Here is a 54,770-nt window from a genome sequence, read left to right as displayed (position 1 = left end):
AAAGGCAAGGAAGAGACAGGATGCCGACCTTAAGCAATGGCAGCGAACTCATCGTATGGAACGAACCCGAGAATCCCAATCCGAGTCCTGACTCGGTCCTTTTCAGCATTACGGAAACAGACGGCGACGTAATCGGACCGATAGGCGCAAAGCCGGATTTCCCTTTCGGTGGGATCGAACTAGCTTCGGTCGATGTCTTCGATGGCTTCTTCACCATCACCAGCTTCACCCACGAGGGCAGGACCGAAACCTGGACGACAGTGGAAACGCAGGTCTTCGACAACGAAGGCAATTTTCTCCGCACCGTGTCCGACCAGGCGGCCTTCCAGTCGGTCCGGATCATCTCGATCAGCGCCGACAGCCCCGACGACCTCACGGTGACATGGGTCGGGGCGAACGAATATTTCGGCGGCGAAAACACTCAATACGGTCAGCATCAGATCATCTTGAAAGGGGGCGTGCTTCAGTCCGACACCTTCGTTAATCACGCGCCCAACGTTGCCGACCTGGACTTGTCGATTTCGCAGGCGCAATCTCTCGACGACGTCAAGTTCAGCGCGACAGATGCCGACTACGATCTCTTGAACTTTATCGTCTTGGACGGGCCGGACAGCGGCACCCTGGAGCAGGAGACGAGTTTCGACGGTAACCACTACCCGTTTCACCAGGGTCATTATGGCACTACCCTGCACTATCATGCGGATTTTCTGAGCGGAAACCTGTTCGATTACACACCGGAGGCAGCGTTCATCGGCACCGACAGCTTTACGGTTTACGCTACGGACGGCCAGGGCAACAGCAATGTGGCGACGATTACGATCACCGTCACTCCGCCGGCCGAATCCATTACCCTGACCGACGCCAAAAACGTCGCGAGCTACGCAAGCCATGATCATGCCGTGCTCGTCGCCGCGCTGGGCGGTGGCGACCGCATCAGCGGCACCCCGTTCAACGATACGCTCGACGGCGGCGCCGGCCACGACCAGCTGTTCGGCGGCGCGGGCGCGGACGACATCATTGGAGGCGCGGGCACCGATTGGCTGAAGGGCGGCGCTGGCAATGACGAGATCAGCGGTGGTGAGGGCGCAGACGGCGTCCGCGGTGACACTGGCGACGACGTCCTCGACGGCGGCGCCGGCGCCGACGACATGCGAGGTGGTGCTGGCGACGACATCCTCAATGGCGGCGCCGGCCGCGACCTGCTGGCCGGCGAGGGGGGCAGGGATGTCTTCGTGTTCGACGCACTTGGGCCGGCGAACTACGACAGGATAGAAGACTTCAATGCGCTCGACGATGTGTTCTGGCTGGACAGCTCCGCATTCGTCGGGCTGTCGGCCGGCTCGCTTTCCGCTGCGGTTTTCGTCGTCGGCAAGCACGCCATCGATGACAACGACCACATCATTTACGACAAGGAGACCGGCGATCTGCTGTTCGATGTGGACGGAGCAGGAGGCGCGGCGACTGTCAAGTTTGCCGTCTTGGACCCGAGCACATTCCTCACAGTGGACGACTTCTTCGTGTTATAGGCGCGCATGGTGGGGGCAGCTACATAGACCGAACGTGATCGCGCCCATGCGCAGGATTTCCTCCCCGATTGCGCAGTAAGGGGCGTCAGGGCTCATCCGAGCCCTTCATGACCCGACTGGCTGGTGTCTGCAACGGTGAGGCATGATTTCGACGAACGCGGCTATCTTTTCATCCGCATTGAAAAACCTTGCATTTGACGGATGCAGTGGTGCCACGCGGCAATCCATCGTCGTGAGCCAGCCAATGCTATTGTGCTAGTTTCGCCGCACTGCGGGTGGCTATATCATCCAAGACAGCATGAAGAAGCGTTCCGACTTCCTGTTCGGCCAGCCCGGGTGCAATTCCTGATTCGGATAATTGAACGAGAATTGCCTTGGCGGTGTTGCGCCAGAAGGCGTTCGCGTCCTCCCCGTTCTTGGACTCCAGGACCAGGGCGATCCCTTCGACCAATTTCCGCCGCCGATGCAGCGGAAATGCGCTTATGTTTGAATCGCACATCGATCACCTCACCCCTTCAATCGCCCGAATAAGCATTGGCGGGTTAGAAAATTTGGTTAACAGCGCTCTTTTTGACGGTGGTCAGCCATGGAACAAAGCATCCTCTGGGCTCGAATGCCGTGCCGCGAATAGCGGCTGGACACAGCGGCATGGCGAGTTGGAGTCCCTATTGAAGTATTACGGCCTAGGCCTGACGGCGCAGGAATCCGGCACGAGTGCCAGCATGCCGTTCAGCTGGCGGCCGATCGACGCCTGAGGCTTACCGGATCGGCGTCTCGCCGTGAAACAGCGGCTGGTGCGCCCGCATCAAGGCGGCAATCCGGTCGGCGACTTTTCGTACCGGCGGCGCGTGACGTTCCTCGTGGTGGGTGACGATCCATTGGTCGGTTTCGAGTTCGGGGATAGGCTGAGCGACGCGGACCAGCCGCGGATCGCTGTCACCGACGAAGCACGGGAAGATCGAAAGGCCGGCGCCGGCGGCCACCAGTTCGCGCACCGAATGGGTGTTGTTGCCGCGCACCGCGATGCGGTCGCCGTGATGGGCTTGCAGCCAGCGCGCCGAGGCAAGGTTTGCCGCTTCGCCGGTGACGCCGACGAACAACCCGGCGGCGATGCCGTTGATCAGGTGGCGTCCGGAATAAATGGCGTAGGCGACCTTGCCGCTCTGACGGCCGGCCAGCCACTGCTCGGTCGGTCGCTCGCTGCGTATGCCGATGTCGGCGGCACGGCGGCCGATGTCGACACGGTCGGTGGTGGTGACGAGCTCCACCCTTATGCCGTCATCGACCGTCCAGATCTCGCCGATATGGGCGGAAACGAAGGCTGAGGTCCATGGCCCGGCCGAGACGCGGACAATGCGGTCGGGCAGGTTTCCCTCGCGCCAGCGGGTCAGCGACTGCATTGCTGCCTCGACGTCTTCGGCGCGCCGCAGCAGTTCTTCACCGACCGGGGTCAGCCGGTAGCCTGCCTGCTGGCGCACGAACAGCGGTTCGCCGATCTGCCTTTCGAGCGCAGTGACGCGTCGTCCAAGTGTGGCTGCGCTGAGGCGCGTGGTTCCCGTCGCTGCGCTCAAGCCACCCAGCCGCGCAACGTCGAGAAACAGCCTCAGATCGTCCCAGTCGATATTCATTTTGCAGAAATGAAGAACTCCTTGCGACCTTGGCTGTAGCGCGAAGCGGGCATCACGCGCAAGCATGCAGGCATTGAAGGCGTTGGACAATCCTGCCTGGAGCGACAGTGACAAGCGCCTCGGCTGGCCAAGAAGCCAGCGAATCCTTTCGATCGCGCATGCGCTTCGCGCAGATGCTTTGCGTTTTCGACCAACCCAGGCGCGCGGGCTTTCTGCGCGCCAAAGGAGACGATCATGTTCGACAAACTTCGACACCGTTTCGCCCGCTGGCTTGCCTATCGCCAGACGCTTGCGAGCTTGAGGCAGGCCCCAGACAGCACACTAGCGGATGCTGGCATTTCTCGCGAAGAGATCCGCGAGCATGCCCGCCACGCCAGCCTGCGTCGTTGAGGAGGCGGGGCATGCAGATGATGACGCCCCAGACGGGGTAAGCCGACTTCTAACTCACAGCGATGCGCAGGCCGGTGTCATCGAAAAGATGCAGATGGCTGGTATCGAACTTCAGCTCCACCGTGTCGTCTGAAGCCACCTGGCATTGTCCGGCGACAACCGCAAGCATGATCTGGCCGCCGCTTGTCCTGGTGTGGACGATTGTCTCGGAGCCGAGGGCTTCCACCAGCGCGACACGGGCCGCAACATCTCCCTTGCCGGCATCGGCGAGGCTGATGTGATGTGGCCGCAGCCCGAGCGTCACGTCGCCATTGGCCGCGCTGACCTTCCCATCGATCTCGAATCCAGCTGAACCGTCCAGCGTGAGGCTTGACCGGCCAGTGCCCCCGGGTGCCAGCTTGACCGGCAGAAAGTTCATACGCGGTGCACCGATGAAACCGGCGACGAACAGATTGGCCGGATGATTGTAGAGGTCGAGCGGCGTGCCGATCTGCTCGATGCGGCCGGCGCGCAGCACGACGATGCGGTCGGCAAGCGTCATCGCCTCGATCTGGTCGTGCGTGACATAGACCATCGTCGCCGACAGCCGCTCGTGCAGGGCGGCCAGTTCGGCGCGTGTCGAGATGCGCAGCTCGGCATCGAGATTGGACAGCGGCTCGTCAAGCAGGAAAGCGGTTGGATTGCGCACGATGGCGCGGCCGATCGCAACGCGCTGGCGCTGGCCGCCGGAGAGCTGGCCGGGGCGCCGGTCGAGATACGGCGCGATTTCCAGCATCCGCGCGGCTTCGGCGATGCGCGCATCGATTTCGGCACGCGCCATACGGGCGTTCTCCAGTCCGAAGCCCAGGTTCTGGCGCACGCTCATGTGCGGGTACAGCGCGTAGGATTGGAACACCATCGCCAATCCCCTGTCGGCGGCCGGAACGGTGGTCACGTCCTTGCCGTCGATCGCGATCGCGCCACCTGTAGGCCGATCAAGCCCGGCGATGAGCCGCAGCAGCGTGGACTTGCCGCAGCCGGAGGGGCCGACGAAGACGATCAGCTCGCCGTCAAGGATATTGAGATTTATGTCGTGCAGCACGCCGACCTTGCCGAAAGCCCTCGATACGCCGGTGAGTGTGATCTGGCTCATGGTAGCCTCTATTTCAGACCGGAGCCGGCAATGCCGGTGGTGATGAAGCGCTGAAGGAAAATGAACACCAGCACGACCGGGATCATGGTGACGACGGTCATGGCCAGGATGTAATGCCATTGCACGTTGAGTTGGCCGGCATAGGTGTTGAGACCGACCTGCAGCGTATAGACCTCCTTGCGCGACAGGACGATCAGTGGCCAGAGGAAGTCGTTCCAGCGCCAGACGACGGAAAAGATCGCCAGCACCGCCAGCGCTGGGGCGGTCAGCGGCAGGATGATGCGCCAGTAGATCTGCCATTCCGACGCCTTGTCCATGCGCGCTGCGTCGATCAGCTCGTCGGGGATCGTCAGCATGTACTGGCGTAGCATGAAGACGCCCGTGGGCGTCGCCACTGTGGGCAGGATCACGCCCCATAGCGAATTGAACAGTCCCATTGCCGAGATCACCGAATAGAGCGGCACCAGGATGACGGAGAGCGGCACCATCAGCGTCGCGACGATGAGCATCATCACAGCCGAACGTCCCCGAAAATTGTACTTCGACAGTGCGAACGCGGCCATCGAATTGGTCAGGAGCGTAATCAGGGTGGCGACCACGGTGACGAAGACCGAGTTGCGCAGATAGAGGAAGAAGTCGAAGGCGAGGAAAGGCTGGACATAATTGTCGAGCGCGAAGGCGATGCTGCGCTTGGGCGTACGGTTTTGGATGTTGACGCGTATGATCTCGCCCGGGTTGGCGGGATCGACCATCTGCGCGACGGTGCCGAGGCGGCGCACTTCGGCGAGCACGCGCACGCTGCCGTCGTCATTGCGCACTTCAAAGAGCTGCAGCGGCTCCTCATACCCTTCCACGATCGCTTCGGCGGTGACATAGGGCAATACAGTCGGCGGGAACTCCGCCAGCGCCGCAGGCGTCTTGAACGACGAGTTGACGAGCCAGAGCGCCGGGCCGAACATGACAATCAGCCCGCCGATCAGCCAGAACCAGGTGAAAACGTCGGTCCAGTGCCAGCCGGCGCCGCCGCGCCGGCGGAACAGAAATTCCGCAACCCTGCTCATCGCATTTTGCCCCGCTGCTCGTTGCGCCTTGCGATGCCCAGCTGGATCAAGGTCAGCACGACCAGCACCGCTCCCATGAGGATCGAGGCCGCGGAGGCGAGCCCCGGATTGCGCAGCATCGAGGCGAAGCCGACCTCGTAGATGTACTGCGTGAGGAACAGCGTGCTGGTCCCGGGACCGCCGCCGGTCAGCACATAGACTTCATCGAATATCTGCACGGCGCGGATGAGTGTCAGCACCAGCACCACCAGGAGGTTGGGCGCCAGCAAGGGCAGCGTTATGCGCCAGAAGACGCGCAAGGGCCGTGTGCCGTCCATCTCGGCGGCCTCATAGAGGTCTTTCGGAATGGCCTGAAGGCCAGCGAGAAGGATCAGCGCATAGAAGCCGACATGAGCCCAGACCGACACCATGATCGTCGCCATGAAGGCCCAGTTGCGCTCCACCAGCCAGTTGAGCGGGGTCCCGCCCGCCTCGAACACCATCAGGTTGAGCAGTCCTTGCCGCTGCAGAATCCAGCGCCAGATGAGACCGACCACGACCGGCGACAAAAGCACAGGGAAGAAGAACACGGCGCGCCAGAAACTGCGCGCACGCAACTCACGGTTGAGCACGAGTGCGGTGACAAGCGCTACGGCGACCATCATCGCCACTTGCAGCACGACGAAGGCCAGGGTGTTCCAAACCGCGATCCAGAACAGGTCCTCGGTGCAGCTCTTCGGATCGAGATAGCTGCCACAACTGAACAGCCGCCCATACTGCTCGGCGCCGACGAAGGTGCGGTCGCCGAGGAACAGCGCCCCGCCACCGGTCATCGAATAGAGGATGTTGATGACCAGCGGAAACAGCACGAAAATGCCGAACACCAGCATGTTCGGCGCCAGGAAGAACACGGCCATGCCATTGCTGCCCGTGCGCCGTTGCAACATGCGCAGTGGCGCATCGAAAACATTCGCAAGCCAGCCGACCGGCGCCAGGATCATGGCGCCGGCGCGCGTTGCTATGCCGTTTCGGACGTCTCCCATGACACTGCCGCGACGCTACTTCGATGCCTCGGCCACCTGTGCCTTGATGTCCTCGTCGATGCGGACGAAAGCCTCGTCGAGCTTCAGCTCGCCGGCCATGACCTGACTGATGCGGGTCACCAGCGCGCCATAAACCGGAGTTCCCCATTTCCATGCCGGCAGGGCGGCGGCATTCGGCGCGATCTTGCCCGATGCCTTCAGGAAGGCTTCGAGCGACGCCTTGACGTTCTCGTCATCGGTCTTGTAATCGATCTTGCCGGCGAGAACGCCCTTGTGTGCGGGCAGGAACAGGGTGCGCTCGGTGAATTCGCGCATGATGTCCTCGCGGCCCAGGAAGTCCATCACCTTGCCGACTTCAGCGGGGTTCTTGGTGTATTTGACGGCGACCAGCGCGGCGCCGCCCGGCATGCCGGTGCAGGCGGCGGTGCCGCACGGCGAGCCCGTCGCCACCCAGTCGAAGTTCTTGCCGATCTTGCTGGCCAGGTTTGCGACCTGCCAACTGCCCGAATAATAGTAGGCAATCTGCCCATTGATGAAGTCGTCGGCCCCGGCGCGATAGGTGGTGCCCGACGCCGACACCCAGATCTCCTTGTTCATGCGGCCGTCGGCAACCCAGTTGACCAGCTTTTCGGCGAAGGCTTTCGTGCCGGCGTCGATCGGCGCCGGCAGTCGATCGCCGCCGATGTAATTGGCGCCATAAGAAATGTTCGCCGCCGAGATACGATGGCCGCTGCGGTCGATGGCAAAGGCAGCATTGAGCTGCTGGCTCTGCTGCACCTTGCCGGCGGCCTCGACCCATTCGTCCCAGGTTGCGGTGTCGGCCGGGATCGGCACGCCGGCCTGTTCGAAAAGCGTCTTGTTGACGAAGCCGCCGGTCAGCGTGATCTGGGTCATGAAGCCCGGAATGATCTTGGAACCGTCAGGGCGCATCCAGTCGAACTGGTCGCCGAAATTCGTCTGCCAGTATGCCGGATCGGCAATCACAGGCGTCAGGTCGAGCCAATGATCGGCGAGTTCCTTGATGTTGGTGACGCGGGCGATATCAGGGCCCCGTCCTGCCTCGAGTTCGACCGGAAGCTGCTCCTGAACAACCTTGTAGGCGACATTGTCGAGAATGACGTTGATGTCCGGATTGTCTTTCATGAAGCGGTTGAGCAGGTCCTGTATAACCTCGCCCTCGACGCCGTCCGAGTACCACATCACGCGAACGTCGCCTGCGAACGCGGTCGACGACAGAAGGCCCGCCGAAAGGCCCAGGATTATCGAATTCATTCTCATGGTTCACTCCTCCGCTTTTGCGGTCTTCACCGCTTGATTGTCGCTGTCCGAGCTGCTGCTTGTTGGGCTCCTTTTGATCCGATCCTCACCTGGTTGCGATCGAGTCGGCTGCGAAGAACGTGGCTTCGCCCGTGACCTGCCAGTCGGCCGGATCGATGACACGGCCCTCAGCCTCCATGCGGCCATCCGGATGAAACAGCACGTCGCCGTATTCCAGGTCATTGACATGCAGAAGGCCGTTTTTTCCGTGGCCGAGCGCGAGCTGGGAAAACTGCGCCTCGAATTCCTCCAACGACCCGTATTGCCGGCGCCGGCCCAGACGGATGATCCACGCGGCTTGATGGCCCGGCACGCGCAACTCGTTTCCAGTCGTCGGCCCGCGGCCGACGAGCTCGAAGGCGCTGTCGGCCTTCAGCATCGCGAGCCCATCGCCGCCGCGCGCCGAAGCTATATGTTCCTTGACCCTCGCTTCGTCGAACGCGCTCTGTGGGAACCAGGCATGGGTAAAGTCGGGTTGCTCGGCAGCGCAGCTGAACAACACAACCGCCAGGTCGCGGTATTGATGCACGCGCGGCAGAGATCCGGAGCCGCCCCAGTAAGACGGACGGCCATAGCCCGAATGAATTGTCTCGCCCGGATGGTTGATCCATATCTGCGCGTCGGGATTGCCGCCGAGGCGCAGGTGCAGCACCGTTTCCTGATAACCCCATTCGTTCCAGCGATAGGCTGCTGCGCTTCCCATGGCGAAATCGCGGGTCTTGTAGTGGTAGAGCTTGGCGATCCGGTTCTGGCCCTGCGCGAAGCACCATTCCTGCGCGTCGTCGCCGGCCATGCAGGCGATACCGGTCAGTTCTTGCGGGACGTGGAGCCCATGGTCGCGCAGGCAGAGCGCAAGCTGCGGCAGGGCGTGGAAGCGCATGCCGTAGAAACCTTTGCCCCACAGCATGCGTGCAATGCCAGAAAGTTCCAGCGAACGGGCGGCGCGCAGCGTGTGTTCGTAGGAGCGGCCCTGTGCGCCGGTAAGCATGCCCTGCTGAGCCGAGCGGGCGACGATCTCGAGCAGGCGGTTGATCGCAGCCCCGGCGCGCCGGCGCACATCGGCGTCTGGCCCAAGCGCGTACAGGATCGTCAACCCTTTGAGATCGATCGGGAAATAAGGGGCGGAGTTGAATTCCGCCATCTCCCATGCCTCGAAATGATCAAGCCAGGCGCGCACGCGCGCAAGGCCCACGGTCGACTGCTCCGCGCCGGTGCGCCCCGAGCGGACAAAGCGGGCATCGGGCAGGAGATGGCCGCCGAGATAAGCCGCGGTGTGAAACAGAAGCGCGTGGTTTTCGGAAAAGTACCACTGCACGTCGTTGCCCGGCTCATCCATCCAATAGCGATAATTGAGGATCGCCTCGTCAATGCGGTGACGGAGATCGACCGCGATCCTGTTGCCATAGGCACGACGGCACCAGAGCAGTGGAACCAGGATGAAATCGGCGCAGTCGTGGCAATCCTCGATCGCCGGCAGTGCAGCAGCAATGATGGCGTCGGTTTCGGCGCCGCCACGGCCGGTCGCCAGCCGCGCCAGCGCCCGCACGGTATCGGCCTCTGCGAAGTTGGAGACCTGTTCCAGGGCTTCGCCGATCCTGTCGGCAAGGACGGCGGGAGCGCGGCCCTGACGCGCCGCATGACAGATCTCGACGCCGAAGACCCGCTGGGCAACAAAGCCTGAAGATGAGAGCGATACGGCAAAATGCCGGAAGTCGGCGGGAAGGTCTTCCGTGGCGGCAATCGTGATGCGTCTTGCCCCCGCTTCGATGCGGCGGCGGAAGATCACGGGCGCCTCGATCGACATGAAGTCGCCCTCGATCACAACAGCTGCATCCACCGCAACCGGCAGCGCGACATCCGTCACCAGCGCCACTTCGCCGCCGGAATAAAATGGACGCTCGAAATGCATCGCGTCGAGAGCGGCTTCCATGGCCGCCGCGACGTCGCCTTTGACGGTCGTGGGCAAGACCTGTTCGGCAGTTGGGCCCCGGAGATAGTCGAGTTGGAAGAAGTAGCGTGCGTCACGCTCGGCGAGATCGTCGAACCAGATGCTGATCTCGTTGGCGCCGGCGACGAGATCGACCTCGAAATCCTGAGAAGCCTCGAGATTGCGCCCGTAGGGCGCCATCCAGCCGGCCTCTATCCCGTTGACGAACAAAACGGCGCCGCCGCAGGTGCGCAGCCGCAGCCGCGCCTGGCCGTCCGAGCCTGCATCGAGCACGGTACTTGCCCAGGTGGCGACCACGGTCGGGCGGAACCAGAAGCCCGACAGGTCGACACGGGGCGAGCCGAACGGAAGCCAAACACGGTCCGGCTCGAACACGCCCTGCGGCTCGGGCCGTTTCCCGCGGCGTTCGGCGGCAAACTCGGTTCGGCAGGGATATTCGTGCGGGATGAAATTCTTGTGCTTGGTCAGGAAGAAGAAGGGATCCATCTCCCCTTGCATCGGCTGATCCGCAACATCGTAGCGCTGCTCGGACGTCGTGCCGACGAGCCAGTAAACGACGGGGCCGCCGAGCGCGAGCGGCCGGCGCAGCGTAAGATCGTGCGTGATCGGTTCCACGGTGTTCATCGCAGCGTCTCAACGGGCACGGGCGACACGTCGTTATAGGCCTGGTTCTCGCCGGTCATACCCCAGACGAAGGCGTAGGGGCCGGTTCCGCTGCCCATATGGATCGACCAGGCCGGCGAGATGACACAGTCGCCATTGGCCACGATCAGATGGCGGGTATTGTCCGGCCGTCCCATCAGATGGATTACCCGATCTTCCGCCGCGAGATCGAAATAGAGATAGGCTTCCATGCGCCGCTCATGCAGGTGAGGGGGCATGGTGTTCCAGACGCTGCCCGCAGCGAGATCCGTGATGCCCATCAGCAACAGACAGGAAGGCGCGACTTCCGGATGAATGTACATGCGCAATGTGCGCTTGTTGGCGCGTCGCTCCTCGCCGAGTTCGAGCGGCTTCGCCTCGGATTTCGTGATCAGCCGATGCTTGATGTCTGCGCCGGCCGGAACCGAGTTCATGTAGAACCAGGCGGGGTGCGCGGCGCTGTCGCTTTCGAGCGTCACTTGCTTCGCGCCGCGCCCGACATAGAGCACATCGCGGTTGGCGAGCGCGAAGCGCTGCTGGTCGACGCTCACCGTTCCTGCGCCGCCGAGATTGGCGATGCCCATCTCGCGCGCGGTGAACAGATGAGGCGTGCCGACGTCCGCGCCATCGCCGAAACTCAGCGGCTCTCCGGTTGGGCACGCGCCGCCGACGATCATGCGGTCGACATGGGTGTAAGCGAAGGCGATACGGCCGGGCTCGAACAGCCGCTCCACCAGAAACTCGGCGCGCAGCCGCTCCGTTCCGTAGCCATCGATGTCGCCCGGACCGGCGCCGAAGAGAACGCGCATCGTCATGCCGCTGCCTCGTCAGCTTCGGCATGGATCATCCCCTCGGTGAGGCAGAGGATCGCCAGGGCCTGGCCGTAGCCGGTAGGCTGGATCGGGATGTCGCGGTAGAACTGGAGATCATGGCCCATGCGGGTGCCATAGGAAACGTTTCCGAGCACGCCGTTCTCGTCGATGCTGGCCAGCACCGCGTCGAGTGCGCGCCGGCCCGCTGGACCGCACGCCTTGGGCCCGAAGCCCAGGCGCGCAGCTTTCATGAGACCATAGCCGATGCCGGCGGTGGCCGACATCTCCTCATAGGAGGTCGGGTCATCGAGCAAAGTGTGCCATGCTCCCGATGGCGCCTGCAGGCGCAGCAGCGCTTCGATCTGCGCTTCCAGCACGCCGAGCAGATAGGCTTCGACTGGCTTGCCGACACCACCATTTTCGATCAGGTCGAGGATGCCGACCGTGATCCAGGCGTTGCCGCGGGCCCAGAGAGCGCCGGCAAAATTATGTCGGCCGGCAAATGTCCAGCCATGGAACCACAAGCCGGTTTTCGGGTCGGCGAGATAGCGCGCATGGACGAGGAACTGGCGAACAGCCTCGTCGATGCAAGCTTGCCGGCCGGCCGCGCGGCCGTGGAAAGCGAGGAACAGGCCGGCCATGAACAACGTGTCGTCCCACAATTCGTCGTCGTTGATCTTGTCTGAGACATTGTGCTGGAACCCGCCCTCGGGCGTGCGAGGCATGTCGCGAAGCAGCCTTTCGGCCCATTGGCAGAGAGGCGTTTCCCAGCGCTGGTCGCGTGTCTCGCCCCAGAGCAATGCCAGCGCCATCATCGGAGCGGTGGTGTTGATGTTCATCGGCGGCAGGCCCGCCCTTAAATGGCGCTCGTACCAATCTTCGATTGTCTTCAAGAGTTTCGGGTCGCGATTGTGCCGCCAGAGGCAAACGAGGCCGTAGAGGCCTACACCCTGCGGCCATTCCCAGGAATCGAAGCTGATGTAGTCGCCGGCCGTGCCGTCGAGGTTGGGCTCGTCGAAACGGCCGTCATGGCGCAGGCCGGTCATGCCGCGCACGAGCAGGTCGAGCTTTGAGCGCATATCTCTCATGGACGACGCCACCACTCCTCCCAAGTTTGCGCGATGTCGGGCAAATGGGTGCCACAGGAATTTTTATTGCGCAATCTGAAATTTTTTTGCAGCATGAGGCCTGGTGAGGAAACAGCCTATGGTCGTCAAGGTCGAAAGCGGGAAGCGCGGCACGCCCAGCCGGCGCGTGCGGCTCGAAGACGTCGCCGCGCGCTGTGGCGTATCCGTCAGCACGGCGTCGCGGGCGCTTGCTGGCGGCAAGGGCGTGCGCGGCGACCTTCGGTCGACGATCATCGAAACCGCCAGGAAGTTGAACTACACGATCCCCACGTCGATCGCCGGCCGCAAGGTGATCCTCGCCGCAAGCAACGCTGCGAGGATCGACTATGGCCGCAACCAGTTCACCTTCTATGTGCTCGACGGACTGAACGAGCGCGCAAAAACTCTCGGTGTCGAGTTGGTGTCGCGCTCGATCGCCGACGCCGGTGAGCAGATCGCGCTGCTCAATGAGGCCAGGCAAGACAAGAGCGTCGTCGGTTGCCTGTTTCTGACGCTTGACGACGAGGCGGTGCTGACGCTGACCGGCGGTTTCGGCAAGCCGATCGTGCTCATAAACGGCGACGACCCGGCGATGCACCATTCGAGCCTGACGCCATGCAACCGCTCGGCGGCGCATCTCGCGACGCAGCACCTGCTCGACCTCGGCCACCGGCGCATCCTGTTCCTGATGCGACGCGGGCGGCGCACGATCGAGCGTCGCTTCGAGGGCTGGCAGGATGCACTGCGAGAGTGCGGCCTGGCGGCCGGCGACCTGGCCGTGGAGGTGGCGGATTGGCTGCCGGACCTTGCGGCGGAAGCGATTGCGCGGCGCATCGAGGCGCGTGGCCTCGATTTCACAGCCGTGCTCGCCGCGGGCGACAGTCTCGCTATCGGCGCGATGATGGCGATCCGGAAGTCGGGTTACGAGGTGCCTGCCGACGTGTCGGTCATGGGCATGGATGACCTTCCGCAGGCAGCTTTCCAAAACCCGCCCCTCACGACGATGCATATTCCGATGCGCGAGATCGGCGCGGCGTCGCTCGACCTCCTGCTCGCCGATCTCGGCGGGGACCTGCCGCCGCGCCGTATCGAATTCGCCTGCCATATCGTGCAACGCCAGTCGACCGGCCCGGTTCGCGCCTGAGACGTATGGTTCACACCGCTGTCCGGGCCAGGCCATCGCTACATCGGTGTGGCCACGTTCGAACCGTCTTCGAAGCGTCCGTAACCTCCGCCGAAGAAAAGCAGAGGTTCGCCGTCTCGCAAGGTCGCGGCGGTTACGCGGGCAACGACGATCAAATGGTCGCCGCCCTCATGCCCGGAGATCCGCACGCATTCGAACCGCGACAGACAGTCACCCAGCAGCGGCACGCCGGCATCGTTCAGATCGTGCGGGAGGCCGTCGAAGGCTTGACCGGCGCGAGCGAAGCGCTGGCTCAGCTCGATCTGCTCCGCGCCCAAGACATGAACCGCGAAATGCTCGCAACCAGCGAAGGCGGCAAAGCGCCTCGAATGCCGGCCGATCGACCAGAGCACGATCGGCGGGTCGAGGGACACCGATGCAAAGCTGTTCGCGGTGATGCCGACGGGACCATCAGGCGTCATCGTGGTGACGACGGTGATACCGGTCGCAAACCGGCCGAGCGCGTCGCGGAACTCGCGCTTGCGGTCGGGGCCGGGCACGAAGCTTTTCATCGGTTGCTGCTCGGGGTTGAGGAAGTGGTACATCAGGCGCCCTCCTGGCCAAGGGCTGCGGTGGAAGCTTCAATCTCGTTGACGCGCCTTCGCAGCATCATCATCGCCGCTCCCCGGTTCCGAGCGGAGTCGCCGGGGTGATTTCCGGCACCCGGCTATAGACATGCGGCAGCGAGCAGGTGTTGATGTTCGGCAGCACGCGCTTGCCGAAGGACAGGGCCTCGTCGAGATGCGGATAGCCGGAGAAGATGAAGGCGCGGATGCCCATTTTCCGGTATTCCTCGATCTCGCACATGACTTGATCGGTCGAGCCGACGATCGCGGCGCCGCAACCGGAGCGTGCGCGGCCAACGCCGGTCCACAGATGCCGCTCGACATAGCCTTGTGCGTCGGCGCCGGCGCGGTTCTTTGCCTGGTGCGCGACGCCCAGGGATGTCGCGTCCAGTGCGCGGCCGCGGATAACGCTGCCCTGCTCGTCATCGAGTTTCGAAATCAGTTCCTCGGCATATTCGCGGGCTTCGGCTTCGGTGTCGCGCACAATCACGTGGACGCGCAGGCCATAATCCAATGTGCGGCCATGGGCGGCTGCACGCTCGTGAACATCACGCATGCGGTGCGCCAACACGTCCTTCGCCTCCGGCCACATCAGATACACGTCACACTGTGCGCCGCAGAGTTCGAGCGCGTCGGGCGAATAGCCGCCGAAATAGAGTAGCGGCCCGCCATTCTGTTGGTAGGGCTTTGCGGGGTCGGCGGTTACTTTCCCGAATTGGTAGACCTCGCCCTGATGGTTGATTTCATCGCGCGTCCAGGCCTGACGCAGGATCTCGATGACCTCGCGCGAACGCTGATAGCGGAAGCGGCTGTCGGCGAGTTCGCCGGGAAAGTCGGAAGAGATGACGTTTACAGTCAATCTGCCCTTCAGCATGTGGTCGAGCGTTGCGAGCGTGCGCGCCAGCATGATCGGTTGCATTTCGCCGCAACGCACCGCCGCGAGAAGGTTGATCGAATGGGTTATCGGAGCGCAGCCCGCCACGAAGGACAGAGTATCCTGGCCGACCTGATAGGACGAGGGGCACAGGATATTGCGAAAGCCCAGTCCTTCGGCTGTCTTGACGATATCGGAGCAGTGCTCCCAACTCGACCGCAGCGCGCCATCCGGTACGCTGAGATAGCGGAAATCATCGGAGCACAAAGCGGAAAACCACGACACTTCAGCAGCATCGAGATCTGCGGACGTCACCGGAACGACCGTCAATGTCGGCACTCCTCGTTGTCAGAGACTGGATTTCCCTGTTGCATATCATTCGTGTTTGTGTAGATCAATAGTGTATCAATTTTGCGTTGGAGACAATGTGACAACGTCCAGAAACGCCTATGCGCTTCCGATGCATCAGCAGGTCAGCGAAATGCTGATTCGCGAGATCGCGGCCGGGCGGATGATTGAGGGCGAAAAGCTTCCGCCGGAGCGCGACATGGCTGCGGGGCTCGGAATAGCGGTCGGTACTTTGCGCAAGGCACTCGGCGATCTCGAGCGCAAGGGCTTGCTCAGTCGCATCCAGGGTTCCGGCAACTACGTACGTTCGCAACCTGACGTGGCCAGTGTCTATTCCATGTTCCGGCTGGAACTCCTGGAGGGAGGCGGGCTGCCGACGGCGCACGTTCTGTCAGTCGATCGGCTGGCGAAACCGATGGACCTGCCGGTGTTCGGGTCGAGCAGCGAGGCCCATAGAATAAGGCGGCTGCGGAGCCTCAGCGGCAAGCCGGCGGCGCTGGAGGAGATCTGGCTCGACGGTGCCCGTGTGGAGACGGTTGCTATCGAAGAACTGTCGGATTCGCTCTATCTCTACTACCGCAAGGCGCTCGGCTTCTGGATCTTGCGTGCAGAGGACCGCGTCGGGGTCGGCCAGGTGCCGGGATGGGCGCTGCCAGAATTCGGCCTCGCGCCGGGCGCTGCCGCCGGCTTCATCGAGCGTACCGGCTGGATGCAGGACGGCGCCAGCGCGGAGTTTTCCAGGACCTGGTTTGATCATGGCGTCGCGCGCTATGTCGCGCGGCTGCGATAGGGAACGGATATGGCGAAGCACATTTCCTACGGCATCATCGGCTGCGGCATGATGGGGCAGGAGCATCTTCGCAATATCGCGCTGCTGCCCGATGTCGGGGTCGCGGCGATCTTCGAGCCCGACGCGATGATGCGCGCACGCGCGGCAGTCCTCGCCCCGCAAGCGTCGATCGCCGGCTCGGTCGCGGAGGTGGCGGCCGATCCGCGCGTCGACTGCTTGCTCATCGCCAGTCCGAACTATGTGCATTTCGCGCAGCTTAGGGAAGTCGCTGCTATCCGTGCGCTGCCCATCCTGGTCGAGAAGCCGCTTTTCACCGATCCGGTCGACGCAGCCGCGGTGAAGGCGTTCGCCGCGACCTATACCGCACCAGTCTGGGTCGCGATGGAATACCGCTATATGCCGCCGGTCGCTCGATTCATCGAGCAGGCGCAGAACGCCACCGGCGGCATCCGGATGCTGACAATCCGCGAACATCGCTACCCGTTCCTGGACAAGGTGGCCCACTGGAACCGCTTCAACCGTCGATCGGGAGGCACGTTCGTCGAAAAATGCTGCCATTTCTTCGATCTCATGCGGCTAATCCTGAAATCGGAACCGGTAAGAATCATGGCGTCGGCCGGACAGGAAGTGAACCATCTCGACGAAAATTATGATGGCGAAACACCCGATATCTGGGATTGCGGCTACGTGCTGGTCGATTTCGCCAGCGGCGCGCGCGCCATGCTGGAACTGTGCATGTATGCAGAGGGCAGCCGCTATCAGGAGGAGATCAGCGCCGTCGGTGCGCGAGGTAAAGTCGAATGCCTGGTGCCGGGTCCCGGCCGCTTCTGGCCAGCCCATCTCGGCGCGGCGCCGACGCCGCAGTTGATCGTCAGCCCACGCTTTGCGCAGGGACCGTACACCGTCGAGATCCCGGTCGACCCGCAATTGTTGACGGCCGGCGATCACAACGGCTCGACGTTCTATCAGCATCAGAGGTTCTGCGCCGCCCTGCGAGGCGAAGGGCCGGTCGAGGTGACGCTGGATGATGGCTGGAAAGCTGTCGCCATGGGTATGGCCGCACAATTGTCGGCAAACCAGGGCACGGCCATTTCCAACCCACTCGATGCCTGCGAGAGCGCAAGATCCACGGCGTGAGCCGCCTAGTGGGATCAGTCAACCCTTGCCTCCGATTGCCGCTATGGTTCTGACCAGCCTGTCCGCGACACAGGTCGATGCTCCAGCCGCCATGAGCATCTGCGGCAGGATCAACCATTCCAGCGTCCAGGCTGCACCGGAGCGCTCTTGCTCATGGATCAGCGCATGATGCATTCCCGACAATTGGACCGCGTTGTAGCGGGCAAGCGTCACCAGCATCTCGGCGTCGACGGGATTGCGCTTGTGCGCCATGGCGGACGACGAACCGCCGCCCGCCCTTTGCAGCTCGTCGCCTGCCTGCGCCATCAGCGCAATGTCCTGCCCCAACTTGCCGAGGCCGCCCGTCACAAGCGACAGCCAGTTGGCCAGCTCAGCGATGCGGTCGCGCTGGCTGTGCCATTGCGGCGCGTCGCCGAGGCTTAGCTGCCGGGCCAGCGCGGCACGGACGGCGGCGCCCTTGTCTGCAAACTTCTCGAGTGTCCCGGCGGTGCCGCCGAACTGGACGACGAGAACCGATCCCCGCACCGATTGAAGCCGCTCATGGTGGCGCACGAGCGGTTCGCGCCAGCTTGCGACGCGGTCGGCTACGGAAATCGGAATTGCTGCCTGCATGCGGGTTCGGGCCATCAGCGTGCGATCGCCAAACCGATGGCCGAGATCGGCGAAGGCGACCACCAGAGCCGAAAGCCGTTCTTCCAACAGGTCGATACAGGCGCGAATTCTCAGGATCATCACCGTGTCGATCACGTCCTGGCTGGTCGCACCGAAATGCACATGCTGCGAATGCGGCTCTCCGACAGCATGCCTGATCTGCCGCACGAGCTCCGGCACCATTACGCCGTCGCGCGCCGTTGCGTCTCTCAGGGCCTGGATTTCCGGCCGGAAGTTGTCGAGGACGCGCCCGATGACGCTTGCTGCAGCCGCCGGGATGATGCCGAGCGCAGCTTCTGCGTCGGCGAGCGCCTTCTCGAATTGCAGCATCGTCGCAAGTTCGGCCTCGACGCCGAGCAGCGTCGCCATCTTCTCATCGCCGAGAAGCCCGGACAGGAGGGGATTGTCGAATGCTGCGATCATATGTCGAAGAAGACCGTCTCGTTGATGCCCTGGAGATGAATGTCGAACTTGTAGATGTCGCCATCGCGCGGCGCGACCAGCGTTGACACGCGCTCTTTCTGCTCAATGCGCATCAGGACGGGATCCTCGGCGTTGGCGGTTTCCTCATCGCCGAAATACATGCGGGTGTGAAGGCCAATGTTGATTCCACGCGCGACGATCCAGACCGTCAAATGCGGCGCCATCTTGCGGCCGTCAAAAAACGGCACGCGACCGGGTTTGATGGTTTCGAACAGGCATTCGCCCGTCGTCATGTCGGTGGGCAGCCGGCCCCAGCCGGTAAAGTTCGGGTCGGCGGAGCCGCGCAGATCCGAGGGCGAATTGTAGATGCCGGCGGCGTCCGCCTGCCAGATCTCCACAAGTGCGTCGTTCAGCGGCGAGCCGGCGCCGTCGATCACCCGGATATTGACCCTGATGCGTTCGCCCCTGGTCTTGTCGTTGACCATCGCGGTGCCAAGGTCGCGTTCATAGACGCCCGAGATACCGGCAAAGTTGGGCGTCAGCCCGATATGGACATAGGGTCCCGCGGTCTGCGAGGCGCTTTCCTTCAGCCGGCCGAGAGCCTGGACCATCAGTTGCCCTCGATGCGGTTTTCGAACAGCGTCGAGCGGCGGCCGCGCAGTACAATGTCGAATTTGTATGCCCGCGCATCCATCGGTATCGTTGCCTCCATGTCGAGTGCGGCGGTGAGGCCTTCAATAGCGCGGCGGTCGTTGATGGTCCGCACGATCGGGCACCTCCAGATCATCGGGTCGCCCTCGAAATACATCTGGGTGATCAGGCGCTGCGCGAAGCCGTGCCCGAAGATCGAGAAATGGATGTGCGCTGGACGCCAGTCGTTGGGTCCGTTGGGCCAGGGATATGGCCCCGGCTGGATCGTGCGGAAACAATAGGAGCCATCCTCGCCGGTGATGGTGCGGCCGCAGCCGCCGAAGTTCGGATCGAGCGGCGCGCGATAAGTCTCCTTCTTGTGTCGATAGCGTCCGCCGGCGTTGGCCTGCCATACCTCCAGCAACGCACCGGCGACGCCGATGCCGCGTTCGTCGAGCAGGTGGCCATAGACGAGGATGCGCGGCCCGATCGCGCTTTCGCCCGGCCCGGCAAAATTGTGTATGAGGTCGTTGTCCAGTTCACCGAGAATGTTGTGGCCGAAGACCGGCCCGGTAAGCTCCGACAGCGTGTTGTCGAGGGAAAGAAGCGGCCGTTGCGGTGAGCGCAGCACGGACGTCTTGTAGGCCGGCGTGAAGGCCGGTGGATGCCAGTTGCGGTCGCGCGGAAAGAAGGCGCCGATCTCCGGCGTGCGGTTGGCGGGAAAGCGCGACTTGGTCATGATTAGCCGGCTTGAGCGTCGATTTCGTCGAACGTCTTCCTGGCGATCTTCATCGCATGATTTGCCGCCGGTACCCCGGCATAGATTGCCACATGCAGCAGCGCCTCGCGTATGTCGTCGCGCGTCGCCCCGGTATTGACGCTGGCGCGGATATGCATCGCAACCTCTTCGTCCTGCTTCAGCGCGGCGAGCAGCGCGATTGTGATCATGGAACGCTCGCGCCTGGTGATGTTCGGCCGCGACCAGACGTGGCTCCATGCAGCCTCCGTGATCAGTTCCTGGAAAGGAATGTCGAATTCGGTCTTGGCCGCCTCTGCGCGGTCGACATGGGCGTCACCCAGCACCGAACGGCGCGTCGCCATCCCTTCGACGTATCGGTCGCCGTGTCGTGGCTTGCTCATTTGCGCTCTCTTGGCATGTCGTTCAGGAAGCCACGGACCAACCCGGCGAGCTTTTCCGGCTGCTCGACGCATGGGATGTGGCCCGCACCAGCGATGACCTCGAACCGTGCGGCGGGGATTGAGCGGGCCAGCGATTCCACCAGTTCAGGCGGCGTCGATCCGTCCTGATCGCCGACAATGCACAGTGTCGGCACTTTGATCGCTGCGGTCGTCGCGGTGAAATCGGCGTCGCGGATAGCCGCGCAGGCAGCAGCGTAGCCGGCCGGATCCTGGCGCGTCAGCATCGTTTTATAACCCGCCAGTTCCTCGCCGCGATTCTTATGGAAATCCGGCGTGAACCATTTTCGCATCACGTCGTCGGCAAAGCTGGCGATGCCCTCCGACAGGGTCGCGTTGATGCGCCCGTTCCACATCTCGGCCGTACCGATTTTCGCTGCCGTATCGCAAAGGATCAATCCCTCGATCAAATCCGGCCGCGTCTTGTAAAGGCATTGCGCAATGACGCCGCCGATCGAAAGCCCGCAGATCACCGCGCGCTTTACGCCAAGATGGTCGAGCAGCCCTGCAAGGTCCGTCGCATGGGTCTCGATTGTTTGCGGCGCGCCACCCAGTTCGCTCAGGCCGTGTCCGCGCTTGTCGAACGCAACGGATGTACAGTCGTCGGCCAGCCTTCGCTCGACCTCGTTCCAGATGCGCATATCCGTGCCGAGCGAGTTGGCGAAGACGACCGTCGGCCTGCCAGTTTCGGGACGATGCCGGTAGTGGATCGTCGCGCCATTGATGTGAGCAAAGTTCATACTTGTCATAGCTTTGGCATTCCTTTGGGCCGCATCAGCCGTTTTTGCGCGGCGATGCGGAATGGTGCGTTCGGCGCACCATAGCCTGCATACGCGCCGCGCCGTTCAACGAACTCGATGATGAATCCCTCTCCGAATGTCGGCGCATAGAGCTGAAAAAATTCGCCGTTGTCGTCGCGGTCATAAAGGATGTTGGCCGAGCGTAACCGATCGGCGACTTCCGGATCCAGACCGAAGCGCGCTTCTACGTCGTCGTAGTAGTTCATCGATATCTGAAGCGGTTCGAAGCCGTTGGCCTGCAGCTTCGCCGCCGTCGCAAAGATGTCATCCGTCGCGAGTGCCAGATGCTGGACGCCGGAACCAAAGGTTTCGGCGATGAAATGGCCGGCCAGGGTGCGGTGACTCTCGGCGCCGTTCAGCGTGAGGCGGAAGCGCTTGTCCAGACCTTCGATGACCTGGCTGCGCACGAGGCCGGCCGGATCGACGATGTCGACCATCGGGGTCTTGGTCGTCCTGAAGATCGAGACATAGAACAGCAGCCAGCTCGGCATCTCCTCCTGTGCCATGGTCTGCCCGACATGATCGATACGGGTGAGGCCGACGCCATTGCCGGAACTTGCCGACGTGACCGGCGTGAACTCTATGTCCCAGACCTTTGCCAGATCGGTCTTGGCATCGAGGAAGTAGATCAGTCCGCCGCCGACGCCGCGGATCGCCGGGATCGACAACTCGCCGGGCCCGACCCGCTGGTGAAAGATCTCCGCGCCCAGCGCCTCGGCGCGCGCCACCGTGGCGGCGGCGTCCTCGACCTTCAGGCCCATCGCGTATGCCGACGTGCCATGGACAACAAAGGAAGAATGGGCAAAGCCCTGCCGCTCGGTGTTGATGACGATATTGATCTCGCCCTGGCGGTAGAGCGTGACCTCCTTAGAGACGTGCCGACCGGCCTCGACAAAGCCGAGTATGCGCAACAGCGATCCAAGCTGTCCGGCGTCCTGGCGATCGGCCGCGAACTCGATGAACTCGACCCCTCCGACCCCGATGCGGTCGGGCATTGGCGGGATGGCCATGTCAAGTGCCGGTTCTTCACGCCGCACCTGGTCCATCAACCATACGAGCGAACGCCGTCCGTCGACGGAGATCGCCTTTGCCGACCCGCCACGGAACTGGTCGTTGAAAATCTCGAGCGACAGATAGCCGTCATAACCGGTTGCCGCGACCGCCTGCATGAACTGTCGCACCGGCAGATCGCCTTCGCCTGGCATGTTGCGGAAGTGCCGGCTCCAATAGAGCAAGTCCATGTCGATCAGCGGCGCGTCGGCGAGTTGGACAATGAAGATCTTGTCCGCGGGTATCGAACGGATGGAGCCGAGCTCAATCCTGCGGGCCAGCGTGTGGAAGGAATCGAGAACCAGCCCGACGTTCGGATGGTCGGTCCTGCGCACGATTTCCCAGGCATCGCGATGATCGTTGACGTGACGCCCCCAGGCCAATGCCTCGTAGCCGACGCGCAGACCGCGCCTGGCGGCGCGCTCGCCAAGCTCGCGAAAGTCCATGGCCGCCCGGTCGATCCCGCCAAGCGAGACCGGCGACACCGACGAGCATACCAGCATCAGATCGGTGCCGAGTTCCTGCATGACGTCGAACTTGCGCTCGGCACGATCGAAGGCGCGGTTGCGCTGCGGCTCCGGCAACCCCTCAAAATCCCTGAACGGCTGGAAGAGCGTTATGGTCAGACCTGTGTCACCAGCCATTCGGCCGACGTCGCGCGGCGAACCGTCAAAGGCGAGGAAATCGTTCTCGAAGATTTCGACACCGTCGAAGCCCGCGGCGGAAATTGCCGCGAATTTCTCCGCCAGGTCACCGGCGATCGACACCGTCGCGATCGACGTCTTCAAACGCGCCTCCTCCCCGGTTTGTCTTGAACGAACCAGTTCGTACATAACTAAGGCAACGCTGGCAGCACCGCAAGTTTCGGCCGCTCAGCGTTCTGCGGGAGCTTCGTCCTTCGCGACAAAACGCAACAGCATATCCACGCTGTTGCGTTTGAGCCGCTCGAGTTGTGCCGGCGCGCCGAAGTCGCGTCCGAAGATCATCGAAAAGGTGGTGCGATTGGAAACGTTGAAGAAGCACAGCGCGCTTACTTGCCAATGGAGTTCGATCGCGTCGAGTCCCGGCCGGAAGACCCCCTCTTCGACACCGCGTGAATAGATGCGAGAGATGTGGTCGATCGCCGTCACGTTCAGTTCGCGGATCGCATCCGATTGCTGGAGGTATTGGCCGTGATGGATATTCTCGATCATCACCATGCGGATGAATTCCTCGTGTCGGTGATGGTGGTCGAACGTGAACTCCACCAGGCGCGTCAGTGCCGCCACGGGGGGCAGACCTTCGATATCAAGTTGAGCCTCGCCCTCGCGCACCTGACGATACGCGTTCTCGAGCGCGCGCAGGTAGAGGCCTTCTTTATCGCCAAAATAGTAGTAGATCATGCGCTTGCTGAAGCGTGTGCGCGCCGCAATCTCGTCTATGCGCGCGCCCGACAAACCGTTCAGGGCAAACTCCTTGGAGGCGATCTCCAGGATGTTGCGGCGCGTGCCCTCAGGGTCCTGGATACGCGTCGTGCTCGCGTCCGGCTTCGGCTTTCGTTCTTTCTTGATAACGGCCATGCAGTTTGAGTTCCCGCCCCGGCGCAGCCGGCATTTGACTAAACTAACCAGTTAGTACATCATTCGCAAATCGCGACCGGCTCATTTACCGGCGCGTTTGGCGTGAACACAAGGGCGATCCAGGAATTGCCGCATTTGGGCAGGGAGGCGGCCCGCACAGGGAGGAATTTCGGGAGATGGGCGACAGCCTTGTCGACCTGCTTTGCCGTCTTGCCGACGAGCACAAGGGCGCCGTCAGCGGCCACAGCGAAAAGGTCGTGATCGGCCTTGTCGGACGCGGTATTCAGTCCTCGCGCACGCCCGGCATGCACGAGCGGGAAGCCCGGCGCCTCGGCATCGGCTATTCGTACCTTTTGCTCGATTTCGATCGGCTAGGATTTCCGGACGCGGCGATCGGCGACTTGATCGCGGCGGCGGAAATTGCCGGCTTTCACGGCCTCAACGTCACGCATCCGTTTAAACAGGCTGTCATTCCCGTCCTGGATGCGCTGTCGCCGGAAGCGCGCGCGATAGGCGCGGTGAATACGGTCGTCTTCGCTGGCGGACGCAAGGAAGGCCACAACACCGACAGCTGGGGTTTCGCTGAGAGTTTTCGCGAAGCGATGACAGGCGCATCGATGGGCAGTGTCGCGATGTTCGGCGCCGGCGGAGCGGGCGCCGCAGTCGCAAACGCGCTGATGCAAATGGGCGTTGGCCGGCTGTTCGTCCTCGACAGCCAACCCGGTCGCGCCTCGGATCTTGCGTCGCGCATGGGCGCCTTGTTCGGCGGTCGCGTCGAGACCTGGCCGGACCCGGCCGCAGCCGTGCGCATGGCAAACGGCATCGTCAACACGACGCCGGTGGGCATGGCGAAATACCCCGGAACACCGTTCGACACGGCTCTTCTGACAGCCGAAAAATGGGTCGCCGACATAATCTACTTTCCGACCGAAACAGAGTTGCTGGTGGCCGCCCGAACGATCGGCTGCAGAACGCTGCCGGGCATCGGCATGGCGATCTATCAGGCCGTCCGCGCGTTCGAACTCTTCACCGGGCGCAAGGCCGACCGCCGCGCCATGGCAGATCACTTCGAGGCCGCCGCATGAAGGCAATGACGTCTATAACCATATGAAGACCATAGGGAGGAAATCGACATGAAAGCTGAAATCAACCGACGCCTGTTCATGGTCGCCGCCGGCGCACTCGCCGCCGCGACCGCCGTTCCCGCCTTCGCGCAGGACAAGCCGAAGCTGCGTTTCTCGGCCGTGTTCTCGGAACAGGACATCCGGGCCGAGATGATGAAAATGTTCGCCGACGCCATCAAGGACGACTTTGCCTTCGAGGGTTATTACGGCGGCAACCTGTTCAAGCAGGGCACCGAACTTGTCGCCATCCAGCGCGGCAACCTCGAGATGGGCAACGTCGCCCCGCAGGACATCTCCAAGCAGATTCCGGCGTGGTCTATCGTCACCGCCGGCTACCTGTTCCGTGACGCCGCGCACGTGAAGGCGTTCTTTGCCAGCGATGCCGGTGCGGAGCTGAAGAGGATGACCGAGGACCAGCTCGGCGTGAGGGTGCTCGGCCCAACCTATTTCGGTCTGCGCCAGGTCGGTCTGAAGCCGGACAAGGAAATCAAGACTCCCGCCGACATGGCAGGCATCAAGCTGCGTATGCCGGGTGGCGACGCCTGGCAGTTCCTCGGCCAGGCGCTCGGTGCGAACCCTACGCCAATGGCCTACGCCGAGGTCTATACCGGCCTGCAGACAGGCGCAATCGACGGGCAGGACAATCCGTTGCCCAACGTCGAGAACATGAAGTTCTACGAGGTCATGTCGCAGATCGTGCTTACCTCGCACCTTGTCGGATTCGACCTTCTCAGCATCTCGAAAAAGGTGTGGGACGAGATGGGGGCCGAGAAGCAGGCAAAGGTCCAGGCCGCGGCGGACAAGGCGATCGACTTCTCGACAGAGAAACACCTGACGCGCGAGAAGGAACTCGTTGAAACATTCAAGGGCAAGGGCCTGAAGATCTACGAACCCGATGTCGCAGCATTCCGCAAGCATGTGCAGGAGCAATATCTTGCCTCCGACCTGGCCAAGGAATGGCCTGCCGGGATGGTCGACAAGATCAACGCGCTTTGACGCGACGAACGCGCCGGCCGGTCCGCTTGCGACCGGCTGGCCGGTTTGGCCAGACGCCCGTCAGGGAGGCATCATGAACCCGGGATTGAGAAAGGTCGGCGGCTGGCTCTACCGGCGCGCCGAGAACGCCATCGCCATCGCAATCGGCGCCATGTTCGCCGCGTTTCTGCTGCAGGTTGCTTTTCGCTACCTTCTCAACTGGCCGACCGGCTGGAGCAACGAGCTCACCGTCGTACTCTGGATCTGGGTTGTGCTGTTCGGCGCAGCGTTCGTCGTTCGTGAAGAAGAGGAAATCCGTTTTGATCTCCTCTACGCCACAGTCGGTCCGGACATCAGGCGGGTAATGACGCTTGCCTTCGCAATCGCTCTCGTCGCGCTCTATGGCTGGTCCTTTCCGGCCGTCTTCAGCTACGTGACCTTCATGAAGGTCGAGAGCACCGCCTACCTCAAGATACGCTTCGACTGGCTGTTCTCGATCTATCTCGTCTTCGTGGTCGCCGTGATCGCCCGCTACCTATGGCTGGCGTGGCGTGCTCTGCGCGGCCAAGCACCGGCGGAATTTGACCCCACGAAAGCGAGCTCCGGCGTATGAATCTCGCGAGCCCCTTTTCGCTGTCAGTCGTTGCGATCACAGCGCTGGCCCTGCTTGGCCTGCCGATCGGTCACTCGATGATCGCCGGATCGATCCTCTATCTCTGGCTTGCAGGGCTCGACATGGGCACCTCAGCCGAGCAGCTCCTCAACGGGCTCTACACAAGCTATATCCTGCTTGCCGTACCGATGTTCATTCTCGCCGCGGAGTTGATGAACGCCGGGACCATGACCGACCGGCTGCTGCAATTCTGCAACGCCGTTGTCGGTCGTTTCCGCGGCGGCCTGGCGCAAGTCAACGTGCTGCAGTCGATCATCTTCGCCGGCATGTCCGGCTCGGCCATCGCCGACGCCGCGGGCACCGGCAAGATGATGCAGCAACTCATGACCAAGGATGGCAAGTACCCGGCGAGCTATGCCGCGGCGCTGACAGCCGTCACCTCCGTCATCGGCCCGATCATTCCTCCGTCGATTCCGCTGGTCATCTACGCGCTGATCTCGGATGCATCGATCGGCTACCTCTTCATCGCCGGTATCGTGCCGGGCCTTCTTCTCGCCCTGACGCAGATGATCATCGTCGCCATCGACGCGCGCCGGAAGAACTTTCCGGTCGAGAAGTCGGTGCCGCTCAGGGAATTGCCGGGGATAACCTTGCGCGCATTTCCGGCGCTGATGCTGCCGGTCGTCCTGCTGGTCGGCATAAGGGGCGGCGTGATGACCCCGACCGAGGCCGCGGCGGTCGCCGCCGGCTACGCGCTGCTCATCTCGGTCGCGATCTATCGCAGCGTGACGCCGGGCCAACTCTACCATGCGCTTCTCAACAGCGCCCGCACCACGGCCTCGATCGGCATGCTCATCGCCGGCGCCCTAGTGTTCAACTACGTTGTCACGGTCGAGAACATTCCGCAGTCCCTGTCGGTGATCCTGAAGTCCTGGGATCTTTCGCCGATGGGTTTCCTGATCCTGGTCAACATCCTGCTGCTGATCCTGGGCTGCGTGCTGGAAGGCACGACCATCCTGCTGGTAATCGTGCCGGTGCTGATTCCGACGGCGCAGGCGCTCGGTGTCGACATGGTGCATTTCGGCGTAATGGTCGTCGTCAACATCATGCTCGGGCTGGTCACCCCGCCCTACGGCTTGCTGCTGTTCATCATGACCCGCATCGCAGAGGTGCCGCTGCGCGACCTGGTGCACGACGTAATGCCGTTTCTCTACGCCATGATTGCCGCCCTGATGCTGATCACCTTCTTCCCATCGCTGGTGCTGTGGCTGCCGCGCCTGCTGGGCTATCAAGGATAGGACCATGACCAAGCCAATCTTCGTTCTCAACGGCCCCAATCTCAACCGGCTCGGCATGCGCGAGCCGGAGATCTATGGGCGGACGACGCTCGCAGAAATCGAGGCGATGTGCCGTGAAGCCGCCGGCGACCATCCGATCCGTTTTCACCAGTCGAACATTGAGGGCGAAATCGTCAACTGGGTGCATGAGGCGATCGACAAAGGCGCGGGCATTCTGATCAATCCCGCGGGTTTGAGTTTTATTTCGATCCCGGTGCTCGATGCGCTCAAGATGTTTCCGGGCCCGATCGTCGAACTGCATATCTCGAACATCCATCGCCGCGAGGAGATCTATCATCGGTCGCTGGTATCGAAGGTCGCCACCGGCGTGATCGCGGGGCTCGGCGCCGAGGGGTATCCGCTCGCGATCCGCTGGCTCATGGACCAGGTCGAACGATAGTGTATCGCCATGCCTGAACCCTGTATCATCGCTGTTGCGATCACCGGCTCGCTGCCGCGCAAGGAAGACAATCCTGCGGTGCCGATCAGCGTGGACGAACAGATCGAGTCGACCCAGGAAGCCTTTGAAGCAGGTGCGTCGCTGGTGCACATCCACGTGCGCAATGACGATCAGAGTTCATCGTCTGAACCAACGCGCTTCGCTGCCGTCCAGGCGGGGGTGCGTAGGCACTGCCCCGGCATGATCGTCCAGTTTTCGACCGGCGGGCGCGGTCGCGATCCTGCCGCGCGTGGCTCGGCACTTTATCTGAGGCCGGACATGGCCTCGCTCTCGACCGGTTCAGTCAACTTCCCATCCATGGTCTACGAGAACCATCCCGCCCTGATCGGTGATCTCGCAACCGCGATGAAGGAAAATGGCGTGCTGCCGGAGATCGAGATCTTCGACCTGTCGCACCTTCACACTGCCAGGCGGCTGACCGACGCGGGACTTTTGGGTGAGCGCCCGCACATCCAATTTGTCATGGGCGTGCAAAACGCACTGCCTGCGGAGGAGAGATTGCTCGATGTGCTCCTCAGGGAAGCGAAACTCCTGTTTCCACAATCCACCTGGACAGCGGCCGGAATAGGCCGCAACCAGACGATCGTAATGCAATGGGCGTTGGCGCGCGCAGCAGACGCAGTGCGCACCGGACTTGAGGATAATATCAGGATCACCAGGGAACGCCTGGCGCGCAGCAACGCCGAGCTCGTCGAACGCGCGGCGGCCTCAGTCGAGAAGTTTGGCCGGCGCGTGGCCACCGTCAACGAGGCGCGCCAAACACTTGGTCTGGCGTCAGGATCGTAATTCCTGGGCCGCAGCTTCGCGCCCCGCTGTCGGAACCTGTTGCGCCTTGGCAACGTCCTCGTCGATCCTTCAAGCGTTGCGGCTTCGGCGGCAGGTGAGGGCGGAGCCACATCATGGATGGAAAAAACCGCCCCGGAATCTGGTCCGGCTGGACGGGGACTGGGAGGGCTGGATCGGATCGACTTCTTTCTCGATGGAGTCGGTTTCGACACACGGCTTGCAACGTTCACCCGCAATAGCCTGACGAGTGGGCTCTCACGGCTCGCCCAGCACATCGGCAGCCCAGGCCCGCTCAAACCTGGCTTCAGCCTCGTGCTGGACGTTTCGAACGCTGGCGATATCAGCGGCTTCGTATTCGCAGATCATGCGCAGCCGGTCGGATGACCAGTAGCTACGGATCCAGCGGACATCGTAGAGGTCGAGGCACGGCGCCATCCGCGCCTCCACCGCGTCGAGTTCTTGCTGGGTGAACGGGGCTTCAAAAGACCGCTCGACGATTATGCGAGGCATGGTGCTCTCCTGTTCGATGGCTCGTTCAAGTCTGAAGGCCCGGCGTGGGTGCGGCCGTTGGAACGCTGCGCGCCGGTTCGGCAGGATGGCGCAAAACTGCTCGCGCCCTCGCGCCGAAATCCTCAAGCTCGATCGATGCCCGGCAATCGTCGTCGATTTCCGCTGCCGAAGAACCGTTCGCGGCCGCGCTGAGCAGGGCCTTGGCAATGGCGATCTCGCAACGTCGGCGGATCTTGGAGGCGACTGTCAGTGCCTCGCTGGCGTGGAGTCGGACTTGCTCCATTCGGCCGGCACGACAGTAAAAACTCGCGGCGCTGTTGAGAGCGTAAGCCAGGTAAGACTTGTCGTCGGCGGCACGAAGCCGCGCCAAGGCGCTCTCCAGCGCCTCATCGGCTGCATCATCCGCCGTCATGACGGCAGCAAGCGCCTGCAGGGCATCGACGAAAGGCGTCTCCTCGCCAATCCGTGCGGCAACCGACCGCAGCTCCTCACAGCGGGCGTGCATGTCGGCATATCGTGCCATTTCGAAATGAAGCGTCGCCAGCCAGGTCAGGCATTTGTACTCGCGCCAGCGGTCTTCGCCTCGGCGCGCCAAGGCAAGAGCGCGAGCAAGATGAACGGCGGCTTGACCCTGCCGACCGTCCCATCGCTCCAGCAGCCCGCTGGCCCAATGCAGTTCGCACAACTCTGTACCGAGCGACTGCGCGATATCGCCGGCCTCCGCGATCAATTCGCGCGCGCGCGCGATTTCTGTCTCCAGCTCAAGCAGGCAGCGAGCCGTGTTGGCGAGCTGATGCGCCTGGATCTTGCGGTCAGCGTTGCGCCCTATCTCGGCCGCACGAAGCGTGCTGGCCTCGGCCCGCTCTATTTGTCCGGCCTGCTGATGGAGAATGGAAAGCAGATAGTGCCCTGTCGCCGCGGCAGCCTGCAGCCCTTGTTCCTCCGCTGCGTTGGTCGCGTCGGCGATCTCGTCTTCAATGGGCGGAAGTGATCGCAATCCGGGACCAGTCGCGGCAAGAACGCGGATCTTGAGCAGCGCAATCCGGGAAACCAGCTTCTCCGGCGCTTCCGGCAGCCGCGCGACATGCCGCAGCCCTCGCTCGGCCAGGCCGGCGGCCTCGGCATTGGCGAAGAGCCGAAGCGCCCGCTCGCCCGCGACGATGCAAGCTCGTGCTGCCATCTCGTCATCCTCGGCGAGCACGGCGTGATGAACGAGATCGGCCGCAGCATCACCGCCGCGCTCCGCCGCCGGTCGAAGCGCGCGCGCGATATGTCGATGCAACAGCTTGCGCCTGGGATGGGACAAGCTGCGGTAGGTGACTTGCCGGACGAGGTCGTGGGTGAAGTCATAGGCGTCGCCGCCTGCCGGCCGCACCAGCCCGCGCCGCTCAAGCTCCCCCAGTGCCATCAGAAGCCCGGCAGCATCAAACGGCCCCAAGCGCGCAAGATCCTGCGGCGTGAAGGTGCGGCCATGCGCTGCAGCCCAGACCAGGGTTTCGCGCACCTGGTCGGTCAGCCCAGCCAGTTGTCCTTCTATCAGGGCTTTCACGGTACGGCCGGGGCCGGGATCCCCGCGCAGGTGAGCGCGGGCAAGTTCAAGCGCAAACAGCGGATTGCCATCGCTCGCGGCGACGATTTGACCTGCGTCGAGAGCCGGGTCGAGCCGCCGGACCAGCTCTGCCGTGTGCTCGGCGCTCAACGTATCGAGTTCGATCTCCGTCAGTCGGCCATCGCGGGCGAGTGAGCGCAGCACCCGCGATACTGCAATATTGTCTTCGACTTCTCCAGAACGTGCTGCGCAGGCGATGACCAGACCGGGGGCTGCCTCCGTCCGGCGAGCAACATAGTGAAGCAGCGACGCGGACGCATCGTCGAGCCACTGGACGTCGTCGAGGGCAATACCCACCGGCTCGTCGGCGGCGAGCCCGTAAAACACGTCGACAATGGCGTCGAACAGCTGAGTGCGATCCCCGACCCCGCCTTCGCCGCCTCCAAGCTCGGGGAGCAGCGGGCCGAGAACCGAAGGCAATCCATGGCGCGGTCGCTGCCGCTGGACCGAGCGCAGGAGATCGATCCAGATGCCATAGGATCGTGCCGTCTCGGCTTCGAATGCGCGCGCGCTGAAGGCGCGCCCGCCGGCAGCGGCCACCCGTTCGCTGAAATAGCCTAGCATGTGGCTCTTGCCGACGCCGGGCTCTCCAGTCACAAGGATGACATCCTGGCCGCTGTCGGCTGCCATCCCGACGAGGCGATCGATGGTTGTACGCTCGGCGTCGCGCCCAACCATGGGCCCGGAAGCCGCAGGCCGCGGGACGTCGTCCAGGGTTCGCCTGGCTGCACCGGAAGGGGCGGCTCGGGCACCTGCGATTGGGGTCGGTCGCAGCGCCTGCCTCGCCGCCTTCAGTTCCTCGCCTGGCGGCGCGCCAAGCTCGGCTTCGAATATGCGATGCGCCCGCTCGTAATGAACGAGCGCGTCGTTGGTCCGGCCCAACTTCCCAAGCAGCCGGACCACCGCAGCATGACCGGTTTCGGATAGCGGGTCGGCCGCAACCAATGCGTAGGCATAGGGCAGGGCATCCGTCGGGACGTCTTCCAGTCGCGCGACAAGCGCGGCGAGAACCCTGAACCGGAGCTGGCTCATCGCCTCCCGCTCCGCTATGCACCATTCCTGGTAGCGGTAACAGAGCGGCAGATCGAGCCCGTCGAGGAACTCGCCTCCAAACAGCGCCACAGTCTCGGTCAGCACCTCGGTGGTCGCGGCGGAGACTCTGCTTGCGGCAAGCGAGCGCACGACCGCATGGTCGACCAGCGCATCGCCAAGCTCGATGCCGACCCGCTCACGATCCGCCACGAGCCGAGCTCTGCTGCCTTCGCCGAGCAGCGCGCGGATCTTGCTGAGGCTCCAGCGCAACTCGGCGCGCGGATCGTCCGGTCCGTCCCAGAACAGATCGCAGAGCCGTTCACGCCGGTGCACCTGGCCGGTGGCAATGAGATAGCCAAGAAGCGCGCGCGTTTTGCGGGAGGCGGGTAAAGCAAGGGCCTTCCCGTCGGCGCCGACAAGCCGGAGCTCGCCGAGCAGACGTACCTGGAGAGGGATAGGACGTTGCATCGCTGGCCTGCCTGCTCTGCATCGAGATAATTCGACGCCGGTTTCCACGGGCGCTCCCACGATCGTAGGCAAGTTTAGCCGTGAACACGGTCTTGCGAAACAGCCTTGAGGAGCCAGCCGATGACAACGACAACGGCGACGAAACCATTCGATCCTGCACAACACAAGGAGACGACCCTCGACCAATGGCGGGCTGCCGCCGCCGCCAACCGCGAAGCCACCATCAACAAAGCGATCGAAGCCGCTGATGTGGCGCCACACTGGTCGTCTTTCCCTAAGCATGGATACCGGGATATCCGACTGGGGTGTGAAGGCTGGGGTGACTGAACAGGAGATCATTCGCACCCGCCATCGCATTGCCGATTGCAGAAGCTGCTGCCGTCGCTGAAAGCCGGCGGCTAGGTCTTCGTGTTACGGCACACCGACACCGACAGGACTGCTCACAAGAAAACCATTGCAGCTGAAGTGTAGTGGGAACGTGAATTGGGAGTAGAGGAAACCGCCATGCAAGCAAAAATTGCCGTCGTTCAGAAGCCGCCGGTCTTTCTCGATCGCGAGGCGACCATCGCCAGAGCCGTCGAGGCGATCGACGAAGCCGCCGATGCCGGCGCCACCCTGGTGATCTTCCCTGAAGCCTGGATATCCGGATATCCGACGTGGGTCTGGCGGCTGAAGCCCGGCACGGATATGGCGTTGTCCAGCGAGCTTCACGCCAGGCTGCGCAGCAACGCCGTCGATATCGAGCGAGGTGATCTTGAAACTCTGCAGCAGGCCGCCAGCCAGCGTGCGGTGACGATTGTCGTCGGCCTGAACGAGATCGATAGTCGATTCTCGGGCACTACGCTGTTTAACACCGTGGTCGTGATTGGACCGGATGGCACGCTCCAAAACCGACATCGCAAGTTGATGCCGACCAACCCCGAACGCATGGTCTGGGGCACGGGCGACGCGAGCGGCCTCAGAGTTGTCGACACGCCGGTCGGTCGCCTGGGGTGCCTGATCTGCTGGGAAAGCTATATGCCGCTTGCGCGCTACGCTCTCTACGCCCAGAACATCGACATTCTCATCAATCCGACGTGGGACAATGGTGAACTCTGCCTCGCCACATTGCGTCACATCGCCCGTGAGGGCGGATGCTGGGTCATCGGCACCGCGACGGCAATGCAGGGCAGCGATCTCCCCGCCGACTTTCCCGATCGCGACCGACTGTTCAAGCCCGAAGAGTGGATCAACGACGGCGACGCCGTCGTCGTGAAGCCGGGCGGCGCAATCGCGGCCGGACCGCTGAACCGCGACAAGGGAATCCTGTTCGCCGAAATTGACCGGGAGGCGGTCGGCCGCGCCCGGCGGTCGCTCGACGTCGCCGGGCACTATTCCCGGCCGGATATTTTCTCGCTGTCGATCAGCCGGAAACCGCTTACACCCGTCGCGTTCACCGACTGAGCCGAAACAGGCTGACGACCGCGCCGGCGCTGGGCGGAAGCCGGGAGCCGGAATGTCGTGGAGCGCGTCCCATGACGCCGTCCAGTTAGCCGGGCGGCTGACGCTTCGCTCGTCTGCCCTGCCTGGCTCAACGCGGTCGCCGCAGCATCGGGACGAGCGTCGGCGATGAACCGATCTGGATCGCGCCGAGCGGTTCGAAGCCGTGGCGCTGGTAGAACGGAATGTTGCGCGGGTTCGAGGATTCCAGATAGGCGGGCGCGTGATCGCGATCGCACTGCGCGAGCGCGTACGCCATCAAGGCGTCGCCGTGACCTTCGCCCTGATGCGCCGGGTCGACGCCGATCGCGGGCAAGTACCAATGCGGTTCGGTCGGGTGGTACTTGGCCATCTGCTCGAATATAGCGGCGACTTCAGGGGCAAGGGAGGCCGCAACCGTGCTCTCGACAAGCGCACCAAGCCCTTCCTCGTCGGGATGCACCCCGGGCGACAGCCACAGCGCCGTCCCGACATAGCCATCGGTGCAAAAGCCGCTTCCGTTTGAGAATGCCCTGGCCCCGAACGCGCGGACCAGTCGCGGCATGGCCGCAAGGTACTGGTGTGCATGCGGCCAGGTCCATCGCGCCATGGGATCGGCTGCAAACGCCAGCACGATTGTTCCGATCGCCGGGTCTTCATCGGCCGCGGCCATGACTCTCACTGTCGGCGATTTCATGCTGCCCTCCAAGCGACGCAAATGGTTCGACGAGGCGCCCGCGCCCGCAACGGGCGCCGCAACAAGCGGGCAGGGATCAGGCAGTGCATCGGAAACCGCAACATCCAGCTGCCATGTTTCGCCTCCGGCATTGAGTTTAACGCCTGATGCAACAAGTTGTTTCGAGAAACGGAAGGGAAATCCCCCGAGGAAGGAGACAGCAGCGATGATGAAACACAAGACCGGAACACGCGAGGAACGGCTCGGAGCGCGGCTCGCACTGCTCGAGGCGGAGAAAAGGCTCATGCGGCAGAGCGACGAGCTGGCGCGACAGCGACAGGAACTGCCGTGGGTTCGGATCGACAAGGAGTATCTGTTGGAGACCGAGGAGGGCAGCGCCTCGCTCGCCGACCTCTTCCAGGGGCGCTCGCAACTCTTCGTCTATCATTTCATGTTCGGCTACGGATACCGGCTCACGGATGAGCGCCAAGGATGCACCGGATGCTCCTTGATCGCCGATCACTTCGACTGCGTCATCCCCCACTTGAACGGCCGCGACATTACCCTGGTTTGCGAATCGATCGCGCCGTTGCAGGAGATCCAGGACTACAAGCAGCAAATGGGCTGGCGCTTCCCGTGGGTTTCGTCGCTCGGGAGCGATTTCAAATATGACTTCGGCGCCGCCTTCACCGAAGAGCAGCAGAGAGACGGCGCCGACTACAACTATCAGCATGTCGACAGGGCCGAGCCGCAGAAGGAGGGAATGAGCGTCTTTGCGCTCCAGGACGGTGCCGTCTACCACACCTACTCCACCTACGCCCGTGGCACCGAGGCGTTTATGGGGGTCTACCGTTTCCTCGACCTGGCTCCGTGGGGAAGGAACGAGAACGGGCTCGAGTTCCCCCAGGCGTGGTGGCGCCGCCATGACGAGTACGGCAATCGCTGAGTGTCATGGGCACGACCGCGAATTGCGTCACAGGGGCTCGCTGTGTAGTTCCCTATAGACGCGGGATCATAGGATCGAGTTCCTCCTGCTCCAAGTGTTTTGCACCAGGTTGGGAAAGGTATGCGATCAGCTCAAAGAGAATCGATCCGTCAGCCCTGGCAACTCTGCTCGCCACCTGCACCGGCGGATTGCCATGCTTTTCTGCCAACTCAACGGTCATAAGGTGCGGGATCAGCCCGCGGCCGAACGCTCTCTCAACCGTAAGGAAAATCCAGATGCCATCAGGATCAATGTCGGACCAATGGTAAAACGGAACCTCGTCTGGTAAGCGGCGGGCAATCAAACCAAACGCTTTCTGGATTCCCGCCGACGGATAGCCGCCTCCGTAAAGGACGAGTCCTCGCCGATCCGGGTCTGCCTCAGTCACGTGTCTGACGAAACTCGTGTAGTTTTCAACCACGAGGACGTACTCCGGCATGCGGCTGAAGTCGACAGTATCGATTGCATCGGCTGGGAAGCCAAGGAAGGAAGCGTCCGGTTGGTGCGCCCCAAAGGTGATGGGGCCAGAAAGGAGGAGGGGTGGAGACACCTTTTCTAGTCCGAGAGCGCCCAGCGCCTCGCGGGGAGTTGCGCCCTCCGGAATGTCTGGAACCGCGCCACGCAAGGCCCTTACGACCGATGCCTCCAGCCGTTCCAATGCCTTACTGTCTGACACAGTCCGCCTGGAGAACGTGCGATAGTCCAGTCCGGAATGTTGTTGTGCGTGAATCGCTTGTGCGAGGATAAGCGCCTTCGCGAGCGAACCAATGTCACCGGGAGCGATGCCTGCCCACTTCCGATTTTTGGACCAGGCCCCCGCAGCTTCTCGACCCTGCTCTGCGAATGGGGTGGACAGCTCTGCACGACAAAAAAGTTCCTCGAGCGCTGAGGCAGAGCGTTCACCGGAAGGAATTCGTTCGACGAAACGATAGAGGTTCGCCGCGTCAGCGATGCGCACGAATTTGACCTCGCCGGCTCGCCGCCCCTTATCCATCCGAAGCTCGACCGCACCCGCCCGACTTGCCTCCTCCAACTTCTTCCGGAAGCGGTCGGCCTCAACTACGCTCGAAAAAGCAGCGTTGTCCGGATAAGCGCGTGCGCCCGCTCGACCATCCTCGTGCCTGTCCAGGAGATGAGAGAGAAGGGCACTCGGATCGGTGAACCTCACTCCGCTGCCATCCTGCGCAACGCTTCATCGTCCATGAGCTCAGGGTTGATCCGCAGCAGCTCCTTGCGGGCCTTTTCCCTCACTTGAACTACTGTCGTCTCCGACTGCCCGTTGCCAATATTGTCTACCTCGACGATGGCATGCATGTAACCGAGCAAGGAAGGCCGCCGCTCAGGTGGCGCAGCCACAACCACCTGCAGGCCAAGGCTCTCATAGAACCTCATCATCTGCCGCTGGTTCTTGCCGTCGAGCTTGGCAAAGGCTTCGTCGAAGACGGCAAGGGCCATTCCAAGACGCGATCCAAATCTCCCCTCGGCGGTTCCGTAAACGGAAGCCAGCGAGGCACCGATGGCAACGTAAAGCGGGACTTGTTGCTCGGCTCCGGAACCCGTTCCGCGGCGAGTTTCCCAGCGTGTCTTGTGTCCGGTATCAAGGTTCTCCATATGGATCTCGAATACGAAGAAGTTTCTATAGTCCTCAAAACTGTCAAAATCGGTGTCGGGATGCTCCAGGATGCGCTTCACCTCATCGAGCACGGGTTTGTGGGGAGAGTCTTCGGGAATTTCGCCCTTGAACAGAAGTTCCAGTGCATCCTCGGACGTCACGTAAATCTCGACCGCTTTCAGGATGGGCGCGTACTGAGCCAATTGCGTCCTGCTGAACGAATATCGCTCGCCGTGGAACGTGTGATTGCGCAAGCTATGGTTCAGCGCGTCGATATCTCTCTTAAGCTTAGAGATGCGCGAATGGAGGGAGTTGACGAACTCGCCGCGAAAGATGGATGAGACCCGCTCGGAAGCTTCATCCGCCAACGCTTCATGCCGTGTGAGTTCGTTCTCTTCGATGTCGCGAATCGTGGCTTCTGCCCATGGTAGGATGTCCTTGAGGATGTCGCCTTCTACTCCAACAACAGAACTCAAGGGGGCAATGTCAAAGTAGCTCCTCATGGCGGCCCGCACACCTCTATCGGCCTCCATCATTCTGTCCCTAGCTTGCTTGGAGCGGTCCTCCGCGCGCTGTCCGATCGCACGATGGATCCCGGCCAATGCTGCGTAGCGGGCCGACGAAAAGCTTGGGATCTGTTTATCCGCCATCCGCTCCCGATACCTGCGGTTGGCGGGCACTGCGGCCGTCAGGCGCCAACTATAGTGGAACAGGCGGCGGGCGAGGTTCCGCGAATGGCGCGATCCTTCTTGGCTTGTAAGGCTCTCGAGCGTCTTTCTCGCGGTTTCGGCCTGTTTCTGATAGGCTCCTTGCCTCTTCTGGATCGACGTGAGTTCGCCGTTCCTGGCCTGAATGTAGGCCTGTTGAACTTTCTTCTTCTCCTCAAGTTCGTAAAGGCGCTTGAGGTCGCCCTGATCCACCGCCTCCAACCTGGACCGAGCCTCTTGTGCCAACCCCTCCTGCTCCTGCGCCCTTGCAAGTAGGCCTACCACTGTCTCGCCGTCCGCAGTCGAAGCCAAGATGGCAGCGGAGCGGTCAACCTCGGAAAGGACGTGCCTGCGCTGGGACAGGGTTTCGATTTCCTCCTGCAATTCCTCCAAACGCCTTTTCTGCTCGAGGAGCAGCTGCTCCTGGGCTGTCTTGCCGATCTTGAGGCGGGAGGCTTCCTCCAGTCGGGTCCCTCGTACCAGCCCATCATCATACAGGCCGTCAGCCATAAGGGCGCGGCCGGGCTGATTGAACCCATCCATGGTGCGGGCCAGCCGCACATTGCCATATCTGCGCTGCAGGAAGGCGAGCGCGTCTTTGTCATCGGACCTGAAAAGAGATGGGAACCAACCTGCTTGAGCCGGATCTTGGTATCGCTCAAGCTTGTTTAGGCTGACCAAGGACGCCTGGCGGAGTTCCCGTCTATTTTCCCTCAGGATGGCCGTTGCCCCGTGGATGTGATCGCGATCGACGAAGATCGCCTCCCTGTCCCGACCGAGAAGACCTTCAGCCGCTTGCGCCCAGTCCTTGTCGGTAAGGTCAATGATGTCGCAAAGCGCTCTCGGAATCATCCCGGCCATGCGAAAGAGCCTCATCAGCTCGCGGGTATGGTCGCCGAGGTGAGAATCCCGTGAACCGGAAGCGGCCGCCTCAATAGAGCGAGACAGCTTACCGACGTCCTCAGTTTTGGTATGCAAAGTCGCTTCCGCCTCGCTACGCGCTCTCCCAATTCTCTCGGCGATGATGGGGAGCGATGCCAGGAAGGCTTGTTCGATGACCGCCGTGGCTCCCGTATTGCCACACCTGACGGCCTCGGCCAGCGCGGAGGCATGAGCCGCCAATTCGCGGGAGCTTACTTCACCCTTTCCGAGTGCTTCGGCCGCCGCGGCGATCCGCTGCATGTGCTTCACTCGCTCGGAAACCCGCTTGAGGCAATCTGTGGCGGAATAGGAATGGCTGTCTGCCATCTTCTTCAGATCGTCGATGCCCGTCCTCGCTTTGATCGCTTCGATCTGCTTGATGATGCGATGCACATCCTGGTTCGCCTCCGTGATTGAGTGGTTCAGGTCGGTGATTTCCTCGCTCTCGGCTAGGAGAGATGCCTCGGCTTCCTTGATCTCTTCTTCAAGTGCCCGCATTGCCGCCGAGGCCGCTAGATACCTCGCCTTGCGATTAATCCAATCCTCCTCGTCGTGTTCGTTAAGAGAATTCCTAAATTCTTCCGCACGCGCTTTGACCACCTTCAGCCGCTTCGCGCGCTCACGCATGTTCTTGATGGTCTGATTGACTTGCCGGTAAGTCTTCAGTGACTCTCGCAGTTCACTAATCCTCATGGGCGACTCCTCGAGGATGTAGCTCCTGACGAAGTCTGTTGCGGACAGGCCTTGGTTAAGAGTCATGCCGTTCACAATCGCCTTTGCAAGCGCGGCGGCGTTTCCCGAGGTTGGCGCCGATCTTGGAACCAAATCGCGCATGTACTCGCGGATGTGATCAGTGGCGCTGTCGCGATGATTCACGAAGCCGCCACCGCATTCTCTCTCCAGGGATTGCCTGACTTCCTCCCATTGCGCGAATTCTTGCCGCCCTTCCCGCTCACGCAGGAAATCCGTCGTCTTCAATATTTTGCCGCGGACGACGAACCGGCCGAGTACAGTTTCGGCTGGCTGTGTCTTCCTCGCCTCCATGGCGAGGCCTACCGTCAGGTCGGGTTTCACTCCATCGGCGTCGCGAAAACTGATAGTCACGTAGGTAAGGCAGGCTTCACGCCGAAAATCACCCTCTCCATGGGCACCGAGGCAGTACCCCTGTACCGTGCGCCTCGGACCGCTTCTGCGGCGACTCTCACCAGCGACTGGGTTGAGGTTCATGTAGCGTCCGCTAGCGCCGGTGAGCACCACCTGGATCATGTCGAGGATTGTTGATTTGCCCGAGGCGTTTTCACCGAGGAAACCGACGTGGCCAGAAACCGGGATATCTTCGACGTTGAACGCATGCCAGTTCACCAGCGCGAGGTGCACGAGTTCCATCATTGGGCATTTTCCCCAACGGGAGCTAACTGGCGAGGCTCGTAATCTTCCAGCGCAACCTGCTCCTCAATTCGCTTCAGCGCGTCGGATCCGGAAACAAGCTTGATTACCGGCCGGACCACCACCTCCCGATCCTGAAGGGCGCGATCGAACTCTCCAAGCCAGATCAGGTTGCGTGCAGCAAGAGCCTCAAGAACATCTTCGAACCTTGACTGGGCCACCAGCATTTTTGTGCCTCTTTCGGCCATTTCCCTGTACTTCTCGTAAAGGACGTTGAACGTGGTCAAGACCGTCGCGCGCTCCTCAACGTTGCCCTGGTTCGCTTCGTCCTGCCAGTGAGCCGCCGCCACCAGGAGAACGATGGTCTCATCAGCCTTCATTTTTGGCGTTGACGATATCTCTTCGTCACAGAGCACGATCCCCGCCCACTGTTCCTCTTGCTCGCGGTGGACGCGGTAGCCGATGCAGTCAAAGAATCCGTCAATCACTCTTCTGAAGCGACTATCCATAATTACATCATAGATAGTTGCCACGCCCCGGTCGCCCGAATACACGAACTGATGACGCAGGAGGTATCGGCAGGCCTTGCGAAGATCGGCGCCCTTGTCCGCGCCGAATCGGGTCTCTACTTCTTCGAACTCAGCCAGCATCGACGCCTCCAGCCGGGACAGGCCTTCTCCGGATAAGGAAATTCCCGCACCTGATCCAATCGCTATCGTGCTGCGGTCCGTCAGAGTCATCCACGATCTCAAACGCCACCGCGATAGAGGGCGGAATATCGCCCGGCTTGGTGAACCTTCGGATCGCATCGAATGCAATGAATGAGTCCACGTCTTCGATCTTAAAGAAGTGCGCCTCTTTCGTCACAGCAAGAGGGACGTTCTCATGCAGCCATTGGAGCAATCGTCTCTCGTCCGGAACGATTCTTTCCATGTACTCCTTCTTGAGTCTTTTACGCAGCGCCAGCAATGGATCCACCAATTTGGGTGGAACCGCCATTGACTCCAAGGCCTTGCGAGATTGCCGCGGTTGCGCGAGATGTCTTTCCGACCACGGCGTATGCATCGGTTCGACCGGCAGGGGAACCCACGCGAATTCAGAGAGAGCGGGGCGCTGGTCCATCACCTTGTGGAGCCGGCGCACGAGTTGCGAGGCCCGGCTTGAAATACCACCGCTCCCTTGCTCCGCATACTTGACCGTGTTCCGGAGACGCTGTTCCAACTGCCGCCGGAAGACGGCGATTCGATCGAACATCTCACCGATCCCATCAAAGACCTCCTGGATGGATAGAAGATCGGTCTCAGCCATTCTGAGCCCATTCTCAAGTGTATCGGCCATTCCGTTCTCAACATACCCCGAAGCGATCGTCCTCATGGTTCCAGGATCGAGAGAAATGTCGCGGGCAAGATCGAGGATATGATCCTTGAACCTAAAGGGGTGGTTGAAAGTGTGGATCGCTTGGAAGTCCTTCAGAACCAATTCGCCGATGAATTCCTGAAAATAGGCGTCCACTCTCTCGCGCATGCTCCGCGATTCCATGATGGTACGGCGAATACGCCTGAGGTCGGATAGGATTGCCCTGAGCGTTTTAAGAAAGGCGGTGGCCTGTTCTCTAGCCTGCACTACGGCATATGCAGCATCCACGGCCTCCTTTACGGAAGAGCCCGGCTGGAGTTTCGCCGCTAGTTCCAGACTCTGCTTCACGTTGACAACGACGCCGCCGAAGCGCTGGCTCACGTCGGATTTCAGGCTGGACAGGAGCTGCATGACCAAGCTTGCTCCCATGGGCATATCTACCGTCACCCTTAGCCCATATTCTTCCTCTTCGAGCCAACCGGTCTGGAGCAATTTCTGGTAGGCAATGCTCGCGACCCGCAACGCTGCCTCCGCAGCCTCGTTCGCCTCGCCAGCGAACTTCAGGCGCCGACGACGCTTGGACACTAGGTCAGGCAGTCCTTCGCCAACGTCGTCGCCCTCGGCAAGAAGCTCGGGCATTCGCTTGATGAGATCGTAGATTGCATGGACGACCTCCTGGGGGGTGGGGAAGGACGCTCCACGAGAGAAGAAACGCTCGTAGGTGTCCAGTAACGCCGCCTCATAGAGGAACCGGAATTTGCGTGAGAAGATCAGAAATGCGTCGTCACTAAGATAACGAAAAAGTGCCATCTGTGGCGTTTACCCCAAGCTGCCACGAATTGTATGCCACTGCTTGGCGAACCAAACAACCTGAGAAACGCGCCGTCGAGAGCAACATTCGGAGGTTTATTAACGAACATTTCTATTGAATAGCCGGAAACGGTTGTCTCACGTTGGCTCCGAGATCGGCTCCACGTACGCGAGCACAAGCGGAATCGGTTTTGCTTCCGGCGGTGCGGCCTGTAAGTCGAGCCATGCCTTCAATCCACACACAGCGACAGCCAAGCGGGGCAAAAAGTGCACTGTCACCGTAATGCACCGTGATGCGGAGCAGTCATCGAGGTCGGCCTAGCCCACCAGCCGATCCGCGCCTGCGGTGGGCGCAGATCCGCCTCCTGAAGATTGTGCGCGTCCGCCCTGCCGCCGGCCGGTCAGCCCGGCGGCATCTTCTCGAAGGTCTTCAGCGCGCTATCCATCTTGTCCCAGGGGAGAGCCCGGCTGCCGTAGGTGACAACGGTCGGATTGAACCGGCTCGGATCGTCGAGACTTCCAGCATAGACCGCGATCGGCTCCGGCATGGCGGCGAATGTCAGGTAGACCGGCGTTCCGCAGACCGGGCAGAACGAATGGATGTTATCATTGCCGCTGTCACCCGCGATGCGCCAGTCCGTCGCTGTGCCGGTGATCTTGACGTCTGCCCGCGACGGAAACGTCAGATAGGATTGGTGACCGGTGCCGCTTCTTTTCTGGCAATCGCGGCATTGGCAGTGGTTTTCGAAGATCGGGGCTGCCTTTGCCTCGTAGCGGACCGCGCCGCACGCGCATCCGCCGGTGTAGAGAGTGCTCATCTGCTCGGTCCTTTGTCCTGGGTCAGGCCGCCAGTTCGGACGCGCGCGGCTTGGCGAAGACATCGATCGCCTGACCCGTTTCGAGAAAGGATTTCAGGCTGGAGAGGACGATCGGCCAACCCTTTTTGATGCCCATGCCGCTGCCGGCTTCGAGGTCGTCATGGCTGACGGTCAGCCGGACCATGGCCTCGTATTCCTCGAGCTCGAAGGTCACCCGGCTGTAGCTCGCCGGATCGGACGCCTGCGAAGCGTTTGCCCAGGTGATGACGAGACGGGTCGGCGGCGACACCTCGACGACCTTGCCGACGAGCTCGACGGTCCGTTCGTCATTAGCGCGGATGTGCTGCCAGCTCGAGCCGGGCTTCCAGTCGGAGACGTTCTCGTGGCCCCAGTAGCGCCGTGCGAGGTCCGGTTTGGTTATGGCCTCGAACACCTTTCCCGGTGTCGAGACAATATAGGTCGTGTAAGTAAAGCTGATCGTTTCCCTGGTCATTGCTACGCTCCTTTTGTTTCGCGAGCATAGGTAGATGGGGAAACCGGGTTCGTGTGAGTGACAATCTTGTCGCGAATTGCATCTGATATGAAAATGAGATGAAAAAGGTTGACGCATGACGCGCTGGCAGCTTGCTCATGGACGGCATCTCGATCTTGGCGCGCAATCGTTGCTGATGGGGATTTTGAACGTCACGCCGGACAGTTTTTCCGACGGCGGAGAATTCGACCGGCCGGAGCGGGCGCTGCAGCAGGCGCGGCGCATGATCGGCGAGGGCGCGGCGATCATCGATGTCGGCGGCGAATCCACCCGGCCCGGCGCCGGCGCCGTTTCTGCGCGCGAGGAACAATCGCGCATCCTGCCGGTCATCGAGGCGCTGTCGTCCGACGGCGACAGCCTGGTTTCAGTCGACACCTACAGGGCCGAGACGGCGCGGCTGGCGGTCGCCGCCGGCGCGCATATCGTCAACGACGTGCATGGACTGCAGCGCGAACCCGACATCGCGCAGGTCGCGGCGGAAACCGGCGCCGGCCTCGTCATCATGCACACCGGGCGCGGCCGCGAAAAACTGGCGGATGTGATCGCCGACCAGTTCCTGTTCCTGAACAGATCGCTGGAGATCTCGCGCGACGCCGGCATCGCGGACGAGCGGATTGTGCTCGACCCCGGCTTCGCTTTCGCCAAGGACGGCGAGGAAAACCTCGAGCTCATGGCTCGCTTCGGTGAGTTGTGCGCGCTCGGTTTTCCATTGCTCGTCGGCACGTCACGCAAGCGCCTTGCCCGTCAGCTGGTCGGCGGAAGTGACGAGGGGCGAGACGTCGGCACAGCGGCAACAAGCGTCATCCTGCGGCTGAAAGGCGCTTCGATCTTTCGCGTGCACAACATTGCCGTCAATCGCGACGCACTGGCATTCGCCGACGCGGTGCGCGAGCGCGAGACCGGGGAAGAGATCAGGCGGGCTCGGTGACGACGCCGATCCGTCGGTAGACGAATTGTTCGTCGTTCGAAGGAACTGCCGCAGCACGCTGGGCTTCGTCGATCAGCATGGCCATGCGCGCATGGATCGGCGATTTCGCGCAAGCCGGGTCCGTCGCGGCGGCGTCGCCGGCAATCGCCATCGCCTGGCAGCGGCAACCGCCCCAGTCGATCTCACGCCGTTCGCAGCTGCGACAGGGCTGCTGCATCCAGTCGGTGCCGCGAAAGGCATTGAATGCCGGCGAATCGGTCCAGATTTCGGCCAGGCTGCGCGGGCCGAAACGCTCAAAACTGAGCGACGGGATGGTCTGTGCGGCATGGCACGGCAGCACGGCGCCGTCCGGCGCCACCATGAAGGCGTCGCGCGCCCAGCCGCCCATGCACGGCTTGGGATAGATGGCGAAATAATCCGGCGTGACGAAATCGATGTTCATGATGCCGGTGAGCCGTTCGCGCGCCGCCGCGACGATCTCCGCCTGACGGTCGACCGCAGCACGCTCGGGCATCAGTTGATCGCGATTGGTCAGCGCCCAGCCGGCATACTGCACGTTGGCGATCTCAAGCCGCTCCGCGCCGAGCGAGAGCGCCAGGTCGATGAATTCCGGCACTTCCTCGATGTTGTGGCGATGGATCGGCGCGTTGATGGTAAGCGGCAGGCCGGCTGCGCGGGCGCGGCGTGCCGTCTCCAGCTTCTTTTCGTGGCCGCCTTTGTGATTGCCGATGCGGTCGGTGGTCGCCGGCCGTGCGCCTTGAAAACTCAGTTGCAGATGGTCGAGCCCGGCTTCGGCAAATGCCTCGATGCGGCCTTCGGCAATGCCGACGCCGGCGGTGATCAGGTTGGTGTAGACGCCGCGCGCCGAAAGCCCGGCGATCAGTTGCTCGAGGTCGCGGCGCAGCGTCGGTTCACCGCCCGACAGATGCACCTGGAGAACGCCGAGATCGGCGGCCTGCGAGAACAGATCAAGCCAAGTCTGTGTATCGAGTTCGCGATTGGCTTTCAGCAATTCGAGCGGATTGGAGCAATACGGGCATTGCAGCGGGCAGCGATGCGTCAGTTCCGCCAGCATGCCGATCGGAGGGAGAAGGGGCTCGCTCATAGTTTTACCAGCAGCTTGTCCGACCATTCTTGCAGGAAGGCGACGACGTCGGCCGCCACCGCCTCCTGTTCGGCGTCATAATCCGCGGCAAGCTCGGCGATGATGTGGCCGACCGTGGACCGTCCATCGCAGCGGCGCAATATATCGAGGCTGATGTCGTTCGGCCAAAACACCTTTTCCGGCGAAAGCACGGCGAATGCCTGCCGCACGGGATCGTACTGTATGCGCACGTGCTTCGGCAGCGACGGCACCGATCGCGGTGAAACCAAAGCTCTTTCGCGCAGCGCCATCATCGGACTGGCTCCGGACGGAAGGCGCCGGGAGGGATGTTTCCCGGCTGGCCATAGGCGTGTTGAAGCGCGTCGAGCATGGCCCACAGTATATCGCATTTGAACACCAGCGCATCGATCGCCTGCTGCTGGCGTTCCGCCGTGTCGGCATGGCCGAGCACGTAAGCGAGGGCGAAGTCGGCGTCGCGCGAGGCCTGTTCGGGCCGTCGGCTGAAATAGGCCAGCGTATCCTCGGTGATGTAGTCGTATTTGGCCAGCATCGCCGGGACCCGTTCGCCGATGATGAGCGGCGAGAACATCTCGGTCAGCGACGAGGCGACCGCCTCGAACAGCGTCCGGTTCGTGCAAAAGGCGAGGTAGGCGCCGACCGCGAAACGTGTCGCCGGCAACGCCAGCCTTTCGCTCTTCACGTCATCGGCATCGAGGCCGAGCGAGGTCGCCAGATGCAGCCAGCGCGCGATGCCGCCGCTCCAACCGTCCTCGCCATCATGGTCCTCGATGCGTTTGCGCCAGGCGGCGCGAAACGCCGGGTCCTGCGCATGTGCGAGGATCATGGCGTCCTTGCGCGGGATGACGGCCTGGTAGCAATAGCGGTTCAGCGCCCAGGCCTGCATCTCGGTCCTCGACAGCGCACCGCTGGTCATCCTGTGGTGGAAAGGATGGCGGTTGTGATAGCGCTCGGCGCCGACCTGCCGCAGCACGGCTTCGAGCTCGCTGGAGGACAGGCCGTTCCTGGCCGCGTCGTGGAAATCACTCAAAATTCCATCTCCATCCCATCGCGGGCGACTTCCCAGCCAGCCGCTTTGACCGCTGCGTGCTCGGCCGAATTCTCGTCCAGAACCGGATTGGTGTTGTTGATGTGGACGAAGACACGGCGGCCGATCCCCACATCGGCCAGGCCGGCGATCGACCCCTCGTCTCCCGACATGGCCAGATGCCCCATGCGCGCACCGGTCTTTTGGCCGACGCCGGCGGCAATCATCTCGTCGTCGGTGTAGACCGTGCCATCGAACAGGACGCAGGCGGCATCGGCCAGGCGCGTGCGCAGGGCTGCATCGATGCGCGCGCAGCCTGGGATGTAGAAGACGGAGCCGTGACTGCCGGCACCGCCGATACGGACGCCGATCGTGTCGCCGGCGTCGGAACTGAAATTGGCTTCCGGCCGGCTTCTTTCCTCGAGATAGAGGGCTATCTTGCCGGGCACAGGAAAACTCTCGACAGTCACGCCGGTGTCGTGGCCGTCTGCGTCGCATATCGCCAGTTCTTCGGCCGGCGGCAAGATGCGTCGCGGCACGAGCGCTGGATCGAGGACATTGAAGATCGAGTTCGCTTCCAGCGTCTCCAGCACCTGTGTCGTTGCGTAGATGGCGAAGGGCTGCCGCTCACGCAGGCTGAGCAGGCCGGCGACATGATCGACATCGGCATTGGTCAGCACCACCGCGCGGATAGGCGTCGAACGCAACAGCGCATCCTGCGCCGGCTGCAATTCAGGCGTTTGCGCAATCTGCTGGCGGATATCGGGCGAGGCGTTGAAGAGAACCCAGCCGGCCCCATCCACTGAGGCGGCGATGCTTGATTGGGTTCGCGAATGCACGCCAGCCATCCCGGTGCGAGCCGCGCGGCTCAGGCGATAGTTGCAATTCCACTGCGGGAAGCCGCCGCCTGCCGCCGAGCCGATGATCTTCAAGCGCATTGCAATGCCCGCTCTGCGGCTTGTTCAACCAACAGCAAATTTTCGACCGCGAATGGCTTCGCGCCCGCATTGAACGCGTCAAAGCCTTTCACGAAGACCTCGCGCGGGAAGACAGTGCGTGTCCCCGTTGCCGGGGACACGCACCTCTGCGGCCTACTTCTTGGGAGTAATTTCAGCAGGCAGATACCGCGAAATCTCGAAGCCCGCAGCAACTTGGCACATGGTCGGTTTTGTCCAGCTCTTCTTCATGGCATATCTCCTCTTCTACCAGCCCGAAGGGGCCGATCCTTTTCTCAGTCAACCATTGCTGGGCACCATTGCAATGGCTCGTCCATCAGCTCTCAAAATGGACAAATGAAACGGCAGGTTCTGAAAAGTCGAAAAACAAGAAAATAACAATGCTCATGCTCAATTGCTAATCACATAAGGCTTCCTTTCCTCCAGCGGAAGGTTGGCACGTTCCCATCCATCGGCGCCGGGCGGATACCAGATCACCGAACTGTAGCCCCATTCGATGGCCCGTTTCGCAGCATTCCACGACATCCAGCAATTCGTCATGCAATAGAACAGAATGGCACGCGACTTGTCGGGACCGGCTTCGGCCGCGAGGCCTTGGCGAAAATAGTTGGCGGTCTCCTCGGAGATAGCACCGTAACCGACATTGGCCAGCCAGGTGCTGCCTGGGATGTCCTTTCTGATCTTGGCTCTCCAAATCGTTCCCGCCGGCAAATTAGCCGGCTTCGGCGTGTTAGGCATGACGTCGAAGAACACCGCCTTCTTCTCCCGCCACAGCGCCTCCGCCTCCGCCGTCGTCACGACCTTCGCGCCCTGCAGCGTCTGCGGCACCGGCGCCCGATAGTCGTCCATCCGATAGCCACCGGGCTCGGCGATATCGCCAGCCCACATCGGTTCGGTCAGACCGAGAAGGCTCGCGGCAACCAGCAAAATCGTCTCCTTTCCCTTCATGCGTTTCTCGTCATTGCGTGATCGGATTATCGTGTTCGTCGATCAGCGGCACATCGTAGTCCAGCAGGATCCTGGTGATCTCCGCCTGGTTTTCCCTGATCACCCGGTTGAGCGTCCGCTTCCATTCCTGGTCGGATGGACGCACGCCCATGGTGATGCGGTATGACATGCGTGAGCCGGTCTTTTCCTTCACCAGCGGAACGATCGTGAGATCGGCGCCGAGTTGCTTGGCGTAGTAGCCTGCCATCGGTCCCCACATGACCGCCGCATCGATCTTGCCGGCGAGCATGTCCTTGATCATGACTTCCCCCATGGAGGGGGTGAGGCGGGTATCCACCGCCAGCGGATAGATCTTTGCCGTTCGCATGAGCTTGTTGGCGGCCATGTTGGCAGTCGGCGGTGTGCTTTCGACGACGCCGATCCTCTTGCCAGTGAGTTTCGGATCCTCGATGGTCTCGACGCCTTCCATGCCGTTGCCCTTCGGGTGCACCAACACGTAGGACGAGCGATAGTAAGCGTTGGTGTTTTGCACCAGTTCATCGCCCTGGGCATAGCCCATGATGATGTCGCATCGGTTGGCCGCCAGCGTGTTCCGCACAAAGCCGGCGACAAGAGGAAACCATGTATAGGCGACGGACTTTCGGCCGGTTTTCGCGGCGACCAGGTCGGCCAGCCGGTTTTCGAAGCCTTCGCCGCTCTCGTCGGTGAACGGCATGTTCGAAGGATCGGCGCAGACGCGCAGAATTTCTGGGTCGACCAGTTCGCCCGCGGCACCAAGGCCGGCGTCCTGCGCCTGGGCGTTCGCAGACAGCAAGGCGAGTGCGCCGAGCATCGGCAGGACAAAACACAGCTTCAACGCGTCACGGCCAATCATATCATCCACCCATGCAGGATGCTTCGGCATCCTTCGCTGCCTGTGGCTTGTCTGCTTTCTTCGGCGGCCTGCCGCGCGGCGCCGCACCGTCGGCGCGGGCACGCAGATAGACGTAGAGATCATCCATGTAGCAATAGACGTTCTTGTTGTCGCCAAAGGCAGGCATGACATTTTCCTTGCCGCCGCCGACATTCTTGCGGCCCTCGGCGACGATCGAGATGAAGGTGGCGTAATCCATAGTTTTCAGGCTGTTGAGCAGGGCCGGCGCATAGCTCGAACCGGTGCCGTCCGGTCCGTGACAGACATGGCAATCGGAGTGATACCGGCGGTAACCGCTGAACGTATACCAGTCGACGGCTCCGTTTTCGATCTTGAAGGTCGGATTTCCGTCCGCGTCGAAATGCTTGCCGCCTTCTTCCGTCACCGCCTTGGCTTTTTCAGCGCTGTCCTGGGCATGCGCGAGGCTTGAACTTGCCAGAGGCAGCGCCAGGGCGAGAGCGGAAATTACAATGCGAACGGTCATTCAGCTACTTCCTTGATTTCTTGATTTCGCCTGCACACGGTTTTGCTGTCGTGAAGCGGCATGGATCGATGTGGGTGCGCGGCGAAATTGAGAGCCCGGTCCTGGCTTCCCGGTGATCCGGGCTCTCGCTTTTCAAGCCTTGGTCTTCTCACAAGCCCGAGGCGTGCTCCCGTATATCAGTCCGGGAGGCCGAAGACGGTGAGCTGGCCACCCAGCGTCGTGTAGTCGGCAAGTGCTGCGTAGCCACCGACCGCGCCCAGACCAGCAGTTCCAACGACCGCAGCCTCGTCGCCTTGCGCACGGCCCTGATCGACGGCGCCATGCCAGGCAGCGGCGTTGTCGGGCGAAAGCAGTCCGCCTGCCAGACCGATACCGGCCCATCCACCGACGCCGGACAGAACGGCGATGTACTGCTTGCCGCCATTCTCGTAGGCCGTGATGTTGCCGATGATGCCGGACGGGGTCTTGAACTTGTAGAGTTCATTGCCGTCATGATCGACCGCCTTGATGTAGCCCTCGAGCGTGCCGTAGAAGACCACGTCGCCTTCGGTCGCCAGCGCGCCCGACCAGACCGAGAATTTCTCGGGCTTGGACCAGACGATCTCGCCCTTGGCAGCATCCCAGGCAATGAAGTTGCCCATGTGGTCGGCTCCAGGGGGAGGATACATCGACACGGTGGCGCCCACGTAAGGCTGACCGGCGGTGTAGCTCACCTTGTAGGGCTCATAGTCCATGCAGACATGGTTTGTCGGCACGTAGAACAGACCGGTCTTCGGCGAATAGGTCGCCGGCTGCTGGTCCTTGGTTCCAAGCGCGGCCGGGCAGATGCCCGTCGAGTTGGTGTCTTCGCCGTTCTGCTGGGTCGAATATTTGGCCACCACCTGCGGGCGGCCGTACTGGTCGCTGCTGGGGTCCATGTTGACTTCCGTCGCCCAGTTCACCGCCGGATCGTATTTCTTGGCGACGAGAAGCTCGCCATTGGCGCGATCCATGGTGTAGGCAAAGCCATTGCGGTCGAAATGCACCAGCACATCGCGCTTGGCGCCCTTGATGTCCATGCCGTCGACAAGGATCATCTCGTTGACGCCGTCATAATCCCACTCGTCATGCGGGGTCATCTGGTAGAGCCACTTGGCCATCCCGGTATCCGCATCGCGAGCCATGATCGTCATCGACCAGCGATTGTCGCCCGGCCTCTGGACCGGGTTCCAGGTCGATGGATTGCCGGTGCCGTAGTAGATCAGGTTAAGCTTGGGATCATAGGCGTACCATCCCCAAGTCGTGCCGCCACCGGTCTTCCACTGCTCGCCTTCCCAGGTGTTCGTGCCCGAGTCCGCGCCGACCGGTTTGCCGAGATGGGTGGTCTTTTCGGGATCGATCAGGGTTTCTGCATCGGGTCCCGTCGAATAGGCCCGCCAGGCAAGCTTGCCATCCGAAAGATTGTAGGCCGAGAGGTGGCCGCGAACGCCATATTCGGCGCCGGAGATGCCGACGATAACCTTGTCCTTGACGACCACAGGCGCCGACGTGCCGGATTCGCCCTTTCCGCCGTCGATCTGATCGCCGTTCTTGACCGTCCAGACGACTTTGCCGGACTTGGCATCGAGCGCCACGACGGTGGTGTCGGCCTGGTTGAGGATGATCTTGCCGTCACCATAGGCAACGCCACGGTTGACCGTGTCGCAGCACATGATGCCAATAACATTCGGGTCTTGCTTGGGCTCGTATTTCCAGAGGATCTTTCCGTCATTCTTGAGATCGAGAGCATAGACGGTGTTGGGGAACGGCGCGTGGACATACATCACATCGCCGATGACCAGCGGCCCGCCTTCATGGCCGCGCAGCACGCCAGTGGAGAAGGTCCACTTGACCTGCAGGTTCTTCACATTGTCCTTGGTGATCTGGTTGAGCTTGGAAAAGCGGGTGTTGGCGTAGTCACCCGTCTGCATCACCCAGTCCTTGGGGTTTTCGGCCATTTTCATCAGTTCTTCATTGGCCGACGTCATGTGGACCGCGCCGAACGACATGAGCGCCGCGGTCGTTAGTAGGTAGGCAGTTTTCGCTAATACACGCATCAAAGTCCTCCCAGGGTGCACAATGACGAATCGTCCGTTGAGCCCACCAGGGCTTGCCCAAGCGATTCATGTGGGGGAAGTATTTCCGGCAGCGTGTCACGACCTAAGCCGAATGAGCAGAGGGCACCGTTACTGCCCATCCCACCTGGCCTACGAAAGACTGTCGCCGCTCCCTAATTGACGGTGACGCCCTTGAAGCCGGAAACAGGATGAAGCTATGTCATCCCCAGAAGGAAGGCAAGAAAAATCACTTCCATCTATGTTGCACTGCAATATAGAGAAATAGATATGAAAAAATCCGGACTGAAAGCTATTGATCGACTGTGGATGAAGCGCGATTTATATAAGTGGTTAAATTTTACGTATTTTTTGGGCAAAATGTATTGATTTTTATTTGGGAATATTCGCTGGATCGTATGATTTTAAGTATGCGCGCGTAGCTTCGGGTGCCGATAGTGGAGGAGACCTGAAATCAAGCTCAGCACCAGGATTCGGAGCCGATGTTCGTGCTGTCGGGGAGGCCTTTTGCCGGCCGGGACCGCCCTGTCCTTTGGTACTATATGGCCTGCATGAGAACTTGACGGGCGTGGCGACAGGAGGCCAACTGGTGCGGTGATCCGTCTCGATCCATTGGGCTCGATCTGTCACGTTCCGGGCCAATCGGAGGTTCCCCATGATCAGATATGTCGGCTTTTCGAGCTTGCCGCTGTTGCTCACGTCGGCCCTGGCCTTCGCCAATCCGGCCGGCGCCGCCTCAGATTATCCGACGGTGACGGTTGTCGACTATGTGCTCGGCTGCATGCAGACGAATGGCCAGACACGTCGGGCGCTGGAGAGCTGTTCCTGCTCGATCGACGTCATCGCCTCGATCCTGCCATTCGAGGACTATGAAAGGGCCGAGACCTTCAAGAGCATGTCCCTGACGACAGGGGAGCGTTCGGGACTGTTCCGCGAAAGCGCGCCGGCAAAAGCCGCAAGCACGGGACTGAAGCGCGCGCAGGCGGAAGCCGACGTGCGCTGCTTTTAGACGCTGTGTAAGACCGCCGACGGCGGCTGCATACGGTTTCGAGGCTTCAAAGCCCCGTAGCCTCCAGCGGCCATTGATTGCGAAATATTTTGCCGTCCGTATCGATCGCTTCGACCTGGATCTGGCCAGTGCCGTGCGCGGTGAAATCGAACCGGAAATTGGGATCTTCCGAAATCGATATCCCCCCTTCCATCGACAGGATCAGCCGGTCTGCCTGCGAGACCGACAGTTTCTGAACGAAATGCGCGGGGATGAAATACTGGGTCAAGGGGTTGCGCTGCAGGCCCGAATTGTTCGGGTGGCGGATCATCAGCTGCAATTCCTGCGCCTTTGTCATCGTCTCTTGCGGCGGGAATTGGCGCAGCTTCATCTGCCCCATCGTTGCCATCGCTTCGTCCTGGTTCTTGAGCGCCGGGGCGGAGCATCCGCCTGACGCCTTGACGAAGGTCTGGGCCATGTGAAGCTCGCCGCCCTGCGTCTCTGCTATGGCACGCAGATAGGAATAGTCGTCGACGCGCACGCGCGTCGACAGATGTGTCACACCGGCGTCCTTGCCGATCTCGAACGTCGCCGCGACCGGCGCTGGATTGACGTCGATGATCAAGGTGACGGATTTGATGCCGGCGGGCGCCTTGGTCGGGTCGATATAGATGTCGACAGGCACGATGGCGGCATCCTGCGCCCGCTTCGGCGCCTCGATCCTGACGACGCCGCTATCGACCAGAATTGCCCGATCGCCGAACACGTCGCCTTTCAGATCCTGCCAGATCCTGTCCGAAGAGGCGGTTGTCTGCTGGGCGTTGGCGGCGCCGGAGGCGCCAAAGAGCGCGCCGATGGCCAGGATGATCGCGGCGAAGACGGCCGCCAGCGGCAAGCCGAGCTGCCGGCTCCGGTAAGCGTGGTTCTGCATTTCGATGCCTCCACCAATGTCAGAGAGGTGGTGCCCAGGCCGATGTCGAGGATAGACCCTTGACGATGCGTTGGCAAATCGATCCCATCTCATCACCAGGGCAATCGATTCAGACAGATGATGGCGTCCAATCTGTGCGAAGGCGATCGATTGTCGATGTCGGCGCTGCCCCTCATCGCCCTGCCGGGCACTTCTCCCCGTGAAGGACGGGGAGAAGGGGCTTAGCCGCAACGCTGGCGACCCCCTCTCCCCGTTTTTCACGGGGAGAGGGTAAGGGTGAGGGGCAGCGCCGACCTGAATCGATTGCCCCAACTTCATCACGTCCAGCGCATGTCACTGTCGTCTATTCCCATTCGAGTTCGGCAAAGGCGGCTGTTGCATTGCGCTCGTTGTAGTCGTCGAACAGATGCCA

General features: G+C 61.9%; 55 protein-coding genes (1 of these 55 cut by a window edge). 18 read left to right on the top strand and 37 right to left on the bottom strand.

What is annotated here, in order from left to right; translation table 11 throughout:
- Positions 1–20 precede the first annotated feature (20 nt).
- Positions 21–1,526 (top strand): Ig-like domain-containing protein, encoded by a 1,506-nt coding sequence (locus tag AC0L3D_RS09725; protein ID WP_473644022.1) that lies wholly within the window; start codon positions 21–23, stop codon positions 1,524–1,526.
- Between the two features lie 247 nt (positions 1,527–1,773).
- On the opposite strand, the gene AC0L3D_RS09720 is transcribed toward AC0L3D_RS09725, so the two are convergent.
- The gene (locus tag AC0L3D_RS09720; RefSeq protein WP_236473698.1) at positions 1,774–1,977 is read right to left on the bottom strand and encodes a DUF6074 family protein; all 204 of its coding nucleotides are present in this window, start codon (positions 1,975–1,977) and stop codon (positions 1,774–1,776) included.
- Between the two features lie 31 nt (positions 1,978–2,008).
- On the opposite strand from AC0L3D_RS09720, the gene AC0L3D_RS09715 reads away from it, so the two are divergent.
- The gene (locus AC0L3D_RS09715; RefSeq protein WP_473534446.1) at positions 2,009–2,281 is read left to right on the top strand and encodes a hypothetical protein; all 273 of its coding nucleotides are present in this window, start codon (positions 2,009–2,011) and stop codon (positions 2,279–2,281) included.
- A gap of 3 nt (positions 2,282–2,284) precedes the next feature.
- Here AC0L3D_RS09715 and AC0L3D_RS09710 read toward each other — a convergent pair whose 3' ends face one another.
- Positions 2,285–3,154, bottom strand: a complete 870-nt coding sequence (locus AC0L3D_RS09710; protein WP_473534447.1) for a LysR family transcriptional regulator — start codon at positions 3,152–3,154, stop codon at positions 2,285–2,287.
- Positions 3,155–3,388: 234 nt separating this feature from the next.
- On the opposite strand from AC0L3D_RS09710, the gene AC0L3D_RS09705 reads away from it, so the two are divergent.
- Positions 3,389–3,544: a YjiS-like domain-containing protein gene (locus tag AC0L3D_RS09705; RefSeq protein WP_084833633.1), complete on the top strand. Its 156-nt coding sequence runs from the start codon at positions 3,389–3,391 to the stop codon at positions 3,542–3,544.
- A gap of 49 nt (positions 3,545–3,593) precedes the next feature.
- Here AC0L3D_RS09705 and AC0L3D_RS09700 read toward each other — a convergent pair whose 3' ends face one another.
- The 7 genes from AC0L3D_RS09700 to bglB all read right to left on the bottom strand — a co-directional run bounded on the left by AC0L3D_RS09700 (position 3,594) and on the right by bglB (position 12,566).
- Entirely contained in the window at positions 3,594–4,676 is a 1,083-nt protein-coding gene (locus AC0L3D_RS09700; protein WP_473644020.1) for an ABC transporter ATP-binding protein, read from the bottom strand.
- Positions 4,677–4,684: 8 nt separating this feature from the next.
- Positions 4,685–5,737, bottom strand: coding sequence for a carbohydrate ABC transporter permease (locus AC0L3D_RS09695; protein ID WP_419694133.1), 1,053 nt, complete (start codon positions 5,735–5,737; stop codon positions 4,685–4,687).
- Positions 5,734–6,759, bottom strand: a complete 1,026-nt coding sequence (locus AC0L3D_RS09690) for a carbohydrate ABC transporter permease (protein WP_473644018.1) — start codon at positions 6,757–6,759, stop codon at positions 5,734–5,736. Before AC0L3D_RS09690 ends, AC0L3D_RS09695 begins: the two co-directional genes overlap by 4 nt.
- Positions 6,760–6,774: 15 nt before the next feature.
- Positions 6,775–8,037, bottom strand: a complete 1,263-nt coding sequence (locus AC0L3D_RS09685; protein ID WP_473628331.1) for an ABC transporter substrate-binding protein — start codon at positions 8,035–8,037, stop codon at positions 6,775–6,777.
- Between the two features lie 85 nt (positions 8,038–8,122).
- Positions 8,123–10,648 (bottom strand): hypothetical protein, encoded by a 2,526-nt coding sequence (locus AC0L3D_RS09680; protein ID WP_473644016.1) that lies wholly within the window; start codon positions 10,646–10,648, stop codon positions 8,123–8,125.
- Entirely contained in the window at positions 10,645–11,481 is an 837-nt protein-coding gene (kduI, locus tag AC0L3D_RS09675; protein WP_027151263.1) for a 5-dehydro-4-deoxy-D-glucuronate isomerase, read from the bottom strand. Before kduI ends, AC0L3D_RS09680 begins: the two co-directional genes overlap by 4 nt.
- A complete protein-coding gene (bglB, locus tag AC0L3D_RS09670) occupies positions 11,478–12,566 on the bottom strand; it encodes a beta-galactosidase BglB (RefSeq protein WP_031254343.1) in 1,089 nt (362 codons plus the stop codon). The genes kduI and bglB overlap by 4 nt, the downstream gene beginning before the upstream one ends.
- A 118-nt stretch (positions 12,567–12,684) precedes the next feature.
- Here bglB and AC0L3D_RS09665 point away from each other — a divergent pair, with 118 nt between their 5' ends.
- Positions 12,685–13,728 carry a LacI family DNA-binding transcriptional regulator gene (locus AC0L3D_RS09665; protein WP_023797644.1) on the top strand — a complete coding sequence of 348 codons (1,044 nt, stop codon included), beginning with the start codon at positions 12,685–12,687 and terminating at the stop codon, positions 13,726–13,728.
- Between the two features lie 38 nt (positions 13,729–13,766).
- Here AC0L3D_RS09665 and AC0L3D_RS09660 read toward each other — a convergent pair whose 3' ends face one another.
- The gene (locus AC0L3D_RS09660) at positions 13,767–14,312 is read right to left on the bottom strand and encodes a flavin reductase family protein (protein ID WP_023797645.1); all 546 of its coding nucleotides are present in this window, start codon (positions 14,310–14,312) and stop codon (positions 13,767–13,769) included.
- Positions 14,313–14,379: 67 nt separating this feature from the next.
- Positions 14,380–15,537 carry an LLM class flavin-dependent oxidoreductase gene (locus tag AC0L3D_RS09655; protein WP_473644014.1) on the bottom strand — a complete coding sequence of 386 codons (1,158 nt, stop codon included), beginning with the start codon at positions 15,535–15,537 and terminating at the stop codon, positions 14,380–14,382.
- Positions 15,538–15,667: 130 nt separating this feature from the next.
- On the opposite strand from AC0L3D_RS09655, the gene AC0L3D_RS09650 reads away from it, so the two are divergent.
- The gene (locus AC0L3D_RS09650) at positions 15,668–16,345 is read left to right on the top strand and encodes a GntR family transcriptional regulator (RefSeq protein ID WP_473628389.1); all 678 of its coding nucleotides are present in this window, start codon (positions 15,668–15,670) and stop codon (positions 16,343–16,345) included.
- 9 nt (positions 16,346–16,354) lie between these two features.
- Positions 16,355–17,482, top strand: a complete 1,128-nt coding sequence (locus AC0L3D_RS09645; RefSeq protein WP_473628325.1) for a Gfo/Idh/MocA family protein — start codon at positions 16,355–16,357, stop codon at positions 17,480–17,482.
- An 18-nt stretch (positions 17,483–17,500) separates the two neighbouring features.
- Here the strand turns inward: AC0L3D_RS09645 and AC0L3D_RS09640 are convergent, their stop codons facing one another.
- The 7 genes from AC0L3D_RS09640 to AC0L3D_RS09610 form a co-directional block, all read right to left on the bottom strand.
- Positions 17,501–18,556, bottom strand: coding sequence for a 3-carboxy-cis,cis-muconate cycloisomerase (locus tag AC0L3D_RS09640; RefSeq protein WP_473628323.1), 1,056 nt, complete (start codon positions 18,554–18,556; stop codon positions 17,501–17,503).
- Positions 18,553–19,167 carry a protocatechuate 3,4-dioxygenase subunit alpha gene (gene pcaG / locus AC0L3D_RS09635; RefSeq protein WP_128166355.1) on the bottom strand — a complete coding sequence of 205 codons (615 nt, stop codon included), beginning with the start codon at positions 19,165–19,167 and terminating at the stop codon, positions 18,553–18,555. Before pcaG ends, AC0L3D_RS09640 begins: the two co-directional genes overlap by 4 nt.
- On the bottom strand, positions 19,167–19,925 hold the full coding sequence (gene pcaH, locus AC0L3D_RS09630) for a protocatechuate 3,4-dioxygenase subunit beta (protein WP_473628321.1): 759 nt from the start codon (positions 19,923–19,925) through the stop codon (positions 19,167–19,169). The genes pcaG and pcaH overlap by 1 nt, the downstream gene beginning before the upstream one ends.
- Before the next feature lie 2 nt (positions 19,926–19,927).
- A complete protein-coding gene (gene pcaC / locus AC0L3D_RS09625) occupies positions 19,928–20,326 on the bottom strand; it encodes a 4-carboxymuconolactone decarboxylase (protein WP_128166359.1) in 399 nt (132 codons plus the stop codon).
- The gene (gene pcaD / locus AC0L3D_RS09620; RefSeq protein ID WP_473628387.1) at positions 20,323–21,123 is read right to left on the bottom strand and encodes a 3-oxoadipate enol-lactonase; all 801 of its coding nucleotides are present in this window, start codon (positions 21,121–21,123) and stop codon (positions 20,323–20,325) included. Before pcaD ends, pcaC begins: the two co-directional genes overlap by 4 nt.
- 5 nt (positions 21,124–21,128) lie before the next feature.
- Complete coding sequence (locus AC0L3D_RS09615) at positions 21,129–23,021, bottom strand: bifunctional sugar phosphate isomerase/epimerase/4-hydroxyphenylpyruvate dioxygenase family protein (RefSeq protein ID WP_473628320.1); 1,893 nt, start codon at positions 23,019–23,021, stop codon at positions 21,129–21,131.
- Between the two features lie 84 nt (positions 23,022–23,105).
- A complete protein-coding gene (locus AC0L3D_RS09610) occupies positions 23,106–23,792 on the bottom strand; it encodes a TetR/AcrR family transcriptional regulator (RefSeq protein WP_473644012.1) in 687 nt (228 codons plus the stop codon).
- 176 nt (positions 23,793–23,968) lie between these two features.
- Between AC0L3D_RS09610 and AC0L3D_RS09605 the strand changes: the two genes are divergently transcribed.
- From AC0L3D_RS09605 to AC0L3D_RS09580, 6 genes are all read left to right on the top strand, one after another.
- A complete protein-coding gene (locus AC0L3D_RS09605; protein ID WP_473628317.1) occupies positions 23,969–24,877 on the top strand; it encodes a shikimate dehydrogenase in 909 nt (302 codons plus the stop codon).
- A gap of 48 nt (positions 24,878–24,925) precedes the next feature.
- Positions 24,926–25,912, top strand: coding sequence for a TRAP transporter substrate-binding protein DctP (gene dctP, locus AC0L3D_RS09600; protein WP_287259083.1), 987 nt, complete (start codon positions 24,926–24,928; stop codon positions 25,910–25,912).
- Between the two features lie 73 nt (positions 25,913–25,985).
- Positions 25,986–26,504, top strand: a complete 519-nt coding sequence (locus AC0L3D_RS09595; protein WP_027151277.1) for a TRAP transporter small permease — start codon at positions 25,986–25,988, stop codon at positions 26,502–26,504.
- Positions 26,501–27,802 (top strand): TRAP transporter large permease, encoded by a 1,302-nt coding sequence (locus tag AC0L3D_RS09590; RefSeq protein WP_473644010.1) that lies wholly within the window; start codon positions 26,501–26,503, stop codon positions 27,800–27,802. The genes AC0L3D_RS09595 and AC0L3D_RS09590 overlap by 4 nt, the downstream gene beginning before the upstream one ends.
- A gap of 4 nt (positions 27,803–27,806) precedes the next feature.
- Positions 27,807–28,241: a type II 3-dehydroquinate dehydratase gene (locus tag AC0L3D_RS09585; RefSeq protein ID WP_027151279.1), complete on the top strand. Its 435-nt coding sequence runs from the start codon at positions 27,807–27,809 to the stop codon at positions 28,239–28,241.
- A 9-nt stretch (positions 28,242–28,250) separates the two neighbouring features.
- Positions 28,251–29,087 (top strand): 3-oxoadipate:acetyl-CoA acetyltransferase, encoded by an 837-nt coding sequence (locus tag AC0L3D_RS09580; RefSeq protein ID WP_036261073.1) that lies wholly within the window; start codon positions 28,251–28,253, stop codon positions 29,085–29,087.
- A gap of 255 nt (positions 29,088–29,342) precedes the next feature.
- Here AC0L3D_RS09580 and AC0L3D_RS09575 read toward each other — a convergent pair whose 3' ends face one another.
- Both AC0L3D_RS09575 and AC0L3D_RS09570 read right to left on the bottom strand, forming a co-directional pair.
- Complete coding sequence (locus AC0L3D_RS09575; RefSeq protein ID WP_027151281.1) at positions 29,343–29,597, bottom strand: nickel-binding protein; 255 nt, start codon at positions 29,595–29,597, stop codon at positions 29,343–29,345.
- A gap of 25 nt (positions 29,598–29,622) precedes the next feature.
- Positions 29,623–32,706: an ATP-binding protein gene (locus tag AC0L3D_RS09570; RefSeq protein ID WP_473644008.1), complete on the bottom strand. Its 3,084-nt coding sequence runs from the start codon at positions 32,704–32,706 to the stop codon at positions 29,623–29,625.
- A gap of 120 nt (positions 32,707–32,826) precedes the next feature.
- Between AC0L3D_RS09570 and AC0L3D_RS09565 the strand changes: the two genes are divergently transcribed.
- Complete coding sequence (locus AC0L3D_RS09565; RefSeq protein ID WP_198032583.1) at positions 32,827–33,033, top strand: hypothetical protein; 207 nt, start codon at positions 32,827–32,829, stop codon at positions 33,031–33,033.
- A gap of 177 nt (positions 33,034–33,210) precedes the next feature.
- Positions 33,211–34,149 (top strand): carbon-nitrogen hydrolase family protein, encoded by a 939-nt coding sequence (locus AC0L3D_RS09560; protein WP_473628306.1) that lies wholly within the window; start codon positions 33,211–33,213, stop codon positions 34,147–34,149.
- A 127-nt stretch (positions 34,150–34,276) separates the two neighbouring features.
- Here AC0L3D_RS09560 and AC0L3D_RS09555 read toward each other — a convergent pair whose 3' ends face one another.
- Positions 34,277–34,861, bottom strand: coding sequence for a GNAT family N-acetyltransferase (locus tag AC0L3D_RS09555; protein ID WP_473628385.1), 585 nt, complete (start codon positions 34,859–34,861; stop codon positions 34,277–34,279).
- A 205-nt stretch (positions 34,862–35,066) separates the two neighbouring features.
- Here AC0L3D_RS09555 and AC0L3D_RS09550 point away from each other — a divergent pair, with 205 nt between their 5' ends.
- Positions 35,067–35,786 carry a DUF899 domain-containing protein gene (locus AC0L3D_RS09550; RefSeq protein WP_473628304.1) on the top strand — a complete coding sequence of 240 codons (720 nt, stop codon included), beginning with the start codon at positions 35,067–35,069 and terminating at the stop codon, positions 35,784–35,786.
- A 52-nt stretch (positions 35,787–35,838) separates the two neighbouring features.
- Here the strand turns inward: AC0L3D_RS09550 and AC0L3D_RS09545 are convergent, their stop codons facing one another.
- The 6 genes from AC0L3D_RS09545 to AC0L3D_RS09520 all read right to left on the bottom strand — a co-directional run bounded on the left by AC0L3D_RS09545 (position 35,839) and on the right by AC0L3D_RS09520 (position 43,928).
- Entirely contained in the window at positions 35,839–36,993 is a 1,155-nt protein-coding gene (locus AC0L3D_RS09545; protein WP_473644006.1) for a Wadjet anti-phage system protein JetD domain-containing protein, read from the bottom strand.
- On the bottom strand, positions 36,990–40,454 hold the full coding sequence (locus tag AC0L3D_RS09540) for an SbcC/MukB-like Walker B domain-containing protein (protein WP_473644004.1): 3,465 nt from the start codon (positions 40,452–40,454) through the stop codon (positions 36,990–36,992). The genes AC0L3D_RS09545 and AC0L3D_RS09540 overlap by 4 nt, the downstream gene beginning before the upstream one ends.
- Complete coding sequence (locus tag AC0L3D_RS09535) at positions 40,451–41,101, bottom strand: DUF4194 domain-containing protein (RefSeq protein ID WP_473628300.1); 651 nt, start codon at positions 41,099–41,101, stop codon at positions 40,451–40,453. The genes AC0L3D_RS09540 and AC0L3D_RS09535 overlap by 4 nt, the downstream gene beginning before the upstream one ends.
- A complete protein-coding gene (locus AC0L3D_RS09530) occupies positions 41,091–42,617 on the bottom strand; it encodes a Wadjet anti-phage system protein JetA family protein (protein WP_473628298.1) in 1,527 nt (508 codons plus the stop codon). Before AC0L3D_RS09530 ends, AC0L3D_RS09535 begins: the two co-directional genes overlap by 11 nt.
- Positions 42,618–43,018: 401 nt before the next feature.
- The gene (locus AC0L3D_RS09525) at positions 43,019–43,435 is read right to left on the bottom strand and encodes a GFA family protein (protein WP_473628297.1); all 417 of its coding nucleotides are present in this window, start codon (positions 43,433–43,435) and stop codon (positions 43,019–43,021) included.
- Positions 43,436–43,457: 22 nt separating this feature from the next.
- Positions 43,458–43,928: an SRPBCC family protein gene (locus AC0L3D_RS09520; RefSeq protein WP_473628295.1), complete on the bottom strand. Its 471-nt coding sequence runs from the start codon at positions 43,926–43,928 to the stop codon at positions 43,458–43,460.
- 115 nt (positions 43,929–44,043) lie between these two features.
- Between AC0L3D_RS09520 and folP the strand changes: the two genes are divergently transcribed.
- Entirely contained in the window at positions 44,044–44,895 is an 852-nt protein-coding gene (folP, locus tag AC0L3D_RS09515) for a dihydropteroate synthase (RefSeq protein ID WP_473644002.1), read from the top strand.
- Here the strand turns inward: folP and pqqE are convergent.
- Genes pqqE through pqqB form a run of 4 tightly spaced genes read right to left on the bottom strand, consistent with a single transcriptional unit; the run spans position 44,879 to position 47,983 of the window.
- Positions 44,879–46,000 (bottom strand): pyrroloquinoline quinone biosynthesis protein PqqE, encoded by a 1,122-nt coding sequence (pqqE, locus tag AC0L3D_RS09510; protein ID WP_473628292.1) that lies wholly within the window; start codon positions 45,998–46,000, stop codon positions 44,879–44,881. The two genes, folP and pqqE, sit on opposite strands and share 17 nt — an antisense overlap.
- Entirely contained in the window at positions 45,997–46,293 is a 297-nt protein-coding gene (pqqD, locus tag AC0L3D_RS09505; RefSeq protein ID WP_128166389.1) for a pyrroloquinoline quinone biosynthesis peptide chaperone PqqD, read from the bottom strand. Before pqqD ends, pqqE begins: the two co-directional genes overlap by 4 nt.
- The gene (pqqC, locus tag AC0L3D_RS09500) at positions 46,290–47,048 is read right to left on the bottom strand and encodes a pyrroloquinoline-quinone synthase PqqC (protein WP_473477705.1); all 759 of its coding nucleotides are present in this window, start codon (positions 47,046–47,048) and stop codon (positions 46,290–46,292) included. Before pqqC ends, pqqD begins: the two co-directional genes overlap by 4 nt.
- Positions 47,045–47,983 carry a pyrroloquinoline quinone biosynthesis protein PqqB gene (gene pqqB, locus AC0L3D_RS09495; protein ID WP_473644001.1) on the bottom strand — a complete coding sequence of 313 codons (939 nt, stop codon included), beginning with the start codon at positions 47,981–47,983 and terminating at the stop codon, positions 47,045–47,047. Before pqqB ends, pqqC begins: the two co-directional genes overlap by 4 nt.
- Before the next feature lie 220 nt (positions 47,984–48,203).
- Here pqqB and AC0L3D_RS09490 point away from each other — a divergent pair, with 220 nt between their 5' ends.
- On the top strand, positions 48,204–48,341 hold the full coding sequence (locus AC0L3D_RS09490) for a hypothetical protein (RefSeq protein ID WP_023797673.1): 138 nt from the start codon (positions 48,204–48,206) through the stop codon (positions 48,339–48,341).
- Between the two features lie 50 nt (positions 48,342–48,391).
- Here the strand turns inward: AC0L3D_RS09490 and AC0L3D_RS09485 are convergent, their stop codons facing one another.
- From AC0L3D_RS09485 to AC0L3D_RS09470, 4 genes are all read right to left on the bottom strand, one after another.
- Positions 48,392–48,949 carry a PQQ-dependent catabolism-associated CXXCW motif protein gene (locus AC0L3D_RS09485; protein WP_287249896.1) on the bottom strand — a complete coding sequence of 186 codons (558 nt, stop codon included), beginning with the start codon at positions 48,947–48,949 and terminating at the stop codon, positions 48,392–48,394.
- A gap of 10 nt (positions 48,950–48,959) precedes the next feature.
- Positions 48,960–49,823, bottom strand: a complete 864-nt coding sequence (locus AC0L3D_RS09480) for a quinoprotein dehydrogenase-associated putative ABC transporter substrate-binding protein (protein WP_473628287.1) — start codon at positions 49,821–49,823, stop codon at positions 48,960–48,962.
- A gap of 1 nt (position 49,824) precedes the next feature.
- Positions 49,825–50,346, bottom strand: a complete 522-nt coding sequence (locus tag AC0L3D_RS09475; RefSeq protein WP_473628286.1) for a c-type cytochrome, methanol metabolism-related — start codon at positions 50,344–50,346, stop codon at positions 49,825–49,827.
- Positions 50,347–50,522: 176 nt separating this feature from the next.
- The gene (locus tag AC0L3D_RS09470) at positions 50,523–52,421 is read right to left on the bottom strand and encodes a methanol/ethanol family PQQ-dependent dehydrogenase (protein ID WP_353682499.1); all 1,899 of its coding nucleotides are present in this window, start codon (positions 52,419–52,421) and stop codon (positions 50,523–50,525) included.
- Positions 52,422–53,094: 673 nt separating this feature from the next.
- Here AC0L3D_RS09470 and AC0L3D_RS09465 point away from each other — a divergent pair.
- Positions 53,095–53,448, top strand: a complete 354-nt coding sequence (locus AC0L3D_RS09465) for a hypothetical protein (RefSeq protein ID WP_023797678.1) — start codon at positions 53,095–53,097, stop codon at positions 53,446–53,448.
- Positions 53,449–53,494: 46 nt separating this feature from the next.
- Here AC0L3D_RS09465 and AC0L3D_RS09460 read toward each other — a convergent pair whose 3' ends face one another.
- Together AC0L3D_RS09460 and AC0L3D_RS09455 are read right to left on the bottom strand one after the other, a co-directional pair.
- A complete protein-coding gene (locus AC0L3D_RS09460; RefSeq protein WP_473643999.1) occupies positions 53,495–54,358 on the bottom strand; it encodes a quinoprotein dehydrogenase-associated SoxYZ-like carrier in 864 nt (287 codons plus the stop codon).
- A gap of 343 nt (positions 54,359–54,701) precedes the next feature.
- On the bottom strand, positions 54,702–54,770 hold the final stretch of the coding sequence (locus AC0L3D_RS09455; RefSeq protein ID WP_473643998.1) for a quinoprotein relay system zinc metallohydrolase 2. It continues 891 nt past the right edge of the window; 69 of the gene's 960 nt are visible here — the last part of the coding sequence; the start codon falls outside the window, past its right edge — the gene reads right to left on this strand; it ends in the stop codon at positions 54,702–54,704.

Source organism: Mesorhizobium sp. WSM4837 (genome assembly GCF_055811435.1).
Note: the sequence above shows the minus strand (reverse complement) of the source record. Positions and strands in the feature narration are given on the sequence as shown.

What these genes read in the sequence shown, in the direction of transcription:
- AC0L3D_RS09725 (WP_473644022.1), top strand. Translation starts at nt 21, where the DNA reads ATGCCGACCTTAAGCAATGGCAGCGAACTCATCGTATGGAACGAACCC.
- AC0L3D_RS09715 (WP_473534446.1), top strand. Translation starts at nt 2,009, where the DNA reads ATGTTTGAATCGCACATCGATCACCTCACCCCTTCAATCGCCCGAATA.
- AC0L3D_RS09710 (WP_473534447.1), bottom strand. Translation starts at nt 3,154, where the DNA reads ATGAATATCGACTGGGACGATCTGAGGCTGTTTCTCGACGTTGCGCGG.
- AC0L3D_RS09705 (WP_084833633.1), top strand. Translation starts at nt 3,389, where the DNA reads ATGTTCGACAAACTTCGACACCGTTTCGCCCGCTGGCTTGCCTATCGC.
- AC0L3D_RS09700 (WP_473644020.1), bottom strand. Translation starts at nt 4,676, where the DNA reads ATGAGCCAGATCACACTCACCGGCGTATCGAGGGCTTTCGGCAAGGTC.
- AC0L3D_RS09695 (WP_419694133.1), bottom strand. Translation starts at nt 5,737, where the DNA reads ATGAGCAGGGTTGCGGAATTTCTGTTCCGCCGGCGCGGCGGCGCCGGC.
- AC0L3D_RS09690 (WP_473644018.1), bottom strand. Translation starts at nt 6,759, where the DNA reads ATGGGAGACGTCCGAAACGGCATAGCAACGCGCGCCGGCGCCATGATC.
- AC0L3D_RS09685 (WP_473628331.1), bottom strand. Translation starts at nt 8,037, where the DNA reads ATGAGAATGAATTCGATAATCCTGGGCCTTTCGGCGGGCCTTCTGTCG.
- AC0L3D_RS09680 (WP_473644016.1), bottom strand. Translation starts at nt 10,648, where the DNA reads ATGAACACCGTGGAACCGATCACGCACGATCTTACGCTGCGCCGGCCG.
- kduI (WP_027151263.1), bottom strand. Translation starts at nt 11,481, where the DNA reads ATGACGATGCGCGTTCTCTTCGGCGCCGGTCCGGGCGACATCGATGGC.
- bglB (WP_031254343.1), bottom strand. Translation starts at nt 12,566, where the DNA reads ATGAGAGATATGCGCTCAAAGCTCGACCTGCTCGTGCGCGGCATGACC.
- AC0L3D_RS09665 (WP_023797644.1), top strand. Translation starts at nt 12,685, where the DNA reads ATGGTCGTCAAGGTCGAAAGCGGGAAGCGCGGCACGCCCAGCCGGCGC.
- AC0L3D_RS09660 (WP_023797645.1), bottom strand. Translation starts at nt 14,312, where the DNA reads ATGTACCACTTCCTCAACCCCGAGCAGCAACCGATGAAAAGCTTCGTG.
- AC0L3D_RS09650 (WP_473628389.1), top strand. Translation starts at nt 15,668, where the DNA reads ATGCATCAGCAGGTCAGCGAAATGCTGATTCGCGAGATCGCGGCCGGG.
- AC0L3D_RS09645 (WP_473628325.1), top strand. Translation starts at nt 16,355, where the DNA reads ATGGCGAAGCACATTTCCTACGGCATCATCGGCTGCGGCATGATGGGG.
- AC0L3D_RS09640 (WP_473628323.1), bottom strand. Translation starts at nt 18,556, where the DNA reads ATGATCGCAGCATTCGACAATCCCCTCCTGTCCGGGCTTCTCGGCGAT.
- pcaG (WP_128166355.1), bottom strand. Translation starts at nt 19,167, where the DNA reads ATGGTCCAGGCTCTCGGCCGGCTGAAGGAAAGCGCCTCGCAGACCGCG.
- pcaH (WP_473628321.1), bottom strand. Translation starts at nt 19,925, where the DNA reads ATGACCAAGTCGCGCTTTCCCGCCAACCGCACGCCGGAGATCGGCGCC.
- pcaC (WP_128166359.1), bottom strand. Translation starts at nt 20,326, where the DNA reads ATGAGCAAGCCACGACACGGCGACCGATACGTCGAAGGGATGGCGACG.
- pcaD (WP_473628387.1), bottom strand. Translation starts at nt 21,123, where the DNA reads ATGAACTTTGCTCACATCAATGGCGCGACGATCCACTACCGGCATCGT.
- AC0L3D_RS09610 (WP_473644012.1), bottom strand. Translation starts at nt 23,792, where the DNA reads ATGGCCGTTATCAAGAAAGAACGAAAGCCGAAGCCGGACGCGAGCACG.
- AC0L3D_RS09605 (WP_473628317.1), top strand. Translation starts at nt 23,969, where the DNA reads ATGGGCGACAGCCTTGTCGACCTGCTTTGCCGTCTTGCCGACGAGCAC.
- dctP (WP_287259083.1), top strand. Translation starts at nt 24,926, where the DNA reads ATGAAAGCTGAAATCAACCGACGCCTGTTCATGGTCGCCGCCGGCGCA.
- AC0L3D_RS09595 (WP_027151277.1), top strand. Translation starts at nt 25,986, where the DNA reads ATGAACCCGGGATTGAGAAAGGTCGGCGGCTGGCTCTACCGGCGCGCC.
- AC0L3D_RS09590 (WP_473644010.1), top strand. Translation starts at nt 26,501, where the DNA reads ATGAATCTCGCGAGCCCCTTTTCGCTGTCAGTCGTTGCGATCACAGCG.
- AC0L3D_RS09585 (WP_027151279.1), top strand. Translation starts at nt 27,807, where the DNA reads ATGACCAAGCCAATCTTCGTTCTCAACGGCCCCAATCTCAACCGGCTC.
- AC0L3D_RS09580 (WP_036261073.1), top strand. Translation starts at nt 28,251, where the DNA reads ATGCCTGAACCCTGTATCATCGCTGTTGCGATCACCGGCTCGCTGCCG.
- AC0L3D_RS09575 (WP_027151281.1), bottom strand. Translation starts at nt 29,597, where the DNA reads ATGCCTCGCATAATCGTCGAGCGGTCTTTTGAAGCCCCGTTCACCCAG.
- AC0L3D_RS09570 (WP_473644008.1), bottom strand. Translation starts at nt 32,706, where the DNA reads ATGCAACGTCCTATCCCTCTCCAGGTACGTCTGCTCGGCGAGCTCCGG.
- AC0L3D_RS09565 (WP_198032583.1), top strand. Translation starts at nt 32,827, where the DNA reads ATGACAACGACAACGGCGACGAAACCATTCGATCCTGCACAACACAAG.
- AC0L3D_RS09560 (WP_473628306.1), top strand. Translation starts at nt 33,211, where the DNA reads ATGCAAGCAAAAATTGCCGTCGTTCAGAAGCCGCCGGTCTTTCTCGAT.
- AC0L3D_RS09555 (WP_473628385.1), bottom strand. Translation starts at nt 34,861, where the DNA reads ATGAAATCGCCGACAGTGAGAGTCATGGCCGCGGCCGATGAAGACCCG.
- AC0L3D_RS09550 (WP_473628304.1), top strand. Translation starts at nt 35,067, where the DNA reads ATGATGAAACACAAGACCGGAACACGCGAGGAACGGCTCGGAGCGCGG.
- AC0L3D_RS09540 (WP_473644004.1), bottom strand. Translation starts at nt 40,454, where the DNA reads ATGATGGAACTCGTGCACCTCGCGCTGGTGAACTGGCATGCGTTCAAC.
- AC0L3D_RS09535 (WP_473628300.1), bottom strand. Translation starts at nt 41,101, where the DNA reads ATGCTGGCTGAGTTCGAAGAAGTAGAGACCCGATTCGGCGCGGACAAG.
- AC0L3D_RS09530 (WP_473628298.1), bottom strand. Translation starts at nt 42,617, where the DNA reads ATGGCACTTTTTCGTTATCTTAGTGACGACGCATTTCTGATCTTCTCA.
- AC0L3D_RS09525 (WP_473628297.1), bottom strand. Translation starts at nt 43,435, where the DNA reads ATGAGCACTCTCTACACCGGCGGATGCGCGTGCGGCGCGGTCCGCTAC.
- AC0L3D_RS09520 (WP_473628295.1), bottom strand. Translation starts at nt 43,928, where the DNA reads ATGACCAGGGAAACGATCAGCTTTACTTACACGACCTATATTGTCTCG.
- folP (WP_473644002.1), top strand. Translation starts at nt 44,044, where the DNA reads ATGACGCGCTGGCAGCTTGCTCATGGACGGCATCTCGATCTTGGCGCG.
- pqqE (WP_473628292.1), bottom strand. Translation starts at nt 46,000, where the DNA reads ATGAGCGAGCCCCTTCTCCCTCCGATCGGCATGCTGGCGGAACTGACG.
- pqqD (WP_128166389.1), bottom strand. Translation starts at nt 46,293, where the DNA reads ATGATGGCGCTGCGCGAAAGAGCTTTGGTTTCACCGCGATCGGTGCCG.
- pqqB (WP_473644001.1), bottom strand. Translation starts at nt 47,983, where the DNA reads ATGCGCTTGAAGATCATCGGCTCGGCGGCAGGCGGCGGCTTCCCGCAG.
- AC0L3D_RS09490 (WP_023797673.1), top strand. Translation starts at nt 48,204, where the DNA reads ATGGTCGGTTTTGTCCAGCTCTTCTTCATGGCATATCTCCTCTTCTAC.
- AC0L3D_RS09485 (WP_287249896.1), bottom strand. Translation starts at nt 48,949, where the DNA reads ATGAAGGGAAAGGAGACGATTTTGCTGGTTGCCGCGAGCCTTCTCGGT.
- AC0L3D_RS09480 (WP_473628287.1), bottom strand. Translation starts at nt 49,823, where the DNA reads ATGATTGGCCGTGACGCGTTGAAGCTGTGTTTTGTCCTGCCGATGCTC.
- AC0L3D_RS09475 (WP_473628286.1), bottom strand. Translation starts at nt 50,346, where the DNA reads ATGACCGTTCGCATTGTAATTTCCGCTCTCGCCCTGGCGCTGCCTCTG.
- AC0L3D_RS09470 (WP_353682499.1), bottom strand. Translation starts at nt 52,421, where the DNA reads ATGCGTGTATTAGCGAAAACTGCCTACCTACTAACGACCGCGGCGCTC.
- AC0L3D_RS09465 (WP_023797678.1), top strand. Translation starts at nt 53,095, where the DNA reads ATGATCAGATATGTCGGCTTTTCGAGCTTGCCGCTGTTGCTCACGTCG.
- AC0L3D_RS09460 (WP_473643999.1), bottom strand. Translation starts at nt 54,358, where the DNA reads ATGCAGAACCACGCTTACCGGAGCCGGCAGCTCGGCTTGCCGCTGGCG.